The organism is Halorubrum sp. GN11_10-6_MGM, assembly GCF_005435165.1.
GTDB lineage: Archaea > Halobacteriota > Halobacteria > Halobacteriales > Haloferacaceae > Halorubrum.
On record NZ_SGUC01000025.1, the window covers coordinates 1 to 45044 of the forward strand.

Consider the following 45044-nt stretch of genomic DNA (forward strand, 5'->3'; position numbering starts at 1 on the left):
GGGATGGTCTCCTGATCGGAGACCATCCCTCAGGAATCCACTTGCTCGCCTGTTGCATCGATCTACGATACCTCTCAAACGGCTCCTACGAGAGAGTACCGAAATCGATCTCGGGCTAAACACATACGAGATTCGTAAGTCTACCCACTCTCGGTACACCAACTCAGTCCGCCGCGCTCGGCGTCCCGAGGTACTTATCGTTGAGTTCGTAGCCGCCGTCGTCACCCTCGATCAGGTACTCGCCGTAGTAGGGCACCCGATTCGCGACGACTTCCTCGAACGTCTCCGCGATCTCCTCGCGGGTCATCTCACCCATCGACCGGAGGTCGTCGTTGCGGTTGAGACAGCCCTTCAAGTACCCCTCATGCGTGACGCGGACGCGGCCGCAGTTCGCGCAAAAGTCCTCGTTCTCGACGGGGTCGACGATCTCGACCATGCCGCCCGTCTCGTCGTCGCTCGCCTCGCCGACGAAGTAGCGCTTCCGGTCGTGCATCTCGCGGTGCTCGACGCGGTCCGCCTTCTCGGCGAGCCAGTCGTGGACGCGTCCGATGTCGACGTTCCACTCGGGGCGGCCCGTCAGCTCCGGCATGTACTGGATGAGCTGGAGCTGGAGCCCCTCGTTGTCGGCGACGTGCTCGACCATCTCCTCGACGTAGCCCGCGGTGTGCGTGAACACGACCATGTTGAGCTTCACGGGGTCGAGCCCGGCGTCGACGGCGGCCTTCACGCCTTCGAGGACCTTCTCGTAGGCGCCCGACTTCGTGACCTCGGCGAAGTCGTCCGGGTCGAGCGCGTCCTGCGAGACGTTGACGCGGTCGAGCCCGGCGACCTTCAGGTCCGCCGCGCGCCCGGGGAGGAACGTGCCGTTCGTCGTCATCGAGACCTCCATCGAGTCGGGTGTGCGCTCGATGATCTCCTCCAGATCCTGCCTGAGCATCGGCTCGCCGCCGGTGAACTTCACGGCGTCGACGCCGTATCCCTCGACGACCTCCAGGAAGCGGACCACGTCGTCGGCGCTCATCTCCGACTCGCTCGGCTCCATCGGCCCGCGCGTGTCGCCTAACCCCTCGTTGTGACAGTAGACGCAGTCGAAGTTACACCGGTCGGTGAGCGAGATCCGCACGCCCGTCACCTCCCGTCCGAAGTCGTCCGCGAGTGGACCGGCCATGGGAGATGGAAGCGACTACGCGCGCTTAAATAACCGGGTCATTCGTGCGGGTGCGTAACACCCTTTGGTTACGTCGCGGCCGCGACGCGGCCCGCTTCGGGTTACGATCTCCGCCCGTATCGCCCTCTCACAGCGACACGCGGAGCCCGTCGGTCGCGACCCGGACCTCGCCGTCGAACCCCGCCTCGCGGACGCTCGCCTCCATCTCGCGCTCGCGGCCGCCGGTGTGCGGGTAGAGGTGCGAGAGGAGGAGCGTCCCGACCTCCGCGCCCGCGAGCGACTCGCCGAGGCTCGTCGGGTTCGGGTGGTTCGACACGTCGACGTCGTCCGGGAACGAGCAGTCGTGGACGAGGCAGTCGGCGCCGCCCGCGAACCGCGCCATCCCCGCGAACGCCTCGGTGTCGCCCGAGCAGACGAGCGGGCCGTCCGCGGGCGCCGCGTCCGAACTCGGCGGCGAGAAGCGGTACGCGAACCCGTCCATCGAGTGCCGCACCTCGCGGGCGGCCACGTCGAACCCGCCGGCGGTGAACGACCGTGAGGCGGACACCTCGCGCACGGCGAGATCGATCCGACCGTCGAGGTAGTCGTGAACGTCGAGCAGCCCGTCGATGAGCAACTTCGTGCCGGGGGGGCCGACGACTTCGAGGTGCTCCTCGCCGGCGAGCCAGCGCGCCTTCAGGAGGGGGAGGAGCGCCGCGACGTGGTCGAGGTGGTGGTGCGTGAGGAGGACGGTCGAGACGCCCTCGTAGCCGGTGTCGGTGCCGGCGAGCCGCTGGAGGACGCCGCTGCCGCAGTCGACGAGCAGCGACCGGTCGCCGTCGTCGAGGAGGTACCCAGCCTGCGCGCGGTCGGGGACCGGCATCGCGCTGCCGGACCCGAGCACGGTGAGTTCCATGCGGACGGGTCGCGGCCGAACCCACCTAATTGGCTCGGACGCACGGCGGCCGGCCGCTGGCGGGGTCGGCCCGGTCGGCGTCGCCCGGACGCCCGGTCACTTGATGAGGAACACCGGCACCGACGCGTCGTCGGCGACGCGGTCGGAGACGCTCCCGAGCGACCGGATCCGCTCGCGCGGCGACTTTCCCTCCGGGCTCATCACGATCACGTCGATACCGACATCGTCGGCGTACGCGACGATCTCGGCGTCCGGCGTCCCGTGTGCGATGTGGGTCTCGGCGTCGAGACCGGCCTCGCTTGCCGCGTCGGCGACCGCCTCGACCGCGCTTTCCCCCTGCGATTCGAGGTCGTCGACGACCTCGTCGTGGAGGTCGCCCGAGTTCGCGGTCGTGACCCGCTGGTCGACCACGTACAGCGCGTGGAGCGTCGCGTCGTGGTCCGTCGCCAGCCGAATCGCGTGGTCGAGCGCGCGGTCGACCGCATCGCTCCCGTCGGTCGGCACCAGAATCTCGTCGTACATGCGCGAGCGTTCGCCCGGGACCGGCTTAACGATGGGGCCTCTGTGTCGGGGTCCGGGAGCGCTCCACGCCGCGCGCGGAGTCGACGCCGGAGGTCGGCGGCCGCTGGCGCGCTACTCCCCGCGCCAGCGGCCGCCGATCTCCTCGCGGCGCATGGTGTCGGCCTCGCCGTCGCGGAAGACGCTGACGCGGCCGGTCTCCTCGCTCAGCGTCACGGTCGCGACGACCTCGGGACGGACGGAGGTCTCGATCGCGCTCATGTGGCGCGACCCCATCCACGGCTCGTAGCTCACGTCGTCGACGAGATCGGTCTCCTCGTCGCGGGTGCCCAGGTCGCGGAACCTGACCATCTGCGTCTCGATCTCGCCGTCGACCGCGACGACGACGCCCCCGTCCTGCGCGACGCTCACCGACTCGGCGGCGGTCGCGAGCGCGTCGCCGTCGAAGACGGAGGGCGCGGTGTCGCGCGGCCAGCGGTTGTCGCCCATCGGGTCGGCGTACGCACCGTAGTCGCTGTCGCCGATGACGGCGAAGTACAGTCCCGGCCCCTTCACGTGCGGCTCCTCCCACCCGTCGAAGGAGACGCTGACGCCCTCGGCGCAGTAGGTCAGGCGGTCGACGACCTCGCACAGCCGGTCGTGGTCGCCGTAGTCGATGGCGAGGCCGCTCATCGCAGTTGGTCCCCCCGGTCCCCCCGTCCGCTGCGGTTGCCGCCGTTGATCACAGTCGAAGAGACGAGACACCGGTATATAAGGGCAACCGAGTCGGTCGGCGCCTCAGGGCCGCGTGCGCTGGCCCGAACGCTCGCTCACGGCCGTCAGCGCTCACGACACCGAACGCTCGCTACCGCCGCCACTGCGTGAACAGCCGCGTGTCGAACCGGTCGGCGCGGACGAGGCCGACCCCGAACGCGGCCGCGACCGCGGCGGGCAGGAGGTTCCCGAACCAGACGTTGATTCCCCCCCAGAGGATCACGAAGCTCACCATGTCGTCGAGCATGAACTCGCAGTCGCGGAGTCGCTCGCGGATCCCCGCCTCGGCGAAGGCGCGGTCGAGCGTGACGACGGCGACGATCGCGGACAGCACCCACCCGACATAGTTCGACAGCGGGACGCCGTAGAACGCGCCGCCGCCGAAGTCCCAGAAGCCGAGCGACACCGCGCCGGGGTCTAAGACGACGTCCATCGCGACGACGACCGGGATCACCGTCGCCAGTCGGACCCAGACGCTGTCGGCTCGCGGACCGAGCAACAGCAGACACAGCAGGTAGGCGTTCAACACGAGGGGGATGAAGAAGACGGGGAGCGCGACCGGCACGCCCGCGAGCATCGGCCCGAGGTCCACGGTGTACGCGAACTCGCCGTACGGCCACCCGGTCGCGACGCCGACCCCCTCGATCAGGTAAGTGTACGCGATCAGGACGCCGATCCACCCGAGCGCGCGGCGGTCGACCGTCGGTAACACCCCGACGACGAGCGGCGACCGCATCACGATCACGCCGAACAGGACGAACCACGGGTGGAAGGCGAACGGCTCGGGCACCCACCCCTCAGCGCTGCCGACGAGCGCGAGCGCGCCGACGAGCGGGAAGACGACCGCGATGGTGAAGCGGTTCTCGCGGACGATCCGGTCGAGCAGCGCCTCCGCCTCGTCGCGCGTGTCGGGCGCGCGCTCGCGGAGCGCGTCGAGCCGCGACCCCGTCGTCGCGGTCGAGTCGGTCACGGCAGCGCCTCCCAGAGCGGGTACACCCGCCAGAGGCCGCCCATCGACAGCAGCGTGCCGACGACGGTGTTCAGCGCCGGGAACCACCAGTACGCGCGGTCGACGGAGACAGCCGAGCGCGCAACCCACGCGACGAACAGCGGGTACACGCCGAGCAGCGCCCCGAGACGGGGGTCGACAAGCCAGAACGCGGCGGCCGCGGCGGTCCACGCCGCGAAGCAGTAGGCGTACGTCCGCGCCTCGCCGAGGACGGTCGCGGTCGTGTCGATCCCCGCCGCGCGGTCCGGCTCGATGTCGGGGATCGCGGAGAACGTGTGCATCCCCATCGTCCAGAGCCACGCGCCCGCCAGCGCCGCGAGTGGCGGGTGCGCGCCCGCGACCGTCGCGTACGCCGCCGCGCCCGGGAGGACGTACAGCCCGTTCGACAGCGAGTCGAGGAACGGCGTCGTCTTGAAGCGCGCGGGCGGCGCGCTGTAGCCGACGGCCAAGACGAAGAATCCGATCAGGTACGGCCACGCGACCCGGGGCGTGATCGCGAGCGTCGCCAGCCCGAGGAGCCCGGAGGCGACGACCGCGGCGGAGACGAACCGGCTCCCCCGCCAGCGCGCCTCTCGGTCATCCTTCTTGGGGTTCACCTCGTCGATGTCGGCGTCGAACACGTCGTTGACGCCGTAGAGGAACACGTTCGCGGGGACGAGGAAGTACCCGGCGAGCGCGACCGTGACGGGCGTGAACAGCCCGCTCACGGCGTCGATACCGTAGGTGACGCCGACCGCGACCGGCCCGGCGAGGTAGAGCCAGAAGCGCGGCCGCGACAGCACCAGTAGGTACCGGAGTCCCTCGCGGCCGGTGCCGGCGGCCTGGCCCCGCTCTCCCGTCGCGGCCCGGTCCGCCTCTTCCGAGCCGGGTCGGTCCCGGCTCTCTCCGGCGGCTCGCTCGCCGTCGGTCTCGGGTCGGTTCTGGTCGCTCACGGCGGCGATCACACGTCGTCGTCGGCCATCGCTTCCGCGGTCAGCCCCCCGCTGATGAGACACATCGGGACGCCGATGCCGGGCGTCGTCGTCGACCCCGTGAAGTAGAGCCCGTCGACCGCGTCGGAGACGTGCGGCGGGCGCAGCAGCGAGGTCTGGGTGAGCGTGTGCGCCAGCCCGAGCGCGCTGCCCGCGTAGCTGTTGTAGCGGTCCGCGAAGTCGTCGACCGAAAACGTCTCCTCGACGACGATCCGCCCGCGGAGGTCCGTGTCGGCGTTCTCGGCGATGTCGTCGATCACGAGATCGCGGTACCGGTTCCGGATCTCGGGTGTGTCTGCCAACCCGGGCGCGATCGGCACCAAGGCGAAGAGGTTGCTGTGGCCCTCAGGCGCGACCGTATCGTCAGTCTTCGAGGGGACGCAGAGGTAGTACGCGGGGTCGTCGGGCCACTCGGGGTCGTCGAATATCTGCGCGAAGTGCCCGTCCCAGTCGGTCGGGAGGACGAGCGTGTGGTGTTCGAGGTTCGGCACGTCGCCCTCGACGCCGAGGTATAACAGGAACGCGGACGGCGCGTACGTCCGCGACTCCCAGTACTCCTCGGTGTACTGTCGCTTGTGTTCGGGCAGCAGCTCCTGTTCGGTGTGCGCGTAGTCGGCGTCGGAGACGACCCGGTCCGCGAGGTAGCGCTCCCCGCCCGTGGTGTCGACCGCGAAGGCGCCGTACCGACCTTCGATCCCGGTCACCTCGGCGTCGGTGACGAACTCGACGCCGAGCTCCTCCGCGAGTTCGACGATCCCGTCGACGACGGCGCCGATCCCGCCCTCGGGGTAGTAGACGCCCATGTTGTAGTCGACGTGGCTCATCAGGTTGTACAGCGCGGGCGTGTTCGTCGGCGAGCCGCCGAGGAACACGAGCGTGTACTGCATCAGCTGCTGGAGCTTCGGGTGGTCGAAGTACTTCTCGACGTGCCCCTGCATCTTGCCCAGAAGCGAGAGCCCCCACGAGTAGCGGAGCACGTCGCGGTCGACGTAGTCGCGCAGCCGCGGGCGGTCCTCGTAGACGAAGTGCTCCATCCCGATCTCGTAGGTCCGCTCCGACTCCTCCAAGTACGCGTCGAACGCCTCGCCCGCGCCGGGCTCGTACGACTCGAATATCTCCCTGTTCGCCTCGCGGTCCGGCAGCACGTCGACCTGGTCCCCGTCTTTCCAGAACACGCGGTAATGCGGATCGAGGCGCTCTAACTCGTAGAACTCGTCGGGCGACCGGTCGAAGTGGCCGAAGAAGCGCTCGAACACGTCCGGCATCAGGTACCACGACGGCCCCATGTCGAAGCGGAAGCCGTCGACTTCGAGCCGGCTGGCGCGCCCGCCGAGCTGCTCGTTCTTCTCCAAGAGGGTGACGTCCGCGCCGGCGTCCGCGAGGTAACAGGCCGTCGAGAGGCCGCCGAATCCGCCGCCGATCACGACGACGGACTCGCCGGCGACGCCGTCGATGTCCGGGACCACGTCCATGTCCGAAGCTACGGACGGAACCGGTATAAATACCGGCCAGATGCGCCGAGTGGATACCACTAAGTCGCCGTCGCGCGTACCCGAGTTCACATGGACCTGACGGTCGCGATCACCGGCGCAACGAGCGGGATCGGGCGAGCCGTCGCCGAGGCGTTCGTCGACGAGGGGGCGTTCGTCGCCGTCTCCGGGCGCGACGGCGCGGCCGTCGATCGGACCGTCGCGGCGCTGAACGGCGATGGAGAGGACGGCGAACGCGACGTCGACGCCGACGGCGAGGGGGCGGGCGGCGCGGACGCCGCCGACGGTGCGGCCGACCGCGGCACGGCGTGGGGCGCCCGCGTCGACGTGCGCGACGAGTTCGACCTCGAACGGTTCTTCGAGCGCGTCGCCCGCGAGGCCGGCCCGGTCGACGTCGTGTTCGCGAACGCCGGCGTGTTCCACGGCGCGCCGGGCGAGCGACCGACGACAGAGGTCACTTACGCCGACTACGACGACACGATGCGGACGAACGCCCGCGGCGTGTTCGCGACGATAACGGAGGCGACCCCTCACCTCGCCGACGACGCACGCGTCCTCGTCCCGTCGGGCGCGGTCGCGGCCGAGTCGAAGCCGGGGATGGGCGCGTACGCGGTGTCGAAGGCGGCCGCCGAGGCGGTCGCGCGCGGCTTCGCCGCCGACCTCTCGGCGACGGTCGGCGTCGTCGACCCCGGCCTCGTCGCCACCGACCTCACGGGGAAGGAGCGCGCCCGCGACCCCGAGAGCGTCGCGCCGCTGTTCGTCTGGGCCGCCACCGAGGCGCCCGCCGAGGACGTGAACGGCGAGCGGGTGGGGCTCCGGGAGTGGAAGTCGGCGACGCGGTAGGGGTAGATTGGGCTCGGGTCGGCGGGGAAGGGCGCTATGACTCCAGTCGCTCGTTTGTAAATATCCGATCGCGGATTGGCGCTGAACACCGCCAAAGCCCCAGTCGCGAGGACGACCCTCGACGACGCAAGGACCGCAAGGAGCGAGCGAAGCGAGCGACTGAGGACCGCAGCGAGTCGCGGGTCGTCCTCGCGACTGGGGCTTTGAGTCCCACCCCGCACCGCAACCGCACGGCACCTCACGCCTCCCCAGCCTCGTCGGCGGCTCCCGATGGTCGCCGCCGACTCCCTCGCGCGGTGCTCCTCGGCCGCACCGCGGCCTCGGAGGCACGCGCCACCGCAGTTGTTGTTTATAAGTGAATAGCGCCACCTCTCGCGGGTATTTACACAGCACATCGTCGATTCCGCGATTCGACCACCGAGAATTATCCCTCGGTCGGTCGAACGAGGGGTATGCCACTCGCGGACCCCGACCTCTCGGGCTCGACGGCGTTCATCACCGGAACGACTCGCGGCATCGGCAAGCAGATCGCGCTCGCGCTCGCCGAGCAGGGCTGTAACGTCGTCTCGACCGGCAAGACGACGGACGACGACGACACCGAGCTGGCGGGGTCGATCGAGCAGACGGCCCGGGAGGTGCGCGAGCGCGGACCGGAGGCGCTGGCGCTCGAACTCGACCTCCGCGACGAAGAGCGCGTCGACGAGGTCGTCGAGGAGTCGATCGACCGCTTCGGCGAGGTCGACATCGTGATCAACAACGCGAGCGCCATCCAGCTGGCGAACGTCGCGGACCTGCCGGCCGACCGCTTCGACCTCCTGACCGACGTGAACGTCCGCGGGACCCACCTCGTCGCGCACGCGTTCGCCGACCACCTCGCGGGGCTCGACGAGGCGTGGCTGCTGACGAACGCGCCACCGGTCACGACCGACCGCTCGCCGGGCAAGGCGCCGTACGCGTGGTCGAAGCTCGGGATGTCCTTCGTCACGCTCTCGCTCGCCGAGGAGCTCGCGGGCGACGACGTGGGCTGTAACACCTTCTGGCCCGTGACGACGATCGACACCCGCGCGACGCGCTACTTCGGGCTCGGGACCGAGGACGACTGGCGCACCCCCGAGATCGTCTCCGACGCGGTGCTCGAAATCCTCGCGCGCGACCCCGCCGAGTGTACGGGCGAGAGCTTCTACGACGAGGAGCTGCTCCGCGAGGCCGGCGTCACCGACTTCTCCGCGTACAACCTCACCGAGGGCGACCCGGCGCCGATGTCGGCGCGGCTGTTCGACCCCGAGTACGAGCGCGAGGTCTGAGGGGCCGTCACCGCGTCAGCACGTCACTCCGCCGCTCCATCACTCCGTCACCGACTCCCGAAGCGCCGCGGTCGCCGCTGCCGGGTCCTCGGCGGCCGTGACCGCCGACAGCGCGGCCACGCCGGTCGCGCCCGCCTCGACCACGGGCGCGGCGTTTCCCGCGTCGATCCCGCCGATCCCGATCACCGGAACCGCGACCGCGTCGGCGATCGCCGCGATCCGCTCGGTGCCGATCCCGTCCCGGTCGCCCGAGACGTCCTTCGAGTCGGTGCCGTAGACGGCGCCGACGCCGAGGTAGTCCGCGCCCGCCGCCGCGGCCGTCTCGGCCTGTTCGACCGTCGAGGCCGAGACGCCGACGACGGCGTCCTCGCCGAGCCGCTCGCGGGCGACCGCGACCGGGAGGTCCGACTGTCCGAGGTGGACGCCGTCGGCGTCTATCGCGGCCGCGAGGTCGATCCGATCGTTCACGAGGAGCGGCACGCCCGCCTCCGCGGTCAGCTCGCGGAGCCGGAGCCCCGTCTCGTAGCGCTCGCGGTCGGTCGTCGCCTTGTCGCGGAGCTGGACGACGTCGACGCCGCCCTCCAGCGCGGCCGCGACCACCTCCGGCGTCGACCGCCCCGCCGAGCGGCTCGCCGCCGTGACGAGGTACGTTCGCCACTCGTTGATATTCATTAGTGGTACAACTCGTGGTTCGATAAAAACGGTTGCGCTCCGGGACCGCTCCACCGGGACGGGTCCGGCGAACCGGCCGATATGCTCACGTTGTACACACGCAAAGCGCTAAGTGCGCCGGCTCACATCGTACACACGATGAGCAGCGACAAGAAGCGGGTCCAGTTCCGGGCGCCGCACCGACTCATCGACCGGACCGACGCGCTCGCGGACGTGCTCGGGGAGGACCGGACGGACATCCTCGTGACGGCGCTGCGAGAGTACCTCCAAGAGGCGGCCCACGACGACGCGCTCACTCAGGAGATCGCGGCCGCCTACTACGACGACGCGATCACCTTCGAGCAGCTCAAGGCGCTCGTCGGCGCCGAGGAGGCCGCGAACCTCCGCGTGCTGAAACGGCAGTTGGACGAGGGGTTCGTCGACGAGGTCGCCGACGCGTAGATGGCCCGGCTCGTCGCCGACACCTCCGGCCTCGTGAGCCTCGGGATCGCCACCGGTGACGACCCCGACCCACTCTCGACCTGCGCGGAGCGGTACGAGGTCGTCGTCCCGACGGTTGTCGTTGAAGAGCTCCGAGAGACCGCCTCGTACGACGACGCGCACGGCCGCGCCGCGACCGCCGTTCTCGATCGGACCGGAGCGATATCGACCCGATCGGTCGAACTCGACGCGGAGTTCCCCCTCGACGACGGCGAGAACGCCGCCGTCGCCCTCGCGAACGATCTCAACGCCGCGCTGCTGCTCTGCGACGAGTTCACCCAGCTCGGCTTGGTTCACGCGTCGCTCGCCGACACGCGGCTCGTCACGACGCCGACGCTCCTCTCGGTCCTCGTCCGGACCGACGCGCTTTCGGCGGGCGACGCGAGGGTGGCTCTCATCTCGATCGGCGACGCTCGGAGTTGGGACGCGAACGCCTACGTACAACGGGCTCGGTCGCTGCTCGAAGGCGACTGACGCCGACGTCGACGGACGCCTCCCCTCGCGACGCGGACGGACAGACACAAGCCCGCCCGGCCCGTACCGTGGTTCGAATGCTATCCCGGCTCCGCAACGGCGCCGCGCGCGTCGGCGAGGCGGTCGCGGGCGCGCTCGATCGGGCCGGAATTATCGACCGGTCGCGGCTCGACGAGACGATGGGGCTCGCGTGGCCGCGGATCGTGACGGGGTTCGCGATCATGTCGAAAAACACCGTGGACCTCGCGGTGATCGGTTACGCGTTGGGCGTCTCGGCGGTCGCCGGGCTCGGGTACGCCTTCGCGTTCTGGCAGCTGGCGAAGTTCGTCTCCATCGGACTCGCGGGCGGCACCGTCTCGCTCGTCTCGCAGAACTACGGCGGCGACGACCGCGGGCGGGCGGGGCTCGTCGTCAAGCAGTCGCTGCTCGTGGCCGCGCTGCTCGCCGCGCCGATCGTCGCCGGCTACATCCTCGGCGCGGAGCGGCTGATCGGCCTCGTCGGCGGCGACGGGGCGGCGCTGTCCGCCGGGACCACCTACCTCGTCGTCACCGCGCCCGCGCTCGCCTTCGAGTTCTTCAACATGATCGCGAGCCGGACGTACGCCGGCGTCGGCGACACGGTCACCCCGATGGTCGCCCGCGCCGGCGGCGCGCTGTTGAACGTCGTCCTCACGGTCTGGCTCGTCCTCGGCGCCGGACTCGGCGTGTTCGGCGCCGGACTCGGCACCGCGGTCTCCATCGCCGCCGTCGGCGTCGTCCTCGCGTGGGGGATGTCCGGCCACTCGTACTTCGGCCGCGGCGCGTCGCCCGTCCCGGTCGGGCGCTCCGGCCCGTGGCTCGACGCCGGGCTGACCCGACAGCTGCTCCGCGTCTCGGCCCCCCTGATCGCGCGCCGCGTCGCCGAGGGGGTCGTCGTCTTCCCGCTGCTGTGGATCGCGTCGTCGTTCGGCGAGGCGGTCGTCGCCGCCCTGGAGGTCGGCCGCCGGGTGCGGGCACTGCTCGGCAGCTTCAGCTGGGGCTTTTCGATCGCCGCGAGCACGCTCGTCGGCCAGCGGCTCGGGGCGGGCGAGGAGTCGCTCGCGACCGCCTACGGCCGCGACGTGATCGCCCTCTCGGCGGTCGTCTACGTCCTCGCGTCGGCCGCGGTGATCGCCGCCGCCACGCCGATCGCGGGCGTGTTCGTCGACGACCCGGCCGCGGTGAGCGCGACCGCGGCGTTCGTCGTCGCGGCCGCCGTGAGCGCCGTCCCGCTCGGCGTCGACGGCTCGATCACGGGGTCGCTGCGCGGCGCGGGCGACACGCGGTGGCCCTTCGTCGCGTCGATGATCGGGCTGTACGCGTTCGCGCTCCCGGTCGCGCTGGTCGGGCTCGTCACGCCGCTCGGCGTCGCCGGCCTCTACGCGGCGCTCGTGGCCGAGAAGCTCGTGCCGGCCGGGCTGAACGGCTACCGGTTCCGGTCGAACCGGTGGCAGGCCGTCAGCCGACAGTACCGGCCCGACCGGGGCGACGCCGAAGAAGAGGTCGGGTGAGGCCTACTCCTCGGCGGCGACGTCCTCGATGACTTCGACGCTGCCGGTGAGCTGCCGGTGGACGTACGGCATGTCGATGCCGGCCTCGTCGAACGCCTCCTTCACCGCGGTGACGTACTCGGAGCGCACGCGGACGAAGTCGCCGCGGTCGGGGTCGGCGATCCACCAGCGCGACTGGAGCCCGACGGCGGAGTCACCGAGCTCGACGAGCCGGACCGAGACGCCGGGGTCGTCGAGGATCTCCTCGTGGGCCTCGGCCTTCTCGACGATGATGTCGGTCGCCTCCGCGATGTCGTCGTCGTAGCCGATCCCGAAGACGAACTTCTGTCTGAGCGTGTCGTAGGCGACGGGGTTGGTGACCGCGCTGTTCGCGAGGTCGCCGTTCGGCACCGTCACCAGCTCGTTGTCGAACGTCCGGACCCGCGAGACCCGCAGGTCGATCTCCTCGACGCGACCGCTGTTCCCGTCCCACTCGATCCAGTCGCCGACCTCGAACGGCTTGTCCTTCAAGATGAACACCCCGGCGACGAAGTTGCCGAGGAGGTCCTGTGCGGCGAAGCCGACCGCGAGCGCGATGGCGCCGCCGAACACCGCGAACGCCGAGAGGAACGCGCCGTAACCGGCCACGGCGAAGCCGATCGCGATCGCCGCCACCCAGACGACGGCGTTGAGGACGTTCGTGCCGAGGCTCACGACCGCCTCGTCGAACCCGCGCGATCTGGCGATCCGACGGAATCCCGGAATGACGGCGAGCTTTCCGAGCAGCAACACGGCGAGGAAGCCGGCGACGAACCTGACCAACGTCACGGCGATCGCCGCCACGTCGACCGCGTTCGTGATCGCGTCGAGCTGTAAGGGGTACATCGTCCCACCTTTCGGGCGACTATATAAAGAAGCTACTGGCAGCGCGGTTGTTTACGTTCGGTGTGAGAGCCAGTCCGAGCGGAACTCGGCGCGGTCCGAACTCCGGCCGGGGCAGAACTCGGCGCGGTCCGAACTCCGGGTCGGGACGCGGCCGCGGCCCGCTCGCGCTCCGGGCGACGAGGGGTCAGTCGCCTCGCACCGCGAGCGGGCCGTCCCCCCGAGCGACCGCGCGCAGCCGTCGGCCGTGGACGTCGTCCGCGGCGATCCGCTCCCGGACCGCCGCCGGAACCCACTCGTCGCGACCGGCCGGTTCGGGCGCGGACTCGACGCCCGCGGGCCGGAGTTCGTCGGGGAGGTACCGGGCGTACGTCGGGAGGCGCTCGCGGAGCGGGACGCCGCCCGCGTCCGCGACCGCCTCCAGTTCCCGGTGGTCGGGCCACTCGTACGCCGGGTTGATGTAGTCGTCCGTCACCGGCGAGACGCCGCCGAGGTCGTCGATCCCGCAGTCGACCAGATCGGCGGCCGGCGAGAGGTTCGGCGGCACCTGAACGGACACCTCCTCGGGTAGCGCCGCCCGCGCCATCGCGACGACTCGGCGCATCGTGTCGAGGTCCGGCTTCGGGAAGTCGGAGCGCTCGTTGGGGACGACGTTCTGGACGATCACCTCTTGAACGTGGCCGTGGCGCTCGTGGAGGTCGCGGATCGCGAGCAGGCTCTCGGCGCGGTCGCGCCAGTCCTCACCGATCCCGACGAGGATGCCGGTGGTGAACGGCACGCCCTGCCGGCCCGCCGCGCGGATCGTGTTGAGCCGCTGGCCGGGCGTCTTCCGGCGTCCCCCGGCGTGCGCGTCGACGTCGGCGGTCGTCTCCAGCATGACGCCCATCGACGCGTTCACCTCGCGGAGGTCTGCGAACCCCGCCTCGGTCAGATCGCCGGGGTTCGAGTGCGGGAGCAGCCCCTCCTCCAAGGCGATCTCGCAGGCGCGATAGAGGTACTCGTGGATCGAGTCGAACCCCCACTCCGCGAGCGTCTCGTGGAGGGCCGTGTACCGGTCGTCCGGCTCGTCGCCGAAGGTAAAAAGCGCCTCCGTACAGCCCGCGTCGGCGCCGACGCGACACTGCTCGCGCACCTCCTCGGGCGACAGCAGCGACGCCTCGCCCGGCACGTCGTAGTAGGTACAGTACGTACAGGTGTAGCGACACGCAGTCGTGAGCGGGATGAACACGTTGCGCGCGAACGTGAGCCGGTCGGCGACCGCGACGTCGGAAGGGTGGACCGAGAGCAGTCGCTCGACGGCCGCCCCGTCGACCGAAAGGTCGATCCCGTACTCGTCGCCCCCGGCGAACACGGACCTCACTCGCGGCCGGCGTTTAAAAAGAATCGCGGTTGCGGATCCCGCCGCGAGGCCGAATCCGGTTACGTTGTGCGGGAGAAATGGAGTCGCTCGCGTTCGCTTCGGCTCGCCAAATACCTCGACAAGTGTGTCAATATACGGTTCGATGACATCAGGATCTGAAACTCCTATACTGTCTCATACATCTCGACCAGATCGACCTCTTATTCATACCCAAAATTCTCTCCCACAAATGGATTGGCGCTTGACCAGCGCATCAGCGAAGAGTTCGAAGTTACTACCTGAAGTTGGGTTGTTCGCGACAGTCGAACCGTCGTATCGTACTCAGTTCCTGGATTCGGTTGTATACTCGTAGTTGAGGGGTTGCGTAGTTAGTATCTCGTAATTTTGATGTGGCGAACGATTTGCGGTAGTTCCGTCTTCTGACGGCAAATGAGCGGAAGTTTCCCGGCATTCATCACAATAAATCCTCGTTATTTGTGTGATGACACCCCTCAAACTGTACCTCTGGGTGGGACTCGGCCTCTTCCTCGTTGTAGTGGCCGGGCTTGCCTACCTTGGATGGAAACGGACAAACACGATGTCTGATTTCGCGATCGCCAGTGAGTCACTAGGACCGTATGTACTCGGTGCGGCGTTCGCTGCGACGTTCTTTAGCGCCGCCACGTTCGTCGGGTACGTCGGCTGGTCGTACACCGCTGGTTTGTCGAACCTTTGGTTGTTCCTGGCGTTGATCGGGGCATCCCCAGTTGCGCTCATCCTCTTCGCGAAACGCGTTCGCGAGATCAACGTCGACCAACATTCCTTGTCGTTGCCTGACTGGCTCGGTTCATTCTATGACAGTCAGTTCATCCGCGTCTGGGCGGCAATCGCGGTGATGTTCAACCTCTTCTACATCGCCGCACAACTTGATGCCGGCGCCCTGTTCTTCACAACCCTGCTTGGATTCAGCAAAGAGATTGGACTTACCATCATCACCGTCTTGGTGGTACTCTACGTAATGGCCGGTGCGACGTTCGCTGACATCTACACCGACGCCGTTCAGGCCGTTCTCATGGCGATTATGGGTGTACTCGTGTTTGTTTCGGCGTTCTGGACGATCGGTGGTGGACCGATCGGGACGTTCACACATATCGGTGCTGAGATGAATGCGATGGACCCCGCACTTACGAAACCGACAAACCCCGATTCGTCGGTTTTCTATAGTGCCTTCGCCATCATCGCCCTATTCATCCTGGAGTTCGCGTTTGCCGCACAACCCCAGCTGTTCAACAAAGTCCTCGCAATTTCGAACCCGAGTGACCTCCGGAAGATGATCGTTACGTATGTCTCCCTCACGCTGGCGTTCATCCTCACTATCTTCGGTGGGTTCTACTTGCTTGTGCTCGATTCATCGCTGGAGGTCGCCGACCAAGCGATATTCGTGTACGCGATGGATTACTTCCCCGCCATCGTTGCCGCATTCCTTGGACTGGTGATCTTGTCTGCGGCGCTCTCTACCACAGACGGCATCTTCATCGTTCTCTCGACGGCGGTCGCGAATGACGTATTCCTGAAGTTCCTCGTCGGTGAAGACTACATTGAGATGGACGCTGATCGTGCCGACCGAGTCTCCAAATACATTGCGCAAGCAGTTGTCCTCCTTGTTGGGGCGATCGCGTACTACATCGCACTCACTGCTCCGTTCAATATTGGCGAGCTCATCTGGGTGGGAATTTCAGGTGTTGCCGCTGCTACCGTCCCGCCGATCATGGTCGGAATTTACTTCCCGAATTTCGTAACTCGGAAGGCAGCGATCGCCTCGATGGTTGTCGGAGTATTGGGTTATGGCGTCATCACGACCGTATCGAACGCTCCTAGCGTGTTCGTTCGCGGGACCTACGCGCTCGTCCTCTCAACGGCCGTCATGATCGCTGTAAGCGCAGTTACCGCCCAAGAGGACGGGGTAGCCGAAATTGGTGCTGACACCACAACCGGAGGTGACTAAGAATGGTATCCATTATGTGGTACGTCTGGCTTGTCGGCACTGCGGTATCGCTGGCGACGATCTACGTGCTGCTTCGCGTCCTTTACAGCGAATGACGGGCGACGGCACGCCTGACCTCGACGAGCTTGCCGCGGTCGCCACCGAACTAGAGTTCGACCCGCCCGAGAGCGTCCTCAAGAGTGTACGAGACGCTGCCAGCCAACTCGCCAGTAGCGCTGCTACTGTCCGGGAACGCGAGACGCCGGTAGCGACGGAGAACTCATCACAGGAAGAACTACTTGATGACGAGTACGGCGCGCTCCTATACGGCTACAAAACACCGCATCAGCGCCACGCCGATGGCAGATTGGATGGGTGTCGCGTAGCGGTAAAAGATAACATCGCGGTGAAGGGGCTGACGATGACCTGCGGGTCCAGTGAGTTCGAGTACACTCCCGGATTCAACGCCACAGTCGTTGACCGGCTTCTTGATGCGGGTGTAAATCTCGTTGGGAAGGCGAATATGGATGCGTTCGCATTCGGGCCGAGCGGCGAATTCAGCGGCCGAAAGCCTGTCACAAACCCAATTGCTGAAGACCGGATTCCGGGTGGAGCCTCTAGCGGAAGTGGTACAGCAGTTGCCGCAGGCATCGTTGATGTCGCACTCGGCACTGACACCGGCGGTAGCGTCCGCATTCCTGCTGCCTGTTGTGGCGTCGTCGGGGTGAAACCAACGTTTGGAGCCATCTCGACACACGGTGTCGTTCCGTTCGCCCCATCGCTCGATACGGTCGGCCCGCTCGCACGCGACGTTTCCACGGCCACCGACGCTTTTACCGCCATTCACGGTTCCGACTCCAGAGACGCAACAACGGCACAGACACCGTCATTAGAACTTCCAGACACGCCGACGTTTGGAATTCCAGAATCGTTCTTGGAAGATTGTACGTCCCAGGTCGTGGATGAATTTGCTGAACTCCGAGAGACGCTCAGTACGAAGTTCGAAGTTCGGCCCGTCGACCTACCATTGGGGTCGATCGAGGCGGCATACTCGCTTGTCGGGGCGACAGAGTTTGCGTGGTTCATCCGACAGCAGGGCATTTCTCGTGGTATCGGTGCGACGTACGACGCTGGTTGGGCCGATGCCTTACACGAGTTTATGACGGAACATGGATTCAGCGATCATGTTGCGGAACGTGTGCTACCGGCTGCCACAATCGATGCCAGGGAAAGTGGCAAACCATATCTCGCCGGTCGACGCGAAGCACGTAGGTTCGACCAGTACTTACAGGAAGCGTTCGCTGATGTCGACCTACTTGTAACACCGACACTTCGTTCAGTACCACATGAACGCGGCAATATCGGCGCTGACGGTAGTATGTACGACCTGCTTGGGAACACGGCCCCGTTCAACCTCACCGGTCATCCTGCTGTCACACTTCCGGTCGCCGAACGTGATGGTCTCCCGGTGAGCGCACAAGTTATTGCCCCACGCTTTGCGGATAAAATCGCGCTTGCCGGTGCCAAACAAATCGAAGATCACGTAGACACAAGCTAACGTCCACCCTCGCAGTCGGCACTAATTCGTGTCGCGTCGATACGGTCACTGTGAGTGCGTGATATTCAGTTCAAGTTCGTTGGTTGTGCCGAGGAGCCGAGAGCGAACCTCTTCTTCAATGTCCGCATCCTCAAATCGGCGTTCCGGGCCAGAGATACTAATTGCGCCGATAACCCCGCCATCTGAGCGACGTACCGGAGCACCAAACGCAGTGAGACCTTCGATGTGTTCGCAATGATTGACTGCATACCCCTGTTCACGAACTGAGTCTAACTCCTCACGAAGTGTGTCTCGATCGGTGATTGTGTTCGGAGTCTCTACGGGCAATGATTCGTCAAGCAATTCTTTGATACGGTGGGTTGGAAGGAATGCGAGAATCGATTTCCCTGACGCAGTTGCATGTAATGGCATCTGGGAGCCAACCTGTGGATCGGTCTCGACAGCGTGTTCGCCAGTGGCCCGGAACACACAGAAGCCAACACCGTCTTCTTCAACGACGAACTGCGCGCGTTCGCCCGTCTTCCTGGCAAGTTCTTCGACTTTCTCTTCAGCCAGTGCGTATGTTTCGTCCTTCCGTCTAGCGGCTTCTCCAAGAGCCAGCAATTCGAAGCTCAGTTCAAATTCTCCTTCTTTGTGGGTAATGTAGTGGCGATCGTTTAGTGTTCGTAGATGCCGGTGTACTGTACTCTTCGCCAAGGAGAGATCATCCGCAAGATCGGAAAGCGTGACGTTGTTCTGGCTGCGAATTTCGTCCAGAATATCGAAGGCAGTTTCGACGGCTTGTACTGTTTCTCTACTCTCCGATTGTTGTGACATACCACCACACTACACATTCCGCGATTTAAGATCTCTGGGAGATGAACGGATAGAAACAGCAGGCTTCGTCGAAACCCTGTGCTTCAAATACAGTATTGACCGAAACGGGGCAAGACGTGTCTCGTGTGAGAATCTGCGACGGCGTCGTTCTGCTCACTCCCGAACGACCGTCACGCGTCCCTCGGACGCGTCGAGCGCGAAGCCAGCCTCGCGGAGCCACGTCGCAGCCCGACCCTCGCCGTGGATCAGCACCTCCGCGAGGTCCGCGGGCTCGTCGACGTCGGTGCCGAGTCTGTGGGAGTCGACCGCGGCGAAGTCCGCTCCGATCTCGGCCGCGATCTCGCGGTGATCGAGGTACGACGCGCCGTGGTAGTCGACCCGGAACTCGGGGTGCGAGGCGACGAACGCGTTCGTGCCGCCGCCGCGGCCCGGCGCGACGACGACGTCCGCGCCGCGGCCGGCCTCGAACAGGCGTTCGACCGCCGCCGGCGTCGCGAGCGCGAGGTCCGCCATCACGACGGCGACCGGCTCGGGGGGGCCGTCGGGCTCAGCGTCGTTTTCCGGCCGCGACGACGCCGTTTCGGCACCCAGCCGCGCGTCCAGAGCCGCGTTCACCGCGGCCGTCAGCAGGCGGTCGTCGACGGTGACCGACCGGTCGACGTCGACCGCGTCGGTGGCGAGGACGCGGGGCTCGCCGCCGGCGTCCTCGACCGCGTCCAGCACGTCGTCGAGCATGGCGCGCGCGAACGCGCTCCGCTCGTCGAGCGAGAGCACGTCTGCGAGTCGTGACTTCGGGCGATCGGTCGAAAAGGGGACGATGACCTCCATCGCGGGGAGCGGCGCGCCTCAGAACAGGGATTCCAGCTCGTCGCTGTCGTCGCTGACGAGCTCGTCGAGGTTGTCGTCGCTCTCCTCGCGGATCTCGTCTAAGTTGTCCTGCGCCTCGATGGCGACCTGCTGGAGCTCCTTGATCCGCGGGACGTTCGTGACGCCCGCGAGCAGGATGACCGTCGCGACGAAGCCGGCGCCGCGGTACGGGTAGTCCCCGCCGCGGACCTCCATCGAGCCGGTCTGCTCTTCGAGCCACTTGCGCCCGCGCTCGATACCCTTCCGGTTGAGGTACTCCGGCGGCCCGGCGAGCACGAGCAGCGCGCGCTCTGCGCCCTCGATCTCGCAGGGGAGCGTGAGCCGACCGAGCGCCGCCTTGCGGACGAGGCTGGTGATCCGGTTCGTGGTGTGCGCGCTGTCGAGCTCGTCGTCGTTGCCGTCGTCTCGGAGCCGCGAGAGCAGCCCGCCCGAGGAGCGCTCCTCGACCTCTTCCTCCGCGTAGCCGACCGTGGAGACGCCGCCGCCGGAGAGCGTGTTGATGATCTCCGAGGAGTCGACGACGCTCTCGGCGACCTCCTGGCCCTGCTGGATCTCGCCGGCGCCGAATAAGATCCCGAACCGCCGGACGATCTCCTCGTTGATCTCCTCGTAGCCGCCCTGAACGGACTCGCCCGTCTTCCGCCAAGCGTCGTTGTCGAACACCATCAGGTTGTCCACCTCGCGGACGAACGTCTGGAACGAGCGGGCCGCGTTGAGGGTGTAGATGCCGCCCTCGTCGCTCCCGGGCAGGATGCCCAGTCCGTAGACGGGTTCGGTGTAGATCCGCTTGAGGTGTTTCGCGAGCACCGGCGCGCCGCCGGAGCCGGTCCCGCCGCCGAGACCGGCGACGACGAGGAAGGCGTCGACCTCGTGGACCGGGATCGAGTCGATCGCGCCCTGTACCTCGTCGATGTCCTCCTCGGCGATCTCCGCGCCGAGCTCGTTGTCCGCGCCGACGCCGTGGCCCTTCACGCGCGACTGGCCGATGAGGACGCGCTGGTCCTCGGCGATGTGTTCGAGCCCCATGAGGTCCGCCTTCGCCGTGTTGACGGCCGCGGCGGCCCGGACGATCTCGGAGCCCGTCCGCTTGTCGTACTCCAAGAACTTGTCAACGACTTTACCCCCCGCCTGTCCGAATCCGATCATTGCGAGTTTCATCGTGTGCTCCCTCCGCGTTTGAACTGAACAGAACGTGATCTCGTATATAAGCCTTCGGTTGCCGTTACCAGCGCTGAGATTATCGCAGTTGACACGTTCGGGTCACCTGTCATCGGATTCCGAGGTGCTCACCGAGCGTCGTCAGTTCGGACGGGTCGACCCCGAACGCCTCTACGTCGTTGTCGGCGGTCGTGTTGTCGAACTTCAGCGACCGGTACTGGTCCGGACCCATCGGGAACCCGGGGACGGCGCCGAGGACGGAGAGCCCGACCTTCGCGAGCGGCATCGGGAGCGGGACGATCGTGACGCCCTTCTCCTCCGCCTCGTAGACGAGGTCGGTCACCTGCCGCAGCGTGAGCACCTCGGGGCCGCCGATCTCGTAGGCCCCCCCAACGTGTTCGTCGTCGGTCACCGCGGCGGCGATCATCGGCACGAGGTCCTCGACGTGAATCGGTTGGAACCGCGTCTTCCCGCCGCCGGGAAGCGGGTACAGCGGGACGCCCGGCGCGAACATCCCCTTCAGCCGCTTGGTGAACGAGACGAACTCCCCGCCCTCGCCGAAGACGACGGAGGGACGGAAGATCGTCCAGTCGAGCTCGCTCTCGCGGACTATCTCCTCGGCCGCTCCCTTGGCGCGGATGTAGGCTGTGTCGCCGTTCGGGTCCGCGCCGAGCGCGCTCAGTTGGACGAACCCCTCGACGCCTCCGTCCTCGGCCGCGCGGACGAGGTTCTCGGTCCCGCCGCGGTGGATCCGGTCGTGCATCCGGTTGCCGCCGTCCGGTTCGAACAGCGGCGAGAGCGCGACCAGGTTCACGACCGCGTCGTGACCGTCGACCGCCGCCGCGATCGAGTCGTAGTCGGTCACGTCGCCGCTCACGCCCGTCACGCCCTCCGGCGCCTCCTCGGGCGAGCGGGAGAGCGCGGTCACCGCGTGGCCGTCGTTCGCGAGCGCGCGACAGAGGTACGAGCCGATGAACCCGGTCCCGCCGGCTACCAACACTTTCATGCGTTCCGTATCGCGTGGAAGCCCCGTAAACCTACCGCGGCGTCAGACGCTCGCTGAACCCGGCGCCGCGATGGCCGGCGATCGATGGCTCCGAGGCGGCGGCCGGCGATCGACGTCTCCGGCGCGGCGACCGACCTCGGCGCGAGCAGCCGGGTCACTCCTCGTCCGGAACCGGGACCGTCAACACCGGGACGGGCGCGCTCCGGAGGGTGCGCTCGGCGACGCTGCCGAGCAGGTACCGTCCCACGCCGGTCCGGCCGTGGGTCCCCATCGCCACGAGGTCGACGCCGGGGTCGTCGACGTACGCTCGAATTCCGCGCGCAGCCGAGGACGCGGCCTCGACGGCGCCGACCGCCTCCACTCCTGCGGCCTCGACGCGCTCGACGCCCGCGGCGACGGCGTCGTCGGCGTACTCGGAGAGGACGTCGACCTCCACGTGGTCGCCGATACCGATCCCGCCGGTGTCGACGACCGAGAGGACGTGGACCGTCGCGCCCGCCCGCTCGGCGATCGGGATCGCCCGGTCGAGCGCGGCCGTCGCCGCCGGGCTCCCGTCGGTGGGGACCAAGACGCCCTCGTACGGGTACGGGACCGCCTCGTCGCCCGGCCGCAGCGCGAGCACCGGCACCGGCGAGCGCCGGACGACGCGCTCGGTCGTGCTGCCGACGAGGCGCTCGACCCCCTGCCGTCCCCGCGTCGACATCGCGACGAGGTCGGCGTCGATCCGGTCCGCGTAGTCGACGACCGTCTCGGGGACGCCGCCCTGCTCGACGGCCGTCTCGGCGTCGACGCCGCGCTCCGCGGCGCGGGCCGCCGCCGCCTCGACGATCGACTCCCCCTCCTGCTCCAGCACGTCGACCACGTCGCCGCCGATCCGCGTCACGCTGTCGCGGGTCGTGTCCGCGACGTGGAGGAGGTGAACCGTCGCGCCGTGGTCGGCGGCGATCGCCAGGATGTGGTCGAACGCCGCCGCGGCCGCGTCGCTGCCGTCGGTGGGAACGCAGATCCGGTCGAACATACCGGACCGGTCGCGGCCGCGGGTAAAAAAACGCTCGCGTCGTCGCGGTCGCCCCGGTGGCGTCGGCCCGCTGGCGTGTGCCGCGCCGTTACGCCGCGTCGTCGTCCGGAGATTCGCCGCCCGGGGCTTCGCCGTCCCCGGCGTCGTCGGCGTCCCCCGCCTCCCCGCCGTCCCGCCGCGTGACGCGCACCGTCGAGATGCGCGCGCCGTCGACCGCGGTGACCTCGAAGGCGAACCGCTCCGTCTCCGCGACGTCGCCGACCTCGGGCGAGCGCCCGATCCGGTCGAGCACGAACCCGCCGAGCGTCTCGTAGCCGTCGCCGCTGAGGTCGGTGCCGAGCGCGTCGTTGACGTCCGTGAGCGGCACCGACCCGTCCGCCTCGTGCGTCCGGTCGCCCGTCCGGCGGATGGTGTGGCGGCCCTCGGCGACGTCGAACTCGTCGCGGAGGTCGCCGACGAGCGCCTCGGCGACGTCCTCGACGGTGACGATCCCCTCGAAGGCGCCCCACTCGTCTATCACCGCCGCCATCTGTCGCCGCCCGTCGCGGAACTGGACGAGGAGGTCGCTCGCGCTCGTCGTCTCCGGGACGACGAGGATCTCGCGGGCGAGGTCCGCCGCGGTGGGACCGTCCGCGTCGTCGAGAGCGTCGTCGCAGTCGCCCGTCTCGATCGCGCGCAGCACGTCCTTCACGTCGACGAAGCCGACGACGCGGTCGGCGTCGTCGGCCTCGACGACCGGGTACCGAGTGTGACCCGCGTCGAGGACCGTCTCGCGGATCGCCGAGAGCGTCGCGTCAGCGGGCAGCGAGACCACGTCGGGGCGGGGGGCCATCAGCTCGCGGGCCGCGGTGTCGTCGAGCTCGAAGACGCCCTCGATCATCGCCACCTCCGACTCGTCGACGTGGCCTGCGTCGCCGGCCCGCGCCAGCACGCGTCGGATCTCGCGCTCTTCGAGCGTCTCGTCGCTCTCGGAGGCGGGCGGGACGCCGATCAGGCTCGTGAAGGCGTTCGCGGTGCCGTTGAACACCGCGATGCCGGGCGAAAAGAGGAGGTACGACAGCTTCATCGGCGGGGCGAGCAACAGCGAGATCCGCTCCGCCTGCGCGATGGCGATGGTCTTCGGGGCCAGCTCGCCGAAGACGACGTGGAGGAACGTGATAACGGAGAAGCCGATCGCGAACGCGACGAGGTGGACGACGCTCTCGGGCAGGAGCGGACCGAGGACGGGTTCGATCAGCGCCGCGACCGCGGGCTCGCCGATCCATCCGAGGCCGAGCGACGCGAGCGTGATCCCGAGCTGGGTCGCGGCGAGGTAGTCGTCGAGGTTGGCCATCACCTCCTGAAGCGTCTGCGCGCCCGCCTTCCCCTCCTCTGCCAGCTGTTCGACCGAGGTGGCCCGTATCCTGACGAACGCGAACTCCGAGGCGACGAAGAACCCGTTCAGCGCCACCAACACGAGGGCCGCCGCGACGCGGGAGACCGAGACGGCGACGCCTACCATCCGTCCCTCCGGAGCGCGCGAGCGGTTGACGAGTGGACGACCATGGCGCCCGTTCGTGAACGGGTCACTAAAAATGGTGGTGGGGCTGGCGTCGCGCTCCCCGGAGGGCGGGCGTCGAACGAGCGGCCCGCTTGTGGCGGAAGGGGGACCGAACCGCGCGGCCCGTTCGCGGCGGAGAGGTCCGAACCGGGCGGGCCGGAGCCGCGCCGTTTATTCCTCGGCGCGGCGGAACGCCACCATGCTGATCACGCTGGAGGGGCTCGACGGCAGCGGCAAGACGACGGTCTGGGAGGCGCTCCACGACGTGTACCCCGGCGCGACGTTCACCCGCGAACCCACCGACAGCTGGTACGGGGAGGCGGTGGGGCGCTCGATGGCCGACCCGGAGGCCGACCCGCTCGCGGAGCTGTTCCTGTACACCGCCGACCACGCGAACCACCTCTCCGAGACGGTGCGGCCGGCGCTCGCCGACGGCGACCTCGTGGTCTCCGACCGCTACTCCGACTCGCGGTTCGCCTATCAGGGGGCGACGCTCGCGCGCGCCGACGCGGACGTCCAGCGACCGTTGGAGTACGTCAGGGGGATCCACGCCGCCTTCTCGCGGCCGCCCGACGCCACCATCTACCTCGATCTGGACCCCGAGACCGCCGCCGAGCGCGCCGGCCGGACCGACAAGTTCGAGCGCGGCGGCTACCTCGCGGCCGTGCGCGACAACTACGAGCGCCTGATCGACGCCGACCCCGGTCGGTTCCACCGCGTCGACGCGGCGCGCGCGCCCGAGGACGTGGTGGCGCGAGTCGAGGATATCGTGGCCGAGCTGGTCGACCGCTGAACCCTTCTCCGAGCGTTCTCAGCGCGTGTCCGGCAGTTCGTACTCGTCGGGCGACGGGACGTAGAGGTAGTCGATGGCGACGCCGAGCGCCAGCGGAAGCGCGATCAAAAGCGCCAGCAGGATCGTCGAGCTCCCGACGTCGATACCGGTGCCGACGCCGAGCGCGCCCGTGAACACGAGCGTCGAAACGAGCAACAGCAGCGGCGTCAACACGAGGGTGTACACGACGGTCCCCCACGACGTCGAGAGCTGAATCCGAAAGAATCGGGTCGCGACCCCGGCGAGGAACGTGTGGAACGCGACCAGAGCGAGGAGGCTGGCGAACCCAAACAGCGCGAGCATGGTCGACGTACGGGCCGGCGACACTTCCCCCTATCGGCCGCAGCCGAGACCGCCACCGCTCGGACCGGACCGCCATCGCTTAGACCGGATTGCCGCCCCTCAAACCGGACCGCCGCCGCCCTGCTGCCGCGCGGCCGAGAGGAGGCCGGAAACGGGGTCGGTGTACTCGTACCCGGGGATCACGCCCTGAACGTACGTCCCCTCGACGAAGTCGATCAGCGCGCCAGCGTCGTCGACGCCCCGGCGTTCGTTGATATCGGTGAGCGCGTACGCGACGGCGATCTCGTCGCCCTCGCGCTCGACGACCGGGTCGAACTCGCGGTCCGCCCGGGTGACGCCGCCGACGTCGACCGCGCGGCGCTCGAACGTGTCGGCCCAGCCGTCCTCGACCACGTCGGCGACCTCGTCGGCGGTGACCGCCGAGAGCGTCGGCACGCGGACGGTGACCGCGAGCCGGACCCGCCCTCCGTCCGCCGGCTCGGCGCGGACGCGCCCGTCGAACGCGGTCGTCGTCGAGACCCAGCCGTCGCCGTCCCGCTCGAAGGAGCCGTGGTCCGCGAACGCGCGGCGGACCCCCTCGGGGAGCGCCTCCGTGGCGTCCGTGTCGTCGGTTTCGGTCATAGCCGATCGGAGGCGGCGCACCCTGAAAAGCCGCTCGCGTCGCGGACGCGACTCGCGACGCCCGTCCCGGACCGCCGCGACCCCCGCCGCTCGGCTCGTCACCGATACGGGCACAGCGGGCCGGTACGTCGAGCCCTTTTGTACGTCGACCGACGAGACGCGGTATGGCAGACCGGTTTCGCTCGACGGAGGGACTGATAGACGCGCTCGCCGACGCGACGTTCGACCGTCCGCCCGCGCTCGTCAGCAACGCACACATCACCGGGCTCGGCGTCGCGCGGGCGCTCGACGCCCACGACGTGCCCGTGATCGCGCTCGACCGGGCGGGCGGGGCGGGCGGGACCCCCGGCGACGACGCGGACGGAGGCGCCGCCGGCTCCGTCACCCACGACGGGCTCGCGCCGCCGTCGGACGCGGTCGACTTCGCGGGCGCGGTGACGTACCCGCTGGACGACCTCGACGGGTTCCGCGAGGACGTGGAGGCGATCGTCGACGCCGCGGGGACGGAGGCGGTCGCGTTCGGCTGCATGGACGAGTGGGCGCTGTCGTACGCCGAGGCCGACCCCGACGGCGTCCGACTCCCGTTCGCCGGGAGCGAGACGCTCGACGAGGTGTTGAACAAGTCCGAGCTGTACGCAACCTGCGAGGCGCTCGGCGTCCCCTACCCGGAGACGTATCGGCTGGCGGAGACCGCGGCGGCGGCGACGCGCGAACCCGACGCGACGGTCGAGGAGGCCGCCGAGGCGCTCGGCTTCCCGCTGGTGGTGAAACCCGAGCTCAAACGGGACTTCGAGGAGGCGTTCGGGACCAACGTGATCGAGGTCGCGGACCGCGAGGAGTTCGAGGACGTCGTCGCGGCCGCGAGCGACGCGGGGACCGCGGTGATGGCCCAGAAGCGCGTCGACATCGCGACCGGGAAGGACCACTCGCTGGCGTCGTACGTCCCGCCCTCGGGCGCCGCCGACGCGCTCGCGGTCGTCGGCAACGCCGCGGTTCGGTACCCGCGCAACTTCGGCACCTCCTGTCTGGTCGAGACGGCCGACGAGCCCGCGATCGAGGAGCGAGCGCTCGCCGTCCTCGACGACGCCGGCTACCACGGGATCAGCGAGTCGGAGTTCGTCTACGACGCCGACCGCGGGGAGTTCCTCCTGCTCGACGTCAACACCCGCCCGTGGAAGTGGATCGGGATGCCCGTCGCCGCGGGCGCGAACCTCCCGATGGCGGCGTACGCGGCGGTGACGGACGCGACCTACGAGTCCGACGGGATCGAGCCGACGCGGTGGGTGTACCTCCGCGACTACCTCTCGCTGCTCGCCGGCGACGACGCGTTCTGGGACCAGCTGTCGGCCGCGGACTGGCGGCGGCTCGTCTCCGGCGCCTTCGAGCGCGAGGGCGACCTCACGACCGGCGTGTACCGGCCCTCGGACCCCGCTCCGGCCGCGAAGCTGTTCGAGACCGAGTTCGTCGACCGCGAGTACTACTGCTCCTGTTAGGTCGCCGACGGTCCGAGCGGGACTCGTCGGTCACGCCCGGTCGTCGGTCGAGTTGCCGGCCGAGTCGTCGGTCGAGTTGCCGGCCGAGTCGTCGGTCGAGTTGCCGGCCGAGTCGTCGGTCGAGTTGCCGGCCGAGTCGTCGGTCGAGTTGCCGGCCGAGTCGTCGGCGACGGGGACCTCCCAGCGGAGGATCGCCGCCGACCCGACGACGAGGACGGCGCCGCCGACGCCCAGCGCGAACAGCGGGGAGACGGCGTCCGAGACGACGCCGCTGCCCAGCTGGAACGGGATGACCGCGAGGCCGCTGACCATCGCCATCGCGCTCAGGACGGTCGCGCGACCGAGCGACTCCGCCCGATCGTTGACGTACTGGCCGGCGAACGACCGCGTGACGTCGGACACGCCGCGGATCAGGAGGAACGTCGGGATGGCGAGGATCGGGAGGAAGTACATCCCGATCAGCGCGCCGCCGACGGCGAACGGGAGGACGATAAACCACGTCCGCAGCCCGATCCGCTCCCGGATCGCCCCCGTGTAGTAGTTGAGCACCGCGCCGACGAGGCTGTACGCCGCGTAGAACCACCCCAGCAGGGCCTCCACCTGCGACTGTCGGATGCCGAGGTCGATGACGACCGTCTCGAAGATCGGCTGAAGGAAGACGAACACGAGGTACGTGACCGCGGCGTAGAGGACGTAGTAGTACAGCAGCAGCGACCGCAGCCGACGGCGCGAGAGAACCTCTCTCACGATACCGACCGTCCGGCGGAGGCCCAGGTCCGCCGAATCGGTCTCCTCGTACGTCTCGGGCTCGTCGAGCGTGAGCAGCACCGCGACGCCGAGGCTCGTCACGCCCGCCGCGACGAACCACGGGTACGAGAGGTCGATGCCGCCGAGGTATCCGCCGAGGATCGCCGCGACGGCGCCGACGGCCAGCGCCGCCGACTCCCCGCGGCCCCGGACGCGGGCGAACTCGTCCTCGGAGAGGTCGTCGGTGAGCGTGTCGTAGAGCCACGCGTCCTCGCTGCCGGACCGGAAGTTGTAGCCCAGCGACCAGCAGACGTAGAGGCCGGCCAGCGCGAGGAACGAGCTCGACAACTCGATACCGAGGAGCGTCACGGAGATGAGCGCGGTGCCGACGAGGAGGCTGTTGCGTCGCCCGACGCGGTCGCCGACGTAGCCGGTCGGGATCTCGCCGAACAGCGTTGTCAGGTTATACAGCGCCTCCAGAACGGCGATCTGCGTGAACGAGAGCCCCTGCGCCAGGAAGAAGAGGTACATGACCGGCCGATAGAACTCGACCGCCTTCGTCGCCTTGTAGACGTAGTACTTCGCGATGTTGCCGGAGAGCGTTCCTCCGAGACCGTCATCGGTGCTACTCGCCATGCCCGTGCTGGCGGACGGAAGGGGGACGAAAGTATCCTGTTGTTGCCGATCCCGCGGCCGGCGCGACGCGACCGAGCTGACGGCGGCGACACCGGAACGCAACGATTAGTGCGCCCGCCGCCGCAGGGCGCGTATGGGCTTCTTCGAGACGCTCGCGGACCGGATCGAGGCGGTCGACAGCGTCGTCTCGGTCGGGCTCGACCCCGACCCGAGCCGACTCCCCAACCACGTGGCCGACGCCGACCTGCCGCGGTGGGCGTTCAACCGTCGGATCATCGACGCGACCCACGAGCACGCCGCCTGCTACAAGCCGAACGCCGCCTTCTACGAGGACCCTGACGGCTGGCGGGCGCTCCGCGAGACCGCGGCGTACGCCGAGGGCAAAGGCGTTCCCGTCCTGCTCGACGCGAAGCGCGGCGACATCGGCAACACGGCGCGGCGGTACGCCGAGATGCTCGACCACGTCGACGCGATCACGGTGAACCCGTACCTCGGGCGCGACTCGCTCCAGCCGTTCCTCGACCGCGAAGACAAGGGCGTGTTCGCGCTCTGTCGCACGTCGAACCCCGGCGGCGCCGACCTCCAGGACCTCGAACTGGCCTCGGGCGAGCCGCTCTACGAGCGCGTCGCCGCGCTCGCGGACGTGTGGAACGCCAACGGCAACGTCGGCCTCGTCGTCGGCGCGACCGCGCCCGAGGAGCTGGAGACGGTCCGCGAGATCGTCCCCGAGATCCCGTTCCTCGTGCCCGGCGTCGGCGCGCAGGGCGGCGACGCCGAGGCCGCGGTCGAACACGGGCTCGCCGAGCGCCCCGACCGCCCGGTCGACGTGGGGCTCGTCAACTCCTCGCGCGGGATCATCTTCGCGGGCGAGGAGTCGAGCCGACCGGGCGACGAGGCGACGTACTTCGGCGCCGCGGGCGACGCGGCGAAGCGGCTCAAGAAGCGACTGAACCGGCACCGATAGCGCCGGAAGCGTGCCGTCGGGGACACCCCCGCGCTACCCGGATCCGGCGACGCAGCCGGTACAGGCGCGGACCGTCTCGTCCCAGTGGTCGTCGCAGACGGCGCGCCCGCAGCGGTCGCAGGCGTGGCTCGCCGTGGCCGCCTCACAGATCTGACACAGGCCGGTGAGGCTCATACCCCTCGTTGGGTCGGACGCCTTATCATGGTCGCGGGCGACCGCCCGGTATGCGCCAGTTCGTCGTCATCGGCCGCGACGTCCCCACCGACCCCGACGCGATCTCGCTGTCGGACATCCCCGGGGCCGGGCGGCTCGACCTGTGCTGTCGGTGCGTGAGCGCCGGCGTCTTCCTCTCACACGGCATCCGCGAGTCGGTCCGGGTCCACCTCGTGATCGCCGACGAGTTCACCGCCACCTTCGACGCGGACAGCCTCCGACACCTCCACCCCGACGAGCGCAACGTCGCCGCGCGGGTCCGCGACGCGCTCGCCGCACGAGACGACGCGATCGGTCACATGCCCGCGGACGTCTCGCCGGGCGTCGAGCTCCGTCGAATGGGCCTCGACGCCACGCTCGATCGACTCGTCGGCGACGGCGGCCGCGGTCCGGACGGGACGCTCGTCCAGCTCCACGAGGACGGCGATCCGCTCGTCGAGGCGGAGCCGCCCGACGATCCCGTGTTCGTGCTCTCGGACCACCACGACTTCGCGCCGGAGGAGGCGGACTCGGTCGCTGACCGCGCCGAGCGCCGGCTGCGCGTCGGGCCCGAGCTCCTCCACGCGGACCACACGATCACGGTGGTCCACAACTGGCTCGACACGGACGGGTACGCGACCTACTGACCGCGAAACCGATGTCAGATCAACCGAGCGACCGCGAGACGACGAGCGCGCCCGACACCGACTCGCGCTTCGACGTCCCCCTCCGCGGAATCGATGTCGATCCCGAGACGCGCTGCGCGCACTGGGACGACGTGGTCGACGTGATCGCGCTCCGGTTCGGCTGCTGTGGGACGTACTACCCCTGCGACGCCTGTCACGACGCGGCCGCCGACCACGAGGCGGTCCCGTGGCCCCGCGAGCGGTTCGACGAGCCGGCGGTGCTGTGTGGCGCCTGCGGAACGACGCTCACCGCCCGGCAGTACCTCGAAGCCGACGGCGACGCTTGTCCCGCGTGCGGGGTCGCATTCAATTCGGGTTGTCGGAAACATCGCGACCGGTACTTCGAAATCGAAGACGCGGGAGCGTCCGGGAGCGACGACGAGAATATATAAGTCGAACAGGCGGTGTGGTGGCGCGTGCCTATGAGGCCGCATCGCGGCCGAGTAGCACGCGCGAGGGAGTCGACCGGTCGGAGCGAAGCGGAGACCGGTCGACGAGGCTGGGGAGGAACGAGGCTGCGGTGCTGCGCGGGGACGGGATTCGAAGGGGCAGTCGCCGGCGGCTCCGCCGCCGGCTGCCCGTGGCGCGTCGTGCCACGCTGCCGCGAGGAGGAAGACGCGCGACGTAAGCACCGCAACGAGGGAGCGAAGCGACCGAGTGAGGAGCACAGCGAGCGCATCGACTCCTCCCGGCTGGGGCTTCGGTGGTCGTGTTCCCGGGAAGAGTTTCGTCGCAGCGAGCGACTGAGGCTTCGAGAGTTCTCGCACCGAAATCGAACCAACACGAATCACGCGTTGTCTCCGGGACAGCGGCGCTGTCGGTCTCCCGATACGGTGTCCGGCCATGGCGTACCGCCCCCTTTCGGAAGGATTAAAAGAACGAGCGGCCTTCTGTCGAGTGCGGGCCGGTGGGGTAGCTTGGTATCCTTCGGCCTTCGGGTGGCCGTAACCACGATTCAAATTCGTGCCGGCCCACTACCCCCTTATACTTTTTCCAGCCTCTACTGACGGATTTTAGCGTCTCCACGGGCGGTCTCGGGATCGGTCGAACCGCGTTCGTCGGTCACCACGAGACCCGGCGACCGAGGACGAACACGACGAGCGCGACGAGCAGCGCGCCGAGGAACGACTCCAAGCCCGCGAGGAAGCGAGAGAGCGTCCCGACGGGTTGGATGTCGCCGTATCCGAGGGTAGTGAACGTGACGATGCTGAAGTAGAGGTTCTTCACCATGATGTCCGCGCCCTCCGGCGTCGCGAGCTGCGAGAGGCTGTCGAGCCCCTCGGTCGTCAGCCCCGCCGCGTCACCCGACGTCCCCTCGGTGAGCGTCGCGTACATGAGACTCCAGCCCAAGACGACGACCACCGACGCGTAGATGACTCGCCACAGTCGCTCGCCGTACCCGCAGGACTGGTGGAGCAGATAGTTCCCGAGCCACTTGCCCGCCGAGACGAACCGCACGCCGAGATCCTGGTCCGGGTCTCGGACGAACTGGTAGTTTTTCGCCCGCCTGTACTTCATCTCCTGAACGAAGAACTGCGCGGCCACGTGTCGGTCCCCCACCTGATCTGCGCCGTTTTTGGCTTTCAGGTAGGTGTTTTCGAGGTCCGCGGGAGTCGTCGTCTCGCGGAACTCCTCCTCGCCGGTCATCTCGTACAGCTCCTCGCCGGTCGGCATCTCCGAGGCCTCCTCGGCGTCGGCTATCTCCTCGATGACTCCCCGGTCCAGTCCGGTCTGTTCTCGGATCATTCCGACGTGATCGACCTCGTCGAAGAGCTCTCCGTCCAGCCTGTCGTCGGTCTCGTCCAGCTCGTCTTCGACGGAGAGCGCGTCGATGAGGTCTTGTCGTCCCGGATTCGCGAACTCGGGCCCGTCGACGGTAGTGTGTAGTTGCCAGTTGGCCTCGGCGAGTTCTTGCTTGTAGTCCCCGAAGTCGAACCCGTCGAAGCTGGTGTTCGCGAACCGGAAGTGCTCGAAGAGGTCCACGCCGCTCGCCTCTCCGAGCCCGGTGGAGAGGTCGACCGCGCCGAGCGTCGCGTTCGCGAGGTCGTAGGCGATATCGCCGTCGTCCGGGAGCGCGATCGACCCGTCCGCGATATCACAGCTCCGCAGGTCAACGATCGACTCGTCGCCGGTCCGCGTTCCCAGACACGTGAGCTCGGCGAACGTCGAGCCGAAGAATGCGGCCCCCGACCGGAAGTACACGCCGTCGAAGTTCGCCATCCCGCCGACCGTGATCGTCTCGAAGGAGGCCGGCCCCTCGACGGTCGTCTGCGCGAACGACGCGTCTTCGGCGAACTCCGCGTCGTCGAACGTACACGCGCCCCCCAGTTCGCACAGCTGGAAGAGGGCGTCGCGTCCGAACGTCGCGTTGCTGAACGTCGCGGGACCGCCGACCGACGTCCGCATGACGGTAACGTCGTCCTCGAACCGAGCGATATCGCCGTCCAGCCCCTCCTCGATGGTCGTCGAGAGCGACAGTTGTCCCTCGAAGCGACTCGACGAGATGTCCAGCCCGCCCCCGATCGTCACCTCGAAGAACATGACCGTTCCCCCGAACGCGACGGAGGAGAGGTCGAAGTTGCCGCCCACGTCGAGACGGACGAAGTCGGCCTGTTCGCCGACGGACGCGGAGCTGGCCTCGAGCGTGCCGCCGACCTCGGCCTCGCGCAGGGTCAACACGCCCTCGAACGCCCCGAGCGAGAGCTCCAGGTCGCCGTCGATCTCGGCCGCTTGGAACGTCGTAACGTCCCCGAAAGAGACTCCGCTGAACGCGCATTCCCCGGTGACGCGCGTCCGCTGGAACGAAACCCGCTTCGCCACCGAGGCCGCATCGAAGTCGACGCTACCGGCGGTCAGGTCCGGACAGAGCACATCCCGCCGGATCTCCGCGCTCGAAAGCGACAGCGTTCCGCCCACCCGCGCGTCCGAGGCGTGGACCGTCTTCTCAACGGTCAGATTCGACGCGGAGAGGTCGCCGTCGACGTCGGCGTCCGACAGTCTGAGGTTCCTGACCCGGCCACCCCGGATCCTGACGTCGCCTTCGGCTTCGATCCCTCCCATCTTGAGGGAACGATCGCAGACGACGTGCCCGAGATCGAGCGTTCCCGCGGCGTGTGCGTCCTCGAACGACGCCGAGTCGAAGACCGTTCGGGAGAACTCCGCGTGGTCGCCGAACCGCGCCCCTTGGAACTCCCCGCGGTCGGTGAACGTCGCCCCGGTGAAGAGCGTCTCCGCGTGGACCGTCGCGTCGTCGAAACTCACGCCGTCCCGGAACTCCGACTTACCGAACCACGCGTGCTCCGCGGCGATCCCTTCGAACGACGCCCACGACTCGAACGTCGTCACGTTACAGTTTATCCCCTCGGCGACCGTTCCCCCGTCGAACCAGAGCGGTTGCCCGAACTCGGCTCGCCGGCAGTTGATCGACCCCTCGACGGTCGCGTATCTGAGGTCGATCGGGTAGTTGTCCGGCGCGTCGAGGATGTCGAACGAGAGGTTCAGGTCGCCGAAGCGTGCGCCGACGAACTCCTTAGTTTCCCGCCCGGGGCGCTGGACCGCGTCGAGGAACGCGTCCCGGACGGCGTCGTCGTCGGTGTCTTCGACCGGGGCATGGAAGAGACAGTACTCGCCGCCGTCCCGCGGACTCCGGTGACAGGTCCAGACGTCGTCGTCCTGTTCCCGCGCGTACTCCCCGAGATCGCGTCCGTACGAGCAGATGTCGTCCGGACGAGCGGCGGGGTCGACGCGCGCCTGTTCGTCCCACCCCGTCTCGGCCCCGCCGAGTTCGCCATCGATATCCGCGTCGAACCCCTCGTCGCCGTCCCCGTCACCGTCGGTATCGAGCGCGGTCCGGACCGTTTCGCGCATCGTTTCGAAGTCGCCGGCGTCGACGCCCGAGACGGCCTCGGGGTCGATCGACTCGGTCAACGTGAGAAACTCCCGGAGCATGGAGTCGTCGAACGTGGCCAGCGTCTCCGCTCCGGCCGTCTCCATCACCGACGCCAATTCCCGGAGTTTCTCTCCCGCCTCGTCGGGCACGTCGCCTTCCGACGGATCCGTGTCGTCCCGGTTCGGCCCCTCGGCGACCGTCTCGATCGCCTCGTGGACGGCACCGACGCTGTCGGTGTCGACGTCCGCGTCGTGGGCGCTGGCGAGCACGCCGCCGATCTCGTCGGGGTGCTCGTCGGCCAGGCCGTGGAGCGTCTTTCGGGCGTCCGCCCGCGTGTCCTCGCGGGGGTCGGCGAGCAGCTCGACGAGTTCGAACTGCGCCGGCAACACCGCGTCGGGATACTCCGTCACGAGCGCGCGGCACGCGCTGACGGCGTGGGATCGGACCTCCTCGCGGCCGTCGGCGAGCCCGTCGACGAGCGCGTCGCTCGCTTCGACCACGGCGCTCGGATCGTCCTCGGCAGCCGACGCCAGCGCCGCGCTCGCGAGTTCGCGCACGTCCTCGTCCGGATCGTCGAGCCGGTCGGCCAGCGGCTCGACGACCCCGGACAAAAGCGCCGGACGCCGTGCGGCGACCCGTTTCAGCGTCATCGCAGCGTGGTATCTGACGACGTTGTCCTCGTCGTCCAATCGCGGCCGGAGCGACTCCGCGTGCGCGGCGACTTCGTCGGGGAACCTCGTCGCGAGGCGGGCGAGCGCCACCGTCGCCTCGTTCCGCTCGGTCGACGTCTCGGCCGCCGTCCGGTCGACGGCGTCCTCGACCGCTCGCTCGGCGGCGCCGCGGATACCGTCCTCGGCGTCGGGGCCGAAGTTGTCGAGCGCCGTCCGGCACTTCTCGCGGACGTCGCCGTCGTCGTCCGCGATCCCCCTGACGAGCGGTTCGATCGCGTCGCGACACGCCTCCGGGTGGGACGCCACGATCCGACTGATCGCGAGCGCGCTGTTGTGTCTGATCACCGGTCGGTCGTCCGTCGAGAGCCGTTCGAGCAACGCCGGGAGCGCGTCCAGAACCGCGTCCGCCCGCGTCTTCGACACGCGGCTCAAGACGGTCACCGCGTCGTTTCGAACCGCCGCGTCGTCGTCGTCGAGAAGCGCGACGACGTCCGGAACGCGGTCGACGACCGCGTCCGGGTCGGTCGAAGCCGTTTCCGCCCATTCGGTGAGCGGCGCGTCCTCGTCCATGCGTGGTCGTTCAGAGCGAACGACATAAGGGTGGGTGTGGCGGCACGCCGGGCTCGCCGGCCGCTCGTCCGGGGCCGTTCGGGTTGGCTCCGCTCCGACGCCCGCGACCGGAGCAGAGTTATTGCGCTACGAGTCGAACGGTAGGGAGATGTCGGCAGACACCGTCGCGGGCGTCGACTGGGCTGGCGGCGCGTGGCTCGCGGTCGTGTTCGACGGCGGCGACGAACCGGCGGCGCGCCTCGAACCCGACCTCGGAGCGCTGTGGCGGGAAGGCGAGTTCGACCGCGTCCTCGTCGACGTGCCGATCGGCCTCCCCGACGACCCCGAAACGCTCGCGGCCCGCGAGGTCGTCGACTCGGCCGCACGGTCGGCGGCCGAGCGGCCGAGCAGCGTGTTCCCCGTCCCCTCGCGGGGCGCGTGCGAGGCCGCGGCGGCGGGCGCGGACTACGAGACCGTCAGCGATCGGAACCGGGCCGACCTCGACAAGGGGCTCAGCCGCCAGTCGTACCACATTGCGCCGGCCGTCGGCGAGGTGGACGCGTTCCTTCGCGAGGACGAGTCGGCGCGCGAGGCGGTGATGGAGGCGCACCCGGAGGTGTGCTTCCGCGGGCTCGCCGGCCGGCCGCTCGACCACTCGAAGACCGGCGCGCCGGGCGTGGGGGAGCGGCTCGCGGCGCTCGACGGGCACCTCGACCACCCGAGCGCGGCGCTCGGCCGGATCTGTCGAGATCTGTTCGACGCCGCGGGGGATGGCGGCGGAACCGAGGGCGCCGCGATCGACGCCGCGGACGCCACCGTCGACGACGCCGTGGACGCGCTCGGGCTGGCGGTCGTCGCGCGCCGATCGGCCGACGAGCTCCGGTTCCTGCCGGGCGACGACCGCGAGCGGCGGGACGCAGAGGGCGTCCCGATGCGGATGGCGTACTGGAGTCCCGAGCCGCTGGCGTGAGCGCGCCGCGCCGCCCGTCGACTCCAGCGCGGTCCCGAGCGGGATCACCCCGGTTAACAGGGAGCTCACGTTCCACGGGACGGCGTCGGAGGCGTCGGCGACGACCTTGCCACCGGTGCGGCCCTCGCGGTGGTAAGCTTCAAGTCGCTCTGCCGCCCGCTACGACACGAATGAGACTCTTCTCCTCGCGGGCGGACCGCCGGCGGGGGATCGCGGCCGCGGTGGGTGTCGCGGTCCTCGCGGTCGGGCTCTACGTCTTCGTGAGCCGCTACGCGGGCTTCATCACCGACACGCAGGCCCTTCGGACGTGGCTCGACGGGTTCGGGATCTTCGCCCCGATCGTCTTCGTCGGCATCCAAGCCCTCCAAGTCATCGTCGCCCCGATTCCGGGACAGGTCGTCGCCCTCGTCGCGGGCTACCTCTTCGGTCCGCTCGCCGGGACGGTGTACAGCCTCACGGGCGTCCTCATCGGCAGCGCGGTCGCCTTCTCGCTCTCGAAGCGGTACGGGCGCTCCTTCGTCGAGCGAGTCATCCACGAGGACGTGATCGCCCGGTTCGACGGATTCGTCGACACCGTCGGTATTCCCGGGCTGTTCGCGTTCGTGATCATTCCGGGACTCCCCGACGACGCGATCTGCTTTCTGAGCGGGCTCACCAAGTGGTCGCTCCCGACCTTCATCGGCGTCATCGCCGTCGGACGGCTTCCGGCGTACGTGCTGACGGTGTACGCGGGCGGCGAACTCGCGAGCGGGCGGTTCCTCTCGGCGATGGCGCTCGTCGCGCTCGTCGTCGTCGCCTCCGCGGTGGGCTACTACAAGCAGGAGGCGGTCCGCGACCTCGTCGAGCGCGTCGAGCCTCGGCTCCCCTTCTGAGCCGCCGAGCGGGACTGGCGTGGCGTCGAGCGCCGCCAGTTCCGTTCGGCGACGGCGTCCGTCGCGACGGACCTACCCCCACGTCCACCGCGCGTCGAGCACGAAGCGGTAGAGGCCGCTGACGAGGATCGCGACCACGTTCGCGACGAGGTACATGATATTCCCCCACTCGACGAGCGCGGCGAGCACGCCGAGCTGGATCGGGATCGCGGTGCCGCGAACGAGATTCGTCTTCAGCAGTCCGGTGAGGTACTCCGAGACGCCCGTGTTCCGGCTCGCGCGGAACGTCCACGCGTTGTTGAGGACGTACGAACAGATGATCGTTATCTCGATGGCGATCGTCGCGCCGACGAGGTAGTTCAGCTCCGCGGTGTCGACGAACAGCCACAGAAGCGCCAGCTGGAGCCCCGCAGTGAGCGCGCCGACGACGACGAACCGGCGGAGCTGGACCGCGATCGGCCCGCTCGCGAGGTCGCGCAGGACCGCTCGGATCATTTGTACCCGAGCGCTTCGAGGCGGGCTTCGAGGTCTTCGTCGACCTCGTCGCCGCCGTCCTCGCCGCGCTCGGCGGCGGCCGCTTCGGCCGCCGCGCCGCGCTCGCGGAGCAGTTCCGCGTGGGCGTCGACGACCGGTGCGAACCGGTCGATGACCGCCTGCGCCTCCTCGTCCGGGTCGACCGCGAGGTTCTCCTGTTGGGTCGGGTCCGAGGGGCGGTGGTACAGCTCCCGCTCGCCGGCGTCGACGTTCTCGATGTACGTCCAGTCGTCGTCGCGCGCGCTGACGAACAGGTCGCCGTCCGACAGCGACCGGGGGATCGGCTGCTGGGTCACCTCCTCGCCGCGGACGGTCACCGAGACGACCGGGTCGGCCGTGGACCCGTCGCTTGTCGCCGAATCGCCCGCCTCGCCCCGGAGCGCCGGCAGGAGCGACTTGCCGTGCCACTCGTCGGGCGCGTCGACCCCGAGCAGGTCGGCGACCGTCGGCGGGATCGCGTCGAGCCCGACGTGGCCGTCGACGTGCCCCCCGTCGAGCCCGGGAACGTCGGCCACGAGCGGGACGCGGATCAGCTCGTCGTACAGCTTCGGGTAGTGGGCGAGGTGCCCGTGTTCCTGGAACTCCTCGCCGTGGTCGCCCGCGAGCAGCACCGCGGTGTCGTCGCGGACGCCGGCGGCGTCCAAGGAGTCGAGCAGCCGCCCGACACTGGCGTCGACCTGCCGCACCGTCGCCTGATACAGGGTCCGGAGCTCGCGGAGCGTCCGCTCGCCGACTTCGAGGCCGAGGCTCGTCCGGGCGTGCGCGTGAAGCATCTGATGGGTGCCGACGATGCCGTCGGAGACCTCGCGGATGTACCGCGGCGCGGGGACGTACGGGGTGTGGGTGTCCATGTAGTGGACCCACAGGAAGAACGGCTCGTCGGTGTCGTCGACGAACGCGGTCGCGGCGTCCTCGACGTCGAACATGCGCGAGGCGTCGAGGAACGGGCGGTCGTCGCTGTCGCCCCGGAGCTTCGAGCCGAGCCGCCGGACCGGCGAGGTCGCGAGCTGGATCCACGCCTCGACGGTCGGGTGCGCCGCGAGGTACCGGCTGTAGACGCTGGAGCCGACGCTGGTGACGAACGGCTCGAACTCGTCGAACCCGTCGGGGTACCCCCAGTGGTCGGTGAGAAAGCCGTTCGCGGCGTTGAAGCCGCCGGTCGCGATCCCGGCGTCGGAGAGCGTTTCCGCGAGGGTCGTCGACTCCGCGACGCCGATGTCGCCGTTCCGGGCGAACACCGGCTCCGACGCGAGGATGGACGGGAACGAGAAGGGCGTCCAGTTGCCGGTCGCGAACGCGCGGTCGAACACCGTCCCGCCGTCGGCGAGATCGTCGATGACCGGCGAGCGCCGCGCCGCGTCGTACGGGGAGACGGCGTCCGCGCGCAGCGAGTCCACCGTGACGAGGACGACGTTCGAGACGGTCGCGTCGTCGCTCGACGCGTTCGCGTCCGCAGCGGGAGATGTCGACGAATCGGATGTCATAGGTACGGTGCGAATCCCCACAGAACGCGCTCACTGCGGGCGAGCGCGGGGATTTGCGTATATACCCGGAACGGCGGTTGCCAGCGGCTTGAGGATTTCGATCCCCGGTATCCTCGGCCGAGCGTACCTATTTGGCGGTGCCGACGCACGGTATCGGTATGGACGACGCGCCCACCGGCCGCCCGGTCGACGAGGCGGCGCTGCCGGAACCGATTCCGGACGACGAGATTCCCGAGTCGATCCCGGGTCGATCCCGCGCGGTCGAGGCGAACGGCGTCCCGCTCCACGTCGTCGAGGCCGGCCCCGAAGACGGGAAGCTCCTCGTGTTGCTCCACGGCTTCCCCGAGTTCTGGTACGGCTGGCACGAGGCGATCGCGCCGCTCGCGAACGCGGGCTACCGCGTCGTCGTTCCCGACCAGCGGGGCTACAACCTCTCGGCGAAGCCGTCGGCCGTGCGAGACTACCGGATCGACGAACTCGCACGCGACGTCGTCGGGCTGATCGACGCCTACGATCGGGAGACGGCGGCCGTCGCGGGCCACGACTGGGGCGCCGCGGTGGCGTGGTGGCTCGCGCTCGCCCACGAGGACAGGGTCTCGGAGCTGGTCGCGGTCAACGTCCCGCACCCGACGGTCTTCGAACGCGCGTTGCGGGGGTCGTGGGACCAGCGGCTCAAGAGCTGGTACGTATTGGCGTTCCAGCTTCCGAAGCTGCCCGAGGCGGTCGCGAGCGCCGGGAACTGGCGGCTCGCGACGAACGCGCTGCGCGACACGAGCGCGCCCGGCACCTTCACCGACGAGGACCTGCGGCGGTACCGTCGGGCGTGGGACCGCGACGGCGCCTTCGAGGCGATGGTGAACTGGTACCGCGCGATCGTCCGCGACCGCCCGGAGCCGCCGAAGACGGAGGTGTCGGTTCCGACACTCGTGATCTGGGGCGCGAAAGACCGGTTCCTCGCGCGGCGGCTGGCCAACGAGAGCGTCGAGCGCTGCGTCGACGGCCGTCTGCTCGCGCTCGACGACGCGACGCACTGGGTCGTCCACGAGCACCCGCACCGCGTCGCCGAGGCGATCGCGGACCACGCCGACCCGCTGCCGCCGGGCGCGCGGGAGTGAGAGCCTCCGAAGGCGGCGTCAATCCCGTTCGTCCGCGCGACGCGACCAGAATTCTGTCCTCACCGCGCCGCCACAAAGGTTATATCTGCCCTCCACCAAAGGACAGATATGAGCAAGCACTTCGAAGACGCGCGGTACTACCTCGGTCGAGCGGCGGAGCACGCGAAGGCGGGCGTCGTGGAAGAGCTGGAGCCCGTCGAGGCGCGGGTGAAAGAGCTCGTCGGCCGCGAGGAGGAGGAGCCAGAACCCTCGCGGCTGGACAAGCTTCAGGCGGATTTAAAGGAACTCGAAGAGCGCGCCGAGGGAGAGGCCCGCGAGGCGGTGGCGTCCGCCCGGAAGCGCGTCGCGGAGTACCGCGGCAAGGACGCCGCCGCGGAGTAATCGCACGCCGACCGCCTCACCGCCTCACCGCCTCACCGCCTCACCGCCTCACCGCCTCACCGCCTCACCGCCTCACCGCCTCACCGCCTCACCGCCTCACCGCCTCACCGCCTCACCGCCTCACCGCCTCACCGTCTCGGCGGCTCGGCCGTCGCGGCCGCGTCGCCGCCGATCCGTTTCTCCGCGGGCACCACCGCGTACTCGATGCCGGCCGCCTCGAACAGCGAGCGGGCGCGCCGAACTCCGTTCTCGGCGCCGACGTCACTCGCGCGGTAGTGCCGGATCGGGTGGCGGATCCACGACGGCTCCCAGTGGGCGTACACGTCGGTCGTCGAGCGGTCGGCGCCGACGTATAAGGCGAGGTGGAGTTGGTCGTCGCTCGCGAGCGCGCCCTCGGGGTACCGGACCCAGCTCGCGACGGTCGTCTCCGGGGGCGTCTCGTAGTCGCGGTACTTGAGCGAGGAGACGAGGTTGCGGACGAACCCGAGTCGGTGAAGCTGCGCCTCGACGATCGGGTACGGCTCGCGGAGCGTGAGTGCGTACTGCTCGCGGGGCGTCTCGCGCTCGGCGTAGAGGCCGACGAGCGACAGCGGCGCGTGGAGGAGGCTCGCGACGCCCTGCCGGAGGCGTTCGAGGACGCGGAGTTCGTGGGTCACGAGGGCGATTCGGTCGGCCGCGGGATGAACCGTTCGGCGGAAGGTAACTCTTAAGTCCGGCAGTCGGATACCTCGACACGAGCGGGTTGGTGGTCTAGCCAGGTTATGACGGCTCCTTCACACGGAGCAGGCCGGCGGTTCGAATCCGCCCCAACCCAGTCAATATTCTGACACAACAGAATGGCCGCTTAGTCACTTTAGAGCCTCTCTCGTGTCAAAAATGGGCTTACGTATCGGGAAGATCACATAATATTCGAACCACAATTCTGATTGGTGGCGCAGGGGCTGGCGGTTTTGCGTGAAGGAGTCCATTGGTTTCCACGATCTCCGGTGTACGCGAATGTCTGCTTGGTCTGCGCGAATAATCCTCAGTTGGGTTGAACACAGCGAGAACCGCCGACCTGCTCCGTGTGAAGGAGCCGATCGGAACGTGACTTCTCATGTAGAAGACAAAATCAGATGTGTGGGAATCAAACCAGTCTACCCGGCGGACCTGAGACTACTGTGGACCATCACTTAGCGGAAGTTACTACAGGTCGAACTCGTCGTACTTTTCGAATACGAGACCGGAGTACTCGCCCGTCATCCTGCGTGGGCTTAGGAATTGATAGAATTCGTCGAGGACAAAACAGAAAAGGAGCGTCCAGCTACCGCACTAGACTGAGACAGGACAGAATGCGACGATATTGTTGATTATCTCCAGAGATGACGATCGCTAGTACCTCCAATTTTAATCTCTGAAGCGTCTTTCGCAACTCGTCTGAAGTACTTCTGAACAGTCTCACGAGAAACACCCATATTCTCAGCAAGCTCTCGTTTTCCCTCATCATGCCGAGGACCGAGGTTGGTGTAGTACTGAAAGTGTGCCATGTAGTGATATGTTGCCATTGCTGGCTTACCAGCAAGAGCGATTTGAAATGGTATTACTTCTCGATCTGGTATTATCGGAATATCCCCGTATAGTGCTCGAAGAGCAGCATACATACTGCCATTAATGAAACCCACCGGTTTGATCAGTTCATCATCACCGGTGAGAATGCCGTAGCTACCATGATCATGTCCAAACGCACACTCACCATTTTGCCCATCATATATGTGTAGGACATGTACGAACTCCTCATACTGCTCGTCCATACTGGATCAAACCTATGGCGCATATATAAAACTCACAAATTGTGAGTTTGGGCACGGACGTTTTTATACTCACGTAGCAACGTTCTCAGACGCCCTGTAAAAAGGGCGCAGAGCCCGCCAGAGCCCACATCCAGTAGCATGAGTGCGCGATGGTAGGGCACCGATGAGAGATATCAATGTCCAAGCCAGACTCTCCGCGTTCATCCGAACGCAACAGCCGAGAAGAACAGAGTGCGCTGCTTCCACTAGAATCAGCTGCTGATGTTGGCCGGTCGAACTATGCTCGCGTCGAATTTGATCAACACATCAGCGAGATGCTGACTGAGCACGCACACCAGCGTTCGCCACAAGACTGCTCCGATCGTTCCTACCGGAACCATCTCCTTGGTGTTGCCAGCGAAGTGGCGGTTGCTACGTGGCAAGAGGGGGCAATCGACGTCAGAATCTACCCCGATTACTGTGGCGACGACGGTGTCGATGTGGTGGCACCAGCAACTTGGGGAGACGGAACAGACACCTTCCAAGTGAAGGCGACACGGAAGATGCGTTCCCCCGAACAGTGGGTGGCAGAGGACGAAATCGACAAGGCGGATTACTTCGTCCTCTGTGCGACAAATGCTCCGTCTCGATACGTCGAGATCGTGGGGTACGTTCCCCAACCTGTACTCCGGAGCATCGGAACAGGATACCTCCGGAATGGCTACCTACTGTCAGCCGAGTATCTGAGTCCGGTCAAACCGGAACACTACTCGCCGAGCGACGTGCGTGAGGTGATGTACAGCTGACTGTTATGTTCTAAGCGCAATCACTGTCGCTCACGAGGACAACGGCGGGCTGCTGGTACAAACGCCAGAGCCCACATCCAGTAGCGATGGGAACTGTAGTACACATGGTAATCAAACCATCGGCGATTCAGCGAAAAACTGAATCTCGTTTAGGATTTATGAGGAGACTTGACACAGGGGTCACTCCGAGCTAAATCAAAGTGTCTCTGTGATAACGTTCCACAATCGAACTGAACAAAAACGTGTGGTTAATCATAAAATTTTTATAATTATTTTCATGTGATATTTCACGCTCTCAATCGGTCAGCACAGGTCACGGAGATACAGATCAAACGTGAATCATAGCTTGTGCAACTTTTTCACCTTGATAATAGCCATACGCCGTTGTGACTGTAGCTTTTTTAATTTCACCATCGATTGCTCTAATTCGATACTCGATCTCTGGGGCGTGACCACCTTCACTCATGAGTGTTCGAAACCGCTCACTTGCGGTTTCTTGATCTTCGGCATGAAGGAACTGAGTAAATGCCTCGTTCTCTAGGTCTGCGTGTGAGTCTGCATTGAGGAAAGTCACGGCTGAATCATTTGCGTAGACGGACCGGCCATCAGTATCAAACAAAAGTATCGGGATAGGTGCGGTATCCACTAGGTTATGATACCGTTCATCCGTTCGTTTTGCTGTCGCTTCTGTGTGGTACTGTTCAACGGCATTCTGAATCCGATTAGCTAGTAACGTGTAGTGATCCGTCCCGCTCTGTTTTTGAATGTAGTCTGTCGCACCAGCAGAAATCGCGTCGCCTGCAATCTCCTCACTTCCTTTTCCAGTGTATAGTATAAACGGGAGATTCGGTAACTTTGAACGGAGAGCCCTCAGAAATTCAATTCCATTTTTTCCGGGCATCTCATAGTCAGATACGATACAGTCGATATTATCTGCCGAAACACGATCCAAGCCTTCATCGACTCGATTAGCCGTCTCAACATCAAATTTCTCGTTTTGACGTTCCAAGAAGGTCTGTACCAATTCAGTAAAGCTTGGTTCATCATCGACGTGGAGAATCGAAGCATTTTGTTTCATAATTAGTATATTTGGTAGGCATAAGCAAAAAATCCTACGCTGGAAACTACATAGTGTATAGATACTACTTACGCTCTTGGGTAGAGGATTGTTGGTCAGTTCTCAGCAGTAGCTGGAAGTCACAGCAGGCAAGGGTGACGCGGCCGCGTCACCCGACGAACGATGTTCCCTATCAAGACGTTCGTCTCGGAGCGTCGC

Annotated in this window: 43 protein-coding genes and 2 tRNA genes; 19 read left to right on the forward strand and 26 right to left on the reverse strand. The window is 67.5% G+C overall.

The features are described from left to right. Positions 1–163: 163 nt before the first annotated feature. From moaA to EXE46_RS11880, 7 genes are all read right to left on the reverse strand, one after another. Positions 164–1168 (reverse strand): GTP 3',8-cyclase MoaA, encoded by a 1005-nt coding sequence (moaA, locus tag EXE46_RS11850; RefSeq protein ID WP_137688600.1) that lies wholly within the window; start codon positions 1166–1168, stop codon positions 164–166. Between the two features lie 127 nt (positions 1169–1295). Beyond that, the gene (locus tag EXE46_RS11855; RefSeq protein WP_137688601.1) at positions 1296–2063 is read right to left on the reverse strand and encodes an MBL fold metallo-hydrolase; all 768 of its coding nucleotides are present in this window, start codon (positions 2061–2063) and stop codon (positions 1296–1298) included. Between the two features lie 96 nt (positions 2064–2159). Beyond that, a complete protein-coding gene (locus EXE46_RS11860) occupies positions 2160–2585 on the reverse strand; it encodes a universal stress protein (protein ID WP_137688602.1) in 426 nt (141 codons plus the stop codon). A 111-nt stretch (positions 2586–2696) separates the two neighbouring features. Then, the gene (locus EXE46_RS11865) at positions 2697–3254 is read right to left on the reverse strand and encodes a diadenylate cyclase (protein ID WP_137688603.1); all 558 of its coding nucleotides are present in this window, start codon (positions 3252–3254) and stop codon (positions 2697–2699) included. A 172-nt stretch (positions 3255–3426) separates the two neighbouring features. Beyond that, a complete protein-coding gene (gene cruF, locus EXE46_RS11870) occupies positions 3427–4305 on the reverse strand; it encodes a bisanhydrobacterioruberin hydratase (protein WP_137688604.1) in 879 nt (292 codons plus the stop codon). Next, complete coding sequence (locus tag EXE46_RS11875) at positions 4302–5288, reverse strand: prenyltransferase (RefSeq protein ID WP_137688605.1); 987 nt, start codon at positions 5286–5288, stop codon at positions 4302–4304. Before EXE46_RS11875 ends, cruF begins: the two co-directional genes overlap by 4 nt. Further along, a complete protein-coding gene (locus EXE46_RS11880; RefSeq protein WP_137688606.1) occupies positions 5285–6787 on the reverse strand; it encodes an NAD(P)/FAD-dependent oxidoreductase in 1503 nt (500 codons plus the stop codon). The genes EXE46_RS11875 and EXE46_RS11880 overlap by 4 nt, the downstream gene beginning before the upstream one ends. A gap of 90 nt (positions 6788–6877) precedes the next feature. On the opposite strand from EXE46_RS11880, the gene EXE46_RS11885 reads away from it, so the two are divergent. Both EXE46_RS11885 and EXE46_RS11890 read left to right on the forward strand, forming a co-directional pair. Continuing rightward, positions 6878–7648 (forward strand): SDR family oxidoreductase, encoded by a 771-nt coding sequence (locus tag EXE46_RS11885; RefSeq protein WP_137688607.1) that lies wholly within the window; start codon positions 6878–6880, stop codon positions 7646–7648. A 452-nt stretch (positions 7649–8100) separates the two neighbouring features. Then, positions 8101–8952, forward strand: a complete 852-nt coding sequence (locus EXE46_RS11890; RefSeq protein ID WP_137688608.1) for an SDR family oxidoreductase — start codon at positions 8101–8103, stop codon at positions 8950–8952. 39 nt (positions 8953–8991) lie between these two features. Here the strand turns inward: EXE46_RS11890 and thiE are convergent, their stop codons facing one another. Then, positions 8992–9624 carry a thiamine phosphate synthase gene (gene thiE, locus EXE46_RS11895; RefSeq protein WP_137688609.1) on the reverse strand — a complete coding sequence of 211 codons (633 nt, stop codon included), beginning with the start codon at positions 9622–9624 and terminating at the stop codon, positions 8992–8994. A gap of 138 nt (positions 9625–9762) precedes the next feature. Between thiE and EXE46_RS11900 the strand changes: the two genes are divergently transcribed. The 3 genes from EXE46_RS11900 (at position 9763) to EXE46_RS11910 (ending at position 12107) form a co-directional block, all read left to right on the forward strand. After that, entirely contained in the window at positions 9763–10065 is a 303-nt protein-coding gene (locus EXE46_RS11900) for a hypothetical protein (RefSeq protein ID WP_137688610.1), read from the forward strand. Then, complete coding sequence (locus EXE46_RS11905) at positions 10066–10578, forward strand: hypothetical protein (protein ID WP_137688611.1); 513 nt, start codon at positions 10066–10068, stop codon at positions 10576–10578. A gap of 77 nt (positions 10579–10655) precedes the next feature. Continuing rightward, positions 10656–12107 carry an MATE family efflux transporter gene (locus EXE46_RS11910; RefSeq protein WP_137688612.1) on the forward strand — a complete coding sequence of 484 codons (1452 nt, stop codon included), beginning with the start codon at positions 10656–10658 and terminating at the stop codon, positions 12105–12107. 3 nt (positions 12108–12110) lie between these two features. On the opposite strand, the gene EXE46_RS11915 is transcribed toward EXE46_RS11910, so the two are convergent. After that, positions 12111–12971: a mechanosensitive ion channel family protein gene (locus EXE46_RS11915; RefSeq protein WP_137688613.1), complete on the reverse strand. Its 861-nt coding sequence runs from the start codon at positions 12969–12971 to the stop codon at positions 12111–12113. Positions 12972–13155: 184 nt separating this feature from the next. Next, complete coding sequence (cofG, locus tag EXE46_RS11920) at positions 13156–14319, reverse strand: 7,8-didemethyl-8-hydroxy-5-deazariboflavin synthase subunit CofG (protein ID WP_137688614.1); 1164 nt, start codon at positions 14317–14319, stop codon at positions 13156–13158. A gap of 490 nt (positions 14320–14809) precedes the next feature. Between cofG and EXE46_RS11925 the strand changes: the two genes are divergently transcribed. Together EXE46_RS11925 and EXE46_RS11930 are read left to right on the forward strand one after the other, a co-directional pair. Continuing rightward, a complete protein-coding gene (locus EXE46_RS11925) occupies positions 14810–16312 on the forward strand; it encodes a sodium:solute symporter (protein ID WP_137688615.1) in 1503 nt (500 codons plus the stop codon). A gap of 91 nt (positions 16313–16403) precedes the next feature. Beyond that, positions 16404–17849, forward strand: a complete 1446-nt coding sequence (locus tag EXE46_RS11930) for an amidase (RefSeq protein ID WP_137688616.1) — start codon at positions 16404–16406, stop codon at positions 17847–17849. Between the two features lie 45 nt (positions 17850–17894). Here EXE46_RS11930 and EXE46_RS11935 read toward each other — a convergent pair whose 3' ends face one another. The 6 genes from EXE46_RS11935 to EXE46_RS11960 all read right to left on the reverse strand — a co-directional run bounded on the left by EXE46_RS11935 (position 17895) and on the right by EXE46_RS11960 (position 24215). Continuing rightward, positions 17895–18665 carry an IclR family transcriptional regulator gene (locus tag EXE46_RS11935; RefSeq protein ID WP_137688617.1) on the reverse strand — a complete coding sequence of 257 codons (771 nt, stop codon included), beginning with the start codon at positions 18663–18665 and terminating at the stop codon, positions 17895–17897. A 153-nt stretch (positions 18666–18818) separates the two neighbouring features. Continuing rightward, positions 18819–19493, reverse strand: coding sequence for a 2-phospho-L-lactate guanylyltransferase (cofC, locus tag EXE46_RS11940; RefSeq protein WP_137688618.1), 675 nt, complete (start codon positions 19491–19493; stop codon positions 18819–18821). A gap of 18 nt (positions 19494–19511) precedes the next feature. Further along, the gene (locus EXE46_RS11945; RefSeq protein ID WP_199234159.1) at positions 19512–20690 is read right to left on the reverse strand and encodes a tubulin/FtsZ family protein; all 1179 of its coding nucleotides are present in this window, start codon (positions 20688–20690) and stop codon (positions 19512–19514) included. A gap of 109 nt (positions 20691–20799) precedes the next feature. Continuing rightward, positions 20800–21696: a complex I NDUFA9 subunit family protein gene (locus EXE46_RS11950; RefSeq protein WP_137688619.1), complete on the reverse strand. Its 897-nt coding sequence runs from the start codon at positions 21694–21696 to the stop codon at positions 20800–20802. Positions 21697–21850: 154 nt separating this feature from the next. Continuing rightward, complete coding sequence (locus EXE46_RS11955) at positions 21851–22714, reverse strand: universal stress protein (RefSeq protein WP_137688620.1); 864 nt, start codon at positions 22712–22714, stop codon at positions 21851–21853. 88 nt (positions 22715–22802) lie between these two features. Next, entirely contained in the window at positions 22803–24215 is a 1413-nt protein-coding gene (locus EXE46_RS11960) for a hemolysin family protein (RefSeq protein WP_137688621.1), read from the reverse strand. A gap of 238 nt (positions 24216–24453) precedes the next feature. Here EXE46_RS11960 and tmk point away from each other — a divergent pair, with 238 nt between their 5' ends. Next, on the forward strand, positions 24454–25047 hold the full coding sequence (gene tmk, locus EXE46_RS11965; RefSeq protein WP_137688622.1) for a dTMP kinase: 594 nt from the start codon (positions 24454–24456) through the stop codon (positions 25045–25047). An 18-nt stretch (positions 25048–25065) separates the two neighbouring features. On the opposite strand, the gene EXE46_RS11970 is transcribed toward tmk, so the two are convergent. Both EXE46_RS11970 and EXE46_RS11975 read right to left on the reverse strand, forming a co-directional pair. Continuing rightward, complete coding sequence (locus tag EXE46_RS11970; RefSeq protein ID WP_137688623.1) at positions 25066–25389, reverse strand: hypothetical protein; 324 nt, start codon at positions 25387–25389, stop codon at positions 25066–25068. Between the two features lie 99 nt (positions 25390–25488). Next, a complete protein-coding gene (locus EXE46_RS11975) occupies positions 25489–26010 on the reverse strand; it encodes a DUF5813 family protein (RefSeq protein ID WP_137688624.1) in 522 nt (173 codons plus the stop codon). A 164-nt stretch (positions 26011–26174) separates the two neighbouring features. On the opposite strand from EXE46_RS11975, the gene EXE46_RS11980 reads away from it, so the two are divergent. Then, a complete protein-coding gene (locus tag EXE46_RS11980) occupies positions 26175–27503 on the forward strand; it encodes a carboxylate--amine ligase (protein ID WP_137688625.1) in 1329 nt (442 codons plus the stop codon). A 30-nt stretch (positions 27504–27533) separates the two neighbouring features. Here EXE46_RS11980 and EXE46_RS11985 read toward each other — a convergent pair whose 3' ends face one another. Next, on the reverse strand, positions 27534–28886 hold the full coding sequence (locus EXE46_RS11985; protein ID WP_241981553.1) for an MFS transporter: 1353 nt from the start codon (positions 28884–28886) through the stop codon (positions 27534–27536). Between the two features lie 133 nt (positions 28887–29019). On the opposite strand from EXE46_RS11985, the gene pyrF reads away from it, so the two are divergent. Beyond that, complete coding sequence (gene pyrF, locus EXE46_RS11990) at positions 29020–29850, forward strand: orotidine-5'-phosphate decarboxylase (RefSeq protein WP_137688626.1); 831 nt, start codon at positions 29020–29022, stop codon at positions 29848–29850. Between the two features lie 33 nt (positions 29851–29883). Here the strand turns inward: pyrF and EXE46_RS17190 are convergent, their stop codons facing one another. Next, positions 29884–30024, reverse strand: coding sequence for a hypothetical protein (locus EXE46_RS17190; protein WP_199234160.1), 141 nt, complete (start codon positions 30022–30024; stop codon positions 29884–29886). Positions 30025–30074: 50 nt separating this feature from the next. Between EXE46_RS17190 and trmY the strand changes: the two genes are divergently transcribed. The 3 genes from trmY to EXE46_RS12005 all read left to right on the forward strand — a co-directional run bounded on the left by trmY (position 30075) and on the right by EXE46_RS12005 (position 31702). After that, the gene (gene trmY, locus EXE46_RS11995) at positions 30075–30689 is read left to right on the forward strand and encodes a tRNA (pseudouridine(54)-N(1))-methyltransferase TrmY (RefSeq protein ID WP_137688627.1); all 615 of its coding nucleotides are present in this window, start codon (positions 30075–30077) and stop codon (positions 30687–30689) included. Between the two features lie 11 nt (positions 30690–30700). Then, positions 30701–31120 (forward strand): CHY zinc finger protein, encoded by a 420-nt coding sequence (locus tag EXE46_RS12000; RefSeq protein ID WP_137688628.1) that lies wholly within the window; start codon positions 30701–30703, stop codon positions 31118–31120. A gap of 509 nt (positions 31121–31629) precedes the next feature. Continuing rightward, positions 31630–31702 (forward strand) — tRNA-Pro (locus tag EXE46_RS12005). 88 nt (positions 31703–31790) lie between these two features. Here EXE46_RS12005 and EXE46_RS12010 read toward each other — a convergent pair. Beyond that, a complete protein-coding gene (locus tag EXE46_RS12010; protein ID WP_137688629.1) occupies positions 31791–35858 on the reverse strand; it encodes a pentapeptide repeat-containing protein in 4068 nt (1355 codons plus the stop codon). Between the two features lie 148 nt (positions 35859–36006). Here EXE46_RS12010 and EXE46_RS12015 point away from each other — a divergent pair, with 148 nt between their 5' ends. Both EXE46_RS12015 and EXE46_RS12020 read left to right on the forward strand, forming a co-directional pair. After that, entirely contained in the window at positions 36007–36807 is an 801-nt protein-coding gene (locus tag EXE46_RS12015; RefSeq protein WP_137688630.1) for a DUF429 domain-containing protein, read from the forward strand. 170 nt (positions 36808–36977) lie between these two features. Then, positions 36978–37679: a TVP38/TMEM64 family protein gene (locus EXE46_RS12020; protein WP_137688631.1), complete on the forward strand. Its 702-nt coding sequence runs from the start codon at positions 36978–36980 to the stop codon at positions 37677–37679. Positions 37680–37751: 72 nt separating this feature from the next. Here the strand turns inward: EXE46_RS12020 and EXE46_RS12025 are convergent, their stop codons facing one another. Continuing rightward, entirely contained in the window at positions 37752–38174 is a 423-nt protein-coding gene (locus EXE46_RS12025) for a GtrA family protein (RefSeq protein ID WP_137688632.1), read from the reverse strand. After that, positions 38171–39697 carry a sulfatase gene (locus tag EXE46_RS12030; RefSeq protein ID WP_137688633.1) on the reverse strand — a complete coding sequence of 509 codons (1527 nt, stop codon included), beginning with the start codon at positions 39695–39697 and terminating at the stop codon, positions 38171–38173. Before EXE46_RS12030 ends, EXE46_RS12025 begins: the two co-directional genes overlap by 4 nt. Before the next feature lie 158 nt (positions 39698–39855). On the opposite strand from EXE46_RS12030, the gene EXE46_RS12035 reads away from it, so the two are divergent. Both EXE46_RS12035 and EXE46_RS12040 read left to right on the forward strand, forming a co-directional pair. Further along, positions 39856–40812 carry an alpha/beta fold hydrolase gene (locus EXE46_RS12035; RefSeq protein WP_137688634.1) on the forward strand — a complete coding sequence of 319 codons (957 nt, stop codon included), beginning with the start codon at positions 39856–39858 and terminating at the stop codon, positions 40810–40812. Positions 40813–40920: 108 nt separating this feature from the next. Continuing rightward, a complete protein-coding gene (locus EXE46_RS12040; RefSeq protein WP_137688635.1) occupies positions 40921–41193 on the forward strand; it encodes a hypothetical protein in 273 nt (90 codons plus the stop codon). 128 nt (positions 41194–41321) lie between these two features. On the opposite strand, the gene EXE46_RS12045 is transcribed toward EXE46_RS12040, so the two are convergent. After that, positions 41322–41849 (reverse strand): hypothetical protein, encoded by a 528-nt coding sequence (locus EXE46_RS12045; RefSeq protein WP_137688636.1) that lies wholly within the window; start codon positions 41847–41849, stop codon positions 41322–41324. A gap of 83 nt (positions 41850–41932) precedes the next feature. Here EXE46_RS12045 and EXE46_RS12050 point away from each other — a divergent pair. Beyond that, positions 41933–42007, forward strand: a tRNA-Val gene (locus EXE46_RS12050). A gap of 535 nt (positions 42008–42542) precedes the next feature. On the opposite strand, the gene EXE46_RS12055 is transcribed toward EXE46_RS12050, so the two are convergent. After that, positions 42543–42983, reverse strand: coding sequence for a hypothetical protein (locus EXE46_RS12055; RefSeq protein WP_137688637.1), 441 nt, complete (start codon positions 42981–42983; stop codon positions 42543–42545). Between the two features lie 401 nt (positions 42984–43384). On the opposite strand from EXE46_RS12055, the gene EXE46_RS12060 reads away from it, so the two are divergent. Further along, entirely contained in the window at positions 43385–43768 is a 384-nt protein-coding gene (locus tag EXE46_RS12060; RefSeq protein WP_137688638.1) for a hypothetical protein, read from the forward strand. A 328-nt stretch (positions 43769–44096) separates the two neighbouring features. Here EXE46_RS12060 and EXE46_RS12065 read toward each other — a convergent pair whose 3' ends face one another. Then, positions 44097–44846, reverse strand: coding sequence for a response regulator (locus EXE46_RS12065; protein WP_137688639.1), 750 nt, complete (start codon positions 44844–44846; stop codon positions 44097–44099). Positions 44847–45044 lie beyond the last annotated feature (198 nt).

What these genes read in the sequence shown, in the direction of transcription:
- moaA (WP_137688600.1), bottom strand. Translation starts at nt 1,168, where the DNA reads ATGGCCGGTCCACTCGCGGACGACTTCGGACGGGAGGTGACGGGCGTG.
- EXE46_RS11855 (WP_137688601.1), bottom strand. Translation starts at nt 2,063, where the DNA reads ATGGAACTCACCGTGCTCGGGTCCGGCAGCGCGATGCCGGTCCCCGAC.
- EXE46_RS11860 (WP_137688602.1), bottom strand. Translation starts at nt 2,585, where the DNA reads ATGTACGACGAGATTCTGGTGCCGACCGACGGGAGCGATGCGGTCGAC.
- EXE46_RS11865 (WP_137688603.1), bottom strand. Translation starts at nt 3,254, where the DNA reads ATGAGCGGCCTCGCCATCGACTACGGCGACCACGACCGGCTGTGCGAG.
- EXE46_RS11880 (WP_137688606.1), bottom strand. Translation starts at nt 6,787, where the DNA reads ATGGACGTGGTCCCGGACATCGACGGCGTCGCCGGCGAGTCCGTCGTC.
- EXE46_RS11885 (WP_137688607.1), top strand. Translation starts at nt 6,878, where the DNA reads ATGGACCTGACGGTCGCGATCACCGGCGCAACGAGCGGGATCGGGCGA.
- EXE46_RS11890 (WP_137688608.1), top strand. Translation starts at nt 8,101, where the DNA reads ATGCCACTCGCGGACCCCGACCTCTCGGGCTCGACGGCGTTCATCACC.
- thiE (WP_137688609.1), bottom strand. Translation starts at nt 9,624, where the DNA reads ATGAATATCAACGAGTGGCGAACGTACCTCGTCACGGCGGCGAGCCGC.
- EXE46_RS11900 (WP_137688610.1), top strand. Translation starts at nt 9,763, where the DNA reads ATGAGCAGCGACAAGAAGCGGGTCCAGTTCCGGGCGCCGCACCGACTC.
- EXE46_RS11905 (WP_137688611.1), top strand. Translation starts at nt 10,066, where the DNA reads ATGGCCCGGCTCGTCGCCGACACCTCCGGCCTCGTGAGCCTCGGGATC.
- EXE46_RS11910 (WP_137688612.1), top strand. Translation starts at nt 10,656, where the DNA reads ATGCTATCCCGGCTCCGCAACGGCGCCGCGCGCGTCGGCGAGGCGGTC.
- EXE46_RS11915 (WP_137688613.1), bottom strand. Translation starts at nt 12,971, where the DNA reads ATGTACCCCTTACAGCTCGACGCGATCACGAACGCGGTCGACGTGGCG.
- EXE46_RS11925 (WP_137688615.1), top strand. Translation starts at nt 14,810, where the DNA reads ATGACACCCCTCAAACTGTACCTCTGGGTGGGACTCGGCCTCTTCCTC.
- EXE46_RS11930 (WP_137688616.1), top strand. Translation starts at nt 16,404, where the DNA reads ATGACGGGCGACGGCACGCCTGACCTCGACGAGCTTGCCGCGGTCGCC.
- EXE46_RS11935 (WP_137688617.1), bottom strand. Translation starts at nt 18,665, where the DNA reads ATGTCACAACAATCGGAGAGTAGAGAAACAGTACAAGCCGTCGAAACT.
- cofC (WP_137688618.1), bottom strand. Translation starts at nt 19,493, where the DNA reads ATGGAGGTCATCGTCCCCTTTTCGACCGATCGCCCGAAGTCACGACTC.
- EXE46_RS11945 (WP_199234159.1), bottom strand. Translation starts at nt 20,690, where the DNA reads ATGAAACTCGCAATGATCGGATTCGGACAGGCGGGGGGTAAAGTCGTT.
- EXE46_RS11950 (WP_137688619.1), bottom strand. Translation starts at nt 21,696, where the DNA reads ATGAAAGTGTTGGTAGCCGGCGGGACCGGGTTCATCGGCTCGTACCTC.
- EXE46_RS11955 (WP_137688620.1), bottom strand. Translation starts at nt 22,714, where the DNA reads ATGTTCGACCGGATCTGCGTTCCCACCGACGGCAGCGACGCGGCCGCG.
- EXE46_RS11960 (WP_137688621.1), bottom strand. Translation starts at nt 24,215, where the DNA reads ATGGTAGGCGTCGCCGTCTCGGTCTCCCGCGTCGCGGCGGCCCTCGTG.
- tmk (WP_137688622.1), top strand. Translation starts at nt 24,454, where the DNA reads ATGCTGATCACGCTGGAGGGGCTCGACGGCAGCGGCAAGACGACGGTC.
- EXE46_RS11970 (WP_137688623.1), bottom strand. Translation starts at nt 25,389, where the DNA reads ATGCTCGCGCTGTTTGGGTTCGCCAGCCTCCTCGCTCTGGTCGCGTTC.
- EXE46_RS11975 (WP_137688624.1), bottom strand. Translation starts at nt 26,010, where the DNA reads ATGACCGAAACCGACGACACGGACGCCACGGAGGCGCTCCCCGAGGGG.
- EXE46_RS11980 (WP_137688625.1), top strand. Translation starts at nt 26,175, where the DNA reads ATGGCAGACCGGTTTCGCTCGACGGAGGGACTGATAGACGCGCTCGCC.
- EXE46_RS11985 (WP_241981553.1), bottom strand. Translation starts at nt 28,886, where the DNA reads ATGGCGAGTAGCACCGATGACGGTCTCGGAGGAACGCTCTCCGGCAAC.
- pyrF (WP_137688626.1), top strand. Translation starts at nt 29,020, where the DNA reads ATGGGCTTCTTCGAGACGCTCGCGGACCGGATCGAGGCGGTCGACAGC.
- EXE46_RS17190 (WP_199234160.1), bottom strand. Translation starts at nt 30,024, where the DNA reads ATGAGCCTCACCGGCCTGTGTCAGATCTGTGAGGCGGCCACGGCGAGC.
- trmY (WP_137688627.1), top strand. Translation starts at nt 30,075, where the DNA reads ATGCGCCAGTTCGTCGTCATCGGCCGCGACGTCCCCACCGACCCCGAC.
- EXE46_RS12000 (WP_137688628.1), top strand. Translation starts at nt 30,701, where the DNA reads ATGTCAGATCAACCGAGCGACCGCGAGACGACGAGCGCGCCCGACACC.
- EXE46_RS12010 (WP_137688629.1), bottom strand. Translation starts at nt 35,858, where the DNA reads ATGGACGAGGACGCGCCGCTCACCGAATGGGCGGAAACGGCTTCGACC.
- EXE46_RS12015 (WP_137688630.1), top strand. Translation starts at nt 36,007, where the DNA reads ATGTCGGCAGACACCGTCGCGGGCGTCGACTGGGCTGGCGGCGCGTGG.
- EXE46_RS12020 (WP_137688631.1), top strand. Translation starts at nt 36,978, where the DNA reads ATGAGACTCTTCTCCTCGCGGGCGGACCGCCGGCGGGGGATCGCGGCC.
- EXE46_RS12025 (WP_137688632.1), bottom strand. Translation starts at nt 38,174, where the DNA reads ATGATCCGAGCGGTCCTGCGCGACCTCGCGAGCGGGCCGATCGCGGTC.
- EXE46_RS12030 (WP_137688633.1), bottom strand. Translation starts at nt 39,697, where the DNA reads ATGACATCCGATTCGTCGACATCTCCCGCTGCGGACGCGAACGCGTCG.
- EXE46_RS12035 (WP_137688634.1), top strand. Translation starts at nt 39,856, where the DNA reads ATGGACGACGCGCCCACCGGCCGCCCGGTCGACGAGGCGGCGCTGCCG.
- EXE46_RS12040 (WP_137688635.1), top strand. Translation starts at nt 40,921, where the DNA reads ATGAGCAAGCACTTCGAAGACGCGCGGTACTACCTCGGTCGAGCGGCG.
- EXE46_RS12055 (WP_137688637.1), bottom strand. Translation starts at nt 42,983, where the DNA reads ATGGACGAGCAGTATGAGGAGTTCGTACATGTCCTACACATATATGAT.
- EXE46_RS12065 (WP_137688639.1), bottom strand. Translation starts at nt 44,846, where the DNA reads ATGAAACAAAATGCTTCGATTCTCCACGTCGATGATGAACCAAGCTTT.